The organism is Alkaliphilus sp. B6464 (assembly GCF_018141165.1).
GTDB lineage: Bacteria > Bacillota > Clostridia > Peptostreptococcales > Natronincolaceae > Alkaliphilus_B.
The window spans coordinates 1211099-1268769 of sequence record NZ_CP058557.1; the positions used below are offsets into that span (position 1 = coordinate 1211099).

Here is a 57671-nt window from a genome sequence, read left to right on the forward strand (position 1 = left end):
GTAAATTATTATAAAAGAGGAGGAGATATTTATGACCGAGCTGCGCAGAACATCCTTGTATGAAGCACACAAGAGACATGGCGGCAAATTAGTTGATTATGCAGGATGGGAAATGTCAGTACAGTTTGAGGGATTAACAGCTGAACACGAGGCAGTAAGAACAGCAGCAGGAATATTCGATGTATCTCACATGGGGGAAATTGAAGTAAAGGGGAATCAAGCAGAGGATTTTGTTCAGTACCTAGTTACAAACGACATATCTGTGCTTGAAGATAACCAAATTCTTTATACCTTCATGTGTTACCCAGATGGAGGAGTAGTAGATGACCTTTTAGTCTATAAGTTTAACAATAATCATTACTATCTAGTAGTTAATGCAAGCAATGTTGATAAAGATTATGAGTGGATGAAGCAAAATTTAGGTAAATATGATGCAGAATTAATCAATATTTCTGAGGATGTATCAGAAATTGCTATTCAAGGGCCAAAGGCTCAAGAAATATTGCAAGAGCTTACTGATACAGATCTTTCAGAAATAAAGTTCTTCTATTTAAAAAGAGATGTAAATATAAATGGTGCTAACTGTCTTGTTTCAAGAACAGGCTATACTGGGGAAGATGGTTTTGAAATTTACTTAGATCATAAAGATGCTAATGATTTGTGGGAAAAGCTTATGGAAGTTGGTAAAGATAAAGGATTAAGGCCAGCGGGACTTGGAGCAAGGGACACCTTGAGGTTTGAAGTTGCCCTACCTCTTTATGGCAATGAAATCTCCCAGGATATTAGTCCTCTAGAAGCGGGATTAGGCTTTTTTGTAAAGTTAAATAAAACTGACTTTATTGGTAAGGATGCCCTTGTTAAGCAAAAACAAGAGGGGTTAAAGAGAAAACTAGTGGGATTTGAAATGAAAGAAAATGGAGTACCTAGACATGGATACGAGGTTATGGCCGATGGAAAGGTTATAGGCTTTGTAACTACTGGGTATAATTCTCCAAGTCTGAAGAAAAATATTGGTTTTGCTTTAGTTGATGCTAAGTATGCAGCCTTAGGTACACCAATAGAAATTAAAGTTAGAAAGAAAATTTTAAAGGCAGAGGTAGTTGGTAAAAAGTTTTATGATAAACATACTAAAAAATAACTTTAAATAAATATCTAAAAAATAAAAAACAATAGAAAATAATAAAAACAATTAAAGGAGGAGTATGGTATGAAAATTGTAGAAGGACTTTTATATTCAAATGATCACGAGTGGGTAAAGGTAGAAGGAAATAAGGCTTACATTGGGGTTACAGACTATGCACAACATGCATTAGGAGAAATCGTTTATATTGAAATGCCAGAAGTCGGGGATGAGTTTGACAAAGGTGATGTTTTTGGTGTTGTTGAGTCTGTAAAAGCAGCTTCTGACTCATATCTGCCAGTTTCAGGAAAAGTAGTTGAGATTAATGAAGCTCTAGAAGATTCTCCTGAACTTGTAAACGAAGATGCTTTTGCTAACTGGATTTTAGCAGTTGAATTAACAGATGAATCTGAACTTGGAACATTAATGAATGATGTAGAATACAAAGAGTTTTGCGATAAGGAGGAATAGTATGCATAGGTACATACCTAATACAGACACCGATGTCAAGCGAATGCTGGATGCTATTGGAGCTAACTCCATGGAGGATCTGTTTAAGGACATACCTAAAGGACTTCAATTAGGTAGAGAACTTAATATAGAAGGACCATATTCCGAAATGGAAATAGTTCGCCATATGAAAGACCTTAGCGGAAAAAACAAAAGTACAGATGATCTAGTTTGCTTCTTAGGGGCAGGGGCATACGATCACTATATTCCTAGCGTAATTAAACATCTAGCGGGAAGATCAGAGTTTTATACAGCTTATACTCCATATCAACCAGAAATTAGTCAAGGTACCCTACAAGCAATATTTGAGTATCAAACTATGATCTGCAGTTTAACAGGTATGGATGTAGCGAATGCTTCTATTTATGATGGTGCGACTGCGTGTGCTGAAGCGGCAATAATGGCAGCTGATAATACAAGACGTAAATCCATTGTTGTTTCTTCAACGGTACATCCTGAAGTAAGAAATGTTTTAAAAGTATATATGGGATTTAGAAATATTGAAGTAGTCGAAGTAGATATGCAAGATGGAGTAACAGATATAGACAAATTGAAGTCTGTAGTTGGAAAAGACACCGCAGGAGTTATAATCCAAAACCCGAACTTCTTTGGTATTATTGAAGATATAACAGAGGTTGAAAAAATTACTCATGAAAATAAAGCACTATTTATTAATTATGTAGATCCTATTTCATTAGGAATATTAAAAAGTCCAGGAGAACTAGGTGCAGACATAGTTGTTGGAGAAGGCCAATCATTAGGAAATAGCTTAAACTTTGGTGGACCATATTTAGGCTTCTTTGCAACTACATCTAAGTTAGTTAGAAAGATTCCTGGAAGAATAGTTGGTCAGTCTGAGGATGTAGATGGTAAGAGAGCGTTTGTTCTTACATTACAGGCAAGAGAGCAACATATTAGAAGATATAAAGCTACTTCAAATATTTGTTCTAACCAAGGGTTAGTTGCTCTTATGGCTTCTATTTATCTAACTACTTTAGGTAAAAAAGGAATTAGAGAAGTAGCTATGCAAAGTACTCAAAAAGCTCATTATGCTTTTAATGAGATTACTAAGGGTGGTAAGTTTAAACCATTATTTGATAAGCCATTCTTTAAAGAGTTTGCAGTAACTAGTAATTTAGATAGCTCTAAGGTTAATGAAGAGTTATTGAAGAACAACATCCTTGGAGGATATGAACTTAAAAAAGAATATTCAGAGTTAGATAATGGATTGTTGTTATGTGTAACTGAGAAAAGAACTAAGGAAGAAATAGATAAATTGGCTAGAGTAATGGAGGTGATATAATGAATACAGACTACACTAAACTAATCTTTGAAGTTTCTCAAGAAGGTAGAAAGGCATATAGCCTACCCAAATGTGATGTAGAAGAGGTTAATATTGAAAGTCTAATTCCGAGTGGGTTTTTAAGTGATAAGGAATTAGATTTGCCAGAGGTAAGCGAAGTAGATGTTATTAGACATTACACTCAATTATCTAGTAAAAATTATGGAGTAGATACAGGTTTTTATCCATTAGGATCTTGTACTATGAAGTATAACCCTAAAATAAATGAAGATATGGCATCGCTTTCTGGATTTAGCAACATACATCCTTACCAACCAGTAGAAACCGTACAAGGAGCTTTAGAGCTTATGTATGGACTAGATAAAATGCTGGCAGAAGTAGCTGGTATGGAAAGAATGACTCTTCAGCCTGCAGCAGGAGCTCATGGTGAGCTTGTAGGATTAATGATAATAAAGGCTTACCATGATAAGCGGGGAGATAAGAAAAGAACAAAGATTATAGTTCCAGATTCTGCCCATGGAACAAACCCAGCTAGTGCAGCTGTTGCTGGTTTTGATATTGTGGAAGTAAAATCCGATAAAAATGGAGCTGTTGATCTAGAAAGCCTCAAGTCAGTTTTAAGTGATGAAATTGCCGGATTAATGTTAACAAATCCAAGTACTCTTGGACTTTTTGAAACAAATATTAAAGAAATTGCAGATTTAGTTCATGAAGCAGGTGGCTTATTATATTATGACGGAGCAAATATGAACGCAATTTTAGGTATTACTAGACCAGGAGATATGGGATTTGACGTAGTTCATTATAATATACATAAAACTTTCTCAACACCTCATGGTGGTGGAGGTCCTGGAAGTGGACCTGTAGGAGTTAGAAAAGATTTAGTAGAGTTTTTACCTTCTCCAGTTGTAGAGAAAAAAGGGGATAACTATATACTAGATTATGATAGACCACACTCTATAGGTAAAATAAAGAGTTTTTATGGACATTTTGGAATACTTGTTAGAGCATATACTTATATACTTTCATATGGGCCCGGACTTAAAGAGGTTAGTGAAAAGGCAGTGCTTAATGCAAACTACATGATGCATAAATTAAAGGAAAAATATTATCTTCCAATAGAGCAAGTATATAAACATGAATTTGTATTAGGAGGCCTAAATGAGGATATACTAGGAATATCTACACTTGATATTGCGAAACGCCTACTTGATTATGGATACCATCCACCTACAATTTACTTCCCACTTATAGTAAATGAGGCAATAATGATAGAGCCAACAGAAACTGAAAGTGTGGAGACTCTAGATAGATTTATAGATGCGATGAATAAAATTGCTGATGAAGCAAAAGAAAACCCTGAATTATTGAAGAATGCTCCTCATAACACCCATGTAAGAAGAATAGATGAAGCAAAGGCAGCTAGAAACTTAATAGTTAAGTGGGAAAAAAGTGAGTAAAAACAATAGTTAACATATTTATACTGTTGTAACTCCCTCTTGAAAAAGAGGGAGTTACAATGTTTAATAAAGAAAACTTGCTTCAGATGTAATGCTTAATTCCTATTCCTGTAAAAGCGGGAATATTAGCAGTACACTGAAGATGAAAACTAAGGAGGAAAGATAATGTTGTTTGGACAAGATGGGAATTTAGAGCAAGATTTACTAAATAGTATAAAGAAATCTATAGATGATAGAGTTGCTAGCGCTTGTGAAACGTGAGACATGGCAAGTGTACTTGCACCCGCCTGGGGCGTTAAAGAAATGACAGATCCAGATAAAGCACAAGAAATAAGAGAATACATGCAAAGCGTGGCAGGTTCTAATTTCACACTATCATCTGGTGAAACAGTAACTGTAATAAAAGGTGATGTAAAGGAAAAGAATGGTGAGGCAATACTAATTTTTAGATACCAAATAGTAAAATAGTATTGCAGTATCATAAAAAATAAATAAGAATACCCTCTGTTTATATGGCAGAGGGTATTTTTATCAATTATAATATAAGTATGAGAAAATTATATTATTTATTGTATTTCTATTAAAATAAACGAAGAGTTAAGTAGCAGACTTGCAAAAGCTGATAATTTAATTGAAAGACTAGTGCTGCATGATCTGGCAATTCGTGTTGCATACATTCTTTTAAGTATGATAGGGATAGATGGGAATGTTAAGCCTATCTCAACTGAGTCTAGTTTACAATAAGGAGAAGGTCTATGAAAAAAAAGTTAGCTATTTTATGTTATAGCCAGGCAACCTTAAATATGTATTATGAGCAAATAAGAAGTTTGTTCCAAGAAAATCTCCATATTGAAAAATACTGTATAGAGGGTGGCTCTATTACAAAGGAAATAATAGCAGATTTAGTTTTAGTTCCTTCTTTTGATGCCTTTGATAAGGTTCGGCGATTTATTAAAAAAACGGATAAGGTTTTATTCGTCCATAGAACAATATCAAAATTAGGGTTAGATAAGATTATGGATATTAGGAAAGGAACGGATGCTTTCCTTTTGGATGAAAGCATAGAAATGTCAAAACAGATGGTTTCTACCCTATATCAGATTGGAGTTAATCATATTAACTTAATACCCACATGTCCACAGGAGAAGTTGGAACTGGATAATAAAACAATAATTATTTTAGGTAAATCTAGCTATAATCTTGATGGAGCTAAGGAGATTATTAATATAGGAAATAGTTTATTGGATATTAATACAATAATTGAAATTGGAGTTAGATTAGATCTCTTATACATATTAAACAGACAAAATATTGGAAAAAGCTATAGAGAGATTGCAACAGCCAACTATGGCCTTTCGCAGATTTTAGGTATAACAAATATGTCTGAAGGACAATTGGATATACTACTTCAAATTATAGATGATGGAGTAATAGGAATTGACTCTAAAGGAACTATATTTTTATATAACGAAAATGCGGAACAGACAACAGGGTATAAAAGTAAAGAGGTTATGAATAGAGATGGAATAAAATTATTTCCTCAAATTCCATTTAAAAATGTCTTAGAAAATTTACAGTCTGTAAAGGAAATACTAATAAAAATAAATGGTATTGATCTAATAGTATCAGTAGATCCTATTATTCATTCGGAAAGACTATATGGGGCGGTAGCTATTATTAGAAGGTTTAGTGATGCAGAGAAGAAACAGCATAGGCTAAGAGCTAAGGTTATTGGGAAAGGTCATAAAGCTAAATACAATTTTGGAGATATAACCGGAGAAAGCGATGCTATAAAAAAATCTATAGAAATAGCAAAACGAATGGCAAAGTCTAATTCTTCTATATTAATAACCGGAGAAAGTGGAACAGGTAAGGAGATTTTTGCTCAAGCAATACATAATAATTCCCGAAGAAGAAATTTTCAATTTGTTGCTATTAACTGTGGTGCTCTACCTGAGAGCCTTTTAGAAAGCGAACTTTTTGGATATGAGGAAGGAGCCTTTACTGGGGCCAGAAAAGGTGGTAAACCGGGTCTATTTGAACTTGCTCATAATGGAACACTATTTTTAGATGAAATAGGAGAAATGCCACCGAGTCTTCAAATGAGACTGTTAAGGGTCCTGCAGGAAAGAGAGGTAATGCGCTTAGGTGGAGATAGTATAATAAATGTTGATATTAGAATAATTGCTGCTACTAATAAAAATTTAAAGGAAATGATGGAAACGGGAGAGTTCAGAGAGGATTTATATTATAGACTAAATGTGTTACCCCTTAAAGTTCCTCCATTAAGATCTAGAAAAAAAGACATATTGCCATTGATAGAACAGTTTAAGAGAGAGTTTAGAGGCTCCTTTCAATTATCATTACCTGCAGAGGAATTGATCCTATCATATAACTGGAAAGGCAACGTAAGGGAACTAAAAAACTACATAGAATATTTAGTTAGTTTAGAAATTAGGGAAGTAGATATAAAGGATTTACCATTTGAAATAGCGGACGGATTAAAAGAAGAAGTATATGATGGAATAAAATATGAAGGATGCGATAAAGCGGTAGAAGAAGAGCTTGTGGAGAATCTTACAAAAGATATAGGGAAAAACTTAGATAAATATATTTTTGTATTAGATGAATTAGAAAAGGCTTTTATACAAAATAAAAGATTAGGACGAAGAAGCATATTATATGCAGCAAAGGAAAAGAATATTTTTATTAGCGAACAGGAAATAAGAAATATTATTACTTCTTTAGAAGAAAAGAAAATGGTTAATATTTTTAAAGGACGTGGAGGAACTGTAATTACAGAGCATGGGATAAGAGTATTAAAAGAATTAAAAAGGGTCTGAAGAATTCAGACCCTAATTGTTGCTATATCATATAAGATTTTTAAATCTCTTTTAGTAAGTTAGTCATTTCAATAGCAGTAACAGCTGCATCATAGCCTTTGTTTCCTGACTTAGTCCCTGCCCGTTCAATAGCTTGCTCGATAGTATCTGTCGTAAGCACGCCAAATATTATAGGAATCTCTGTATCTAGGGAAACACTAGCAACGCCCTTAGTTACTTCGCTAGATACATAGTCAAAGTGAGGAGTAGCACCTCTTATAACAGCACCAAGGCATATTATGCCATCATATCTTTCGGACTTAGCCATTTTTTTTGCCACAAGTGGGATTTCAAATGCTCCAGGCACCCAAGTAATATCAATATCCGCCTCTTCAACACCGTGACGCTTTAAGGCATCAAGTGCTCCTGATAAAAGTTTGCCTCCAATAAATTCATTAAATCTTCCTACTATAATACCGAATTTTAATCCCTGAGAAATTAATTTACCTTCAAATATATTCATTATTTATGCCTCCTTAAATTTCAACATATGTCCTAATTTTTCTTGTTTAGTTTTTAAATAATAAGCATTTCGCTCATTATGATTCATTTGGATGGGAACTCTTTCTATAATTTCCATGCCATATCCAGCTAATCCTGACAACTTTCTAGGATTATTAGTCATTAGTCTAATTTTTTTAACTCCAAGATCAGCTAATATTTGAGCACCGATACCATAATCTCTCATATCCTCAGGGAATCCTAGGGCTAGATTTGCTTCAACTGTATCCATTCCCTCATCTTGAAGAGCATACGCCTTTAGCTTATTTATTAATCCTATGCCTCTACCTTCTTGACGCATATAGACTAATATTCCTCGACCTTCCTTATTAATTTGTTCCATAGCAGTAGCATATTGCTCGCCACAATCACAACGCGTAGACCCAAAAGCATCCCCGGTAAGACATTCAGAATGGACACGAACTAGGACAGGCTCTCCATCATCTACATTACCCTTCACTAAAGCAACATGATGCTCCCCATTTAATTTATTTTCATAGCCTATGATTTTGAAATCTCCGTATTTTGTGGGCATATTAGCTTCTGTTACATGTTCTATAAGCATTTCATTCTTTCTTCTATATGCAATTAAGTCAGCTATTGTAATTATTTTTAAATCATGCTCTGTTACAAAATTCATTAGTTCGGGGACTCTCGCCATAGTACCGTCTTCATTCATTATTTCACAAATTACACCGGCGGAATATAATCCAGCAAGTCTTGCTAAATCAACAGCAGCTTCTGTATGACCAGCTCTTTTTAATACGCCGCCTTTTCTTGCTTCTAATGGGAATATATGTCCTGGTTTTCTGAAGTCTGAAGCTTTCGCATCTGGGTCTAAAACTTTTTGGATTGTAAAGGCTCTTTCCTGGGCAGATATTCCTGTAGTTGTCTCAATAGCATCAATAGATACGGTGAATGCGGTTTGATGATTATCAGTATTATGCTGCACCATTTGAGGAATGCACAGATCATTTAGTCTAGTCCCAAGAATAGGCATACATATTAGCCCACGACCATATTTAGCCATAAAATTTATAGCTTCTGGAGTTACCTTTTCAGCAGCCATAAGAAGATCTCCTTCATTTTCGCGGTCTTCATCGTCTACAACTACTATAATTTTACCCTGCTTAATATCCTCAATGGCCTCTTCTATAGTGTTAAATTTGGACATTTTTAATTCACTCCTTTTATTTGATGGATTACAGTGAAGATTATTTTAAACCTTACAAAAAACCATGGTTATTTAAAAACTCCATATCTACTTCTAATTTAGAGGGAGCCTCTTCTTTAAAGGATAGAAACCTTTCGATATATTTTCCAATCATATCTCCCTCAAGGTTTACTTCCTCACCTATGTTTTTTGTAAGGAGAGTTGTTACTTCCTTTGTGTGGGGAATGACAGACACTCTGAAAATCTCATTATCTACATAAGCAACTGTAAGACTAATTCCATCAATTGCAATGGAGCCTTTATATATTACATACTTTAAAATATTAGAAGGCGCCGCTATGGAAACCCAGATAGCATTGTCTTCTCGTCTAAAATCTTTAATAATACCTACTCCATCAATATGACCACTTACTAGATGTCCACCTAAACGATCTCCTAGCATTAATGCCCTCTCTAAGTTAACCTTACTTCCAGGTTTTAAGTTATTTAAGTTAGTTTTCCTCATTGTTTCTGCCATAACATCAACTTGGAAGCTACTAGCCATAAAGGCTGTTACAGTTAGACAAACACCGTTGGTTGCAATACTATCTCCTAGTTTAATATTTTCAAGTATTTTATTAGCTTTAATAACAATACTTGCGGATTTAGCCCCATTTAAAATCGATTGAACAGTTCCTATCTCTTCAACAAGTCCTGTAAACAAAGACTATACCTCCTTTCTTATATAGGCTTCTATCATTACATCATCCTTAAATCTGAAAACATCTATATTTTTAAGGAATATGGCATCTTTCATATATGGAATACCCTTTCCACCAACTGGGCTTTTAGATGAGCTTCCACCTATAATCTTAGGTCCTATAAATGAAATTACCTTATCCACAATTCCTTCTGCGAGAGCTGTATAGTTTAGTGTACTTCCACCTTCTAAAAGTACACTATCAATTTTTCTCTCTCCTAATGATCTCATAAGATAGGATAAATCTACCTTATTGTTTTTAAGAGGTACAATGATGAAGTCTGCACCTAATTCTTCAATATATTTTAGTTTTTCTCTATTAGTGGCTTCCGTTGTTGCTATTATAGTTTTTGTATTATTATCACATTGTAGAACATTTGCATCTAAAGGGATGTTTCCCCTTGTATCTACAACTATTCTAATGGGATTTTTTTTATCTATACTATCTAGCCTGGTTGTAAGTAGAGGATCATCAGCTAAAACCGTGCCTATTCCAACCATTATGGAAGTAAATCTATGACGCAGCTCATGAACATAGCGTCTAGATTCTTCATTGGTAACCCAACGAGAATCTCCAGTATAGGATGCGATTTTACCGTCTAGGGTCATTGCTGTTTTAAGAACACAGAAGGGACGTCCTGTTGTAATAAATTTAATGAAAACTTCATTTAGCTTTTTTGCCTTATCCTCTAATACACCTATAGCTACTTCGATCCCATGCTCTCTTAATATACTAATTCCTTTACCAGCCACAAGAGGGTTAGGGTCTTCCATGGCAACCACAACCTTTTTAATACCTTTTTTAATAATAGTGTTAACGCAGGGTGGGGTTTTTCCAAAATAAGAGCAGGGCTCTAGGGTTACATACATTGTGGCCCCTGTAACATCTTCTTTAGTATTGTTAAAGGCATTAACCTCAGCATGAGCGTCTCCGTATTTTTTGTGATAGCCTTCGCCAATAATCCTGCCGTCTTTAACTATTACTGCTCCCACTAATGGATTAGGGCTGGTATAACCAATACCGAGCTTTGCTAAGTCTAAAGCTCTAGCCATATATAAATAATCCATATTTTCACCTCAATTTTTTAAATATAAAAAAGCCCTGATAAAAATTATCAGGGCTTGGTTCCACAAATTAACCCAATAAGAACTATATAAAAATAGAACTTAAAGAGTATAATAACTTTTCCTTCTTTCATCCAGACTTTACTGTCGGTACTGGAATTGCACCAGTTCTGCCAAATAGGCTCGCGGACTTTACCGCCGGTAGGGACTTTCACCCTGCCCTGAAGGACATTCAATATTTATTTAACAGCTTAAGATTAACATTGATTTTAAATTAAGTCAATATGTATTTTGTAATTTTAAGAATTATTATTAGCTTATTTAGATGAATTCTTAAGTGGTATTTTTAATAATATAGTGATAAGAATTTAAATGTATTTAAGGGTTTAATGGGTGAAAAAAATTACCCCATTAAACCCTTAAATTGCTTAATGGGGCGAAAACAAAAGCTACTATGGCTGAAAAGTCTAAATATTTAGTCATAAAATTTTGGCATAAAATTTGCAAGTCTAATAATAGGATGAATTATTAAAATGAAATCATTATTACTTTGCACTCTAATAAGGTACAAGTTTTCTGATTGTTTATAGCATTTTAAGAAGTAATAAGTTAGTAATATTGTACACACTTAAATTTGTAAGAAAGTTTAAAAAATTTAAGTGTAACATGGGTCTATGCAATAGCATCAGACGAATTTTATAAATATAGGAGGGGGACAAAAAATGAAACAATTACTTACAGGCAATGAAGCTGTTGCCAGAGGGGCCTATGAAGCAGGTATTACATATGCTGCGGCTTATCCGGGAACACCAAGTACAGAAATTTTAGAAAATATTGCACCCTACAAAAAGGAAATAATAGCAGAATGGGCCCCAAATGAAAAGGTTGCTTTAGAATCTGCAATAGGTGCTTCTGTTGTCGGTGCTAGATCTTTAGCTGCAATGAAACACGTAGGTGTAAACGTAGCAGCTGATCCATTTTTTACATACGCATATACAGGGGTCAATGGAGGAATGGTACTTGTTTCTGCAGACGATCCAGGATGTCATTCTTCTCAAAACGAGCAGGATAATAGACTATATGCTAAGTTTGCAAAGGTAGCCATGGTAGAGCCAAGCGACAGCCAAGAGTGTAAGGATATGGTAAAGACTGCTATAGAAATAAGTGAAAGATTTGATACATTAGTCCTTTTTAGAATGACAACTAGGGTATGTCACGGAAAGAGTCTTGTTGAATTTGGCGAGAGGGAAGAAGTAGGTATAAAGACTTACGATAAAAAGCCTCAAAAATACGGTGCAATACCAGCCCATGCAAGACAGCTTAGAGTAGTATTAGAAGATAGATTAAAGGAATTAGAAAAGTTTTCTAACGAAACAGATCTAAACTTCTTCGAGTGGAACGATAAAAAAGTTGGTATTATTTCATCTGGAGTAGCTTATCAATATGCTAAAGATGTATTTGGAGATACTGTTTCATATTTAAAGCTAGGATTTACCCATCCTCTACCGATGGATAAAATAAATGAGTTTGCTAATGGAGTAGAAACACTTTATGTAATAGAAGAGCTAGAGCCTTATATTGAAGATCAGTTAAAGGCAGCAGGGATTGCCTGTATAGGAAAAGATAAAATTCCTAATATAGGAGAGTTAAATCCTGATATTATTGCAAAGGCTTTATTGGGAGAAGAAAGGGAAATAGTTGATTACGACAGGAATGTTGCCGTAAACAGACCTCCAACACTTTGTGCAGGATGTCCACATAGAGGCTTTTTCTACGAGCTAAGCAAGAGAAAAGATATTATAGTTAATGGAGATATTGGATGTTATGGCTTAGGTATAGCGCCACCACTTAGTACAGTAGATACTATCATATGTATGGGCGCCAGTATTAGTATGGCCCACGGAGCTCAAAAAGTGCTTAACAGACATGAAAGCAATAAGAGAATGGTGGCTGTAATAGGTGACTCCACATTCTTCCATACTGGTGTTAATAGTCTGATCGACACAATGTATAATAGAAGCAATACAATAAATGTTATTATGGATAACAGAATTACAGGTATGACTGGTCATCAGGAGAATCCTGGAACAGGGTATACTCTTCAAGGAATGCCTACAAAGGAGATAGATATCCCTGCTTTATGTAAGGCTATTGGAATAGAGCATATTAGAACAGTTAACCCATTAGACTTAAAAGCAACTAAGGAAGCTTTAGATTGGGCAACAAGCTTAGATGAGCCTTCTGTTATTATTACAAGATGGCCATGTGTTCTTAAAAAACTTTCAACTCAGGATAAAGAAGAATTCGGTGATTATAAAGGATTATGTGAAGTTAATCACGAAAAATGTATTGGATGTAGAATGTGTGTTAGAACAGGGTGTCCTGCACTTCGGTTTGATAAGTCAATAAAGAAAGTTACAATCGATAAAAATCAATGTGTAGGCTGTGAAGTATGTCTTCAAGTATGTCCGACAAAAGCTATTAGTAAGGTGGGTGAATAATATGTCAGAGGTTAAAAGTTTATTATTAGTTGGAGTAGGTGGACAGGGAACTATTCTTGCCAGTAAAATATTATCAGCAGGTTTAGTAGATGCCGGCTATGATGTTAAAATGTCAGAGGTTCATGGTATGGCACAAAGGGGTGGAAGTGTTACTACTCAAGTCAGATTTGGGGAAAAGGTATATGCTCCTATTATAGGAAAGGGCCAGGCAGATATTTTAGTTTCCTTTGAGGCTATGGAGGCTATTAGATGGCTAGAATATTTGAACCCTAAAGGAAAGGCTATAGTTAATGAGTATGAAATACCTTCTGCACCAATCCTTATGGGAAATGCAGATTACCCAGAAGGAGTAATAGAGAAGATAAAAGAAAAAGTAGATACTAATGTGTTAGATGCAGGGAAGATTGCAGAAGACTTAGGGAATTCCAAAACTATGAATATAGTTCTTTTAGGAGCTCTAGTTAAAGCAATGAATCTTACTGATATAGATTGGGAAAAGGCAATAAGAGAAAGCGTAAAAGAACAATTTATAGATATTAATATAAGAGCATTTAACGAAGGAATGAAGGCAGTATCTTAATCAACCATATTAGAGGAGGAAAACAAGTGTCTTTTAAAATACTAGCTATAAACCCAGGATCAACTTCAACAAAAATCGCAATATATGAGGATACTAAAGAAATATATAAAAAGAATATAGAGCACCCTAGTGAAGAGATTGCAAAATATAAAAGTATTACAGATCAATACGAGATGAGATATAAGCAAATAATGGACTTTTTAAATGAAAACAACTTTAATGTAAAAGAGCTTACAGCAGTGGTAGGTAGGGGTGGCCCACTTCCTCCAGTACGTTCGGGAGCCTATAGAGTAAACGATGCGATGGTTGATAGATTAAAGAACAGACCAATAATTGAGCATGCATCTAATTTAGGAGCAATAATAGCTAAGGAAATAGCAGAATCCATCGGAGTAGAAGCATTTATTTATGATTCTATCTCCGTAGATGAGTTAGATGATATTGCAAGAATTTCAGGTGTAGCTGATATAGAAAGACAGAGCCTAACCCATTGTCTTAATATGAGGGCAGCTGCTATAAAGACAGCTGGAAGTATAGGTAAAAACTATAAGGAATGTAACTTTGTAGTTGCCCACTTAGGTGGGGGAATATCCTTAAGTGCTCATAAAAAGGGTAGAATGGTAGATATGGTATCGGATGTAGAAGGACCATTTTCACCAGAGAGAGCTGGTGTGCTACCTACTGATAAGCTAGTTAGTATGTGTTATACTAATGAGCAACCTATTGTAAAGAAAAAGCTTAGGGGTAATGGTGGTTTAGTATCCTACCTAAATACAAATAGCGCCCTAGAGGTGGAAAATAGAATTAATAATGGAGACGAATATGCAAAACTTGTTTACGAAGCCATGGCTTATCAAATTGCGAAGGCTATAGGCGAGCTTTCTGTAGTGTTAGAAGGAAAAATAGATAAAATTATACTTACTGGTGGAATTGCATATTCAGAAATGCTTACAGATTGGATTGTAAAGAGGGTAGCTTTTATTGCTCCAGTGGAAATATTACCAGGCGAAAACGAGCTAGAGTCTTTAGCTCTGGGGGCCTTAAGAGTGCTTAAGGGGGAAGAAGAAGCATACGAATATGATTTAGATTAATAAATATATTGATACTAAGGAGAGTGTAGGTTATATGTCTAAAAATTTGTTTAGAAAAGAACTAGATGCACTAAGACCTTATGTTCCTGGAAAACCTATTGAAGAGGTACAAAAGGAATATGGAATAGATCAAATAGAAAAATTGGCATCTAATGAAAATCCTCTAGGACCTTCACCAAAGGCAGTAGAGGCTATTAAGAGAGAAGCAGAAAATATTAATATTTATCCAGATGCCTATGCAATGAAATTAAAGCAAGAAATTGCTAAAAGAACTAATTTAAGTCATGAAAATATAGCTACAGGGAATGGTGGAGAGCAGATTATACAAATAATTGCTCAAACATTTATAAGCCATGGTGATGAAGCTTTAATGGCGGATACTACCTTTGGATTATATGAAACAAGTGTACTTAATATGGGTGGTGTTCCTATTCAACTACCATTAAAGGACTATAAGCACGATCTAGATGGATTTATCGAAAGAATTAATGATAAAACAAAAATAATTTATATTTGTAATCCAAACAATCCTATAGGCAATATTCTATCAAAGGATGAGATTGAAAACTTTGTAGCTAAGGTGCCAGAGGATATTGTAATTGTATTTGACGAGGCATACTATGATTATGCTAAGGTTAATCCAGACTATCCAGAATCTCTTCATATTTTGGCTGAAAGACCAAATACTATTTTACTTAGAACCTTCTCTAAGGTGGCAGGTATTGCTGGAGTTAGGGTAGGCTATGCCCTTACATCTAGGGAGATTGCAGCTCAGATGGGAAAAGTTAAGGATGTGTTTAATGTTAACGTATTAGCCCAAGCTGCTGCGCTAGGCGCGTTAGAAGATACAGAGCATATTGAGAAAACTATTAAGTTAAACTACGATTCCATAGCTATTATGGAAAAGTATTTTGAGGAAAATGACTTAGAATATATAAAGTCTAATGCAAACTTTATATTTGCAAATATAAATACCCATTCTAAGCCAGTATTCGAAGAGCTAATGAAGCAGGGAATAATCATTAGACCAGGCTACCTATGGAAGTGGGATAATTGGATAAGAGTTAGTACTGGAACTATTGAACAAACCGAAAAGTTTATTAATAAACTTGATGGGATTCTTAAAGCTGAGGCTGTTAGTTGTTAAATCATATTATATTAAGTTTATGTTAATAAAGGGTAGATGTTCTTTGGAATATCTACCCTTTAATTATACTATTAGTATATGTGGATTATTTCGAATTCTTATTTTTCCTGACGCATTTCCTCAAACCATTCATCAAGGTTTTCATCATCGTTTTTTTGAATAACTAATGATGACTCAGCTTTTATTTCTTTGATATATGTAGACGGTTTGCGAAGCATCCATCCTGCAGTGAATATGAGAACAGCAAAAAGTATATATTGTAAGGAATTTGACATATAGAAATTAGCAATATCAAACTCATTTCCACTTGCTACCAAGTGTCCTGAATCTATTGCACCAGATATATAGTTATGACAATGTATAAAAGCCCATATAGAATAGGCGGTAAGCAAGCCGGACAATACAAATAGAATTATGCTGAATATGGAATAATTCTTTTTCATTATTTATTTCCCTCCATTGCGGATATTTTATCACTAATGTATCCGCTAAGCCTTAAAACTATGGCTTGCGGATATTTATGCCAGGTTATCATTTTTTTTAGGTTTGCGACTTTAACACCATAATGTTTCCATCGCTTATACCCAAAATTACGTCCGCGATAGCCGTAACCCTTTTAGAGTGGGTAACAATGATTACGCACTTGCCTTCGTCATGGGCCAGTGACGCAAAAATCTTTAATATTTCCGATTCCGTATCTTTATCCAGATTTCCGGTCGGTTCATCAGCTATAATAATATCGGGATTGTGCGAAAGCGCCCGCGCGATGCCAACGCGCTGCTGCTCTCCTCCTGAAAGCTTTAATACTTTCCTTTCGGCTGTTTCTCTGTCTATGCCAACCTTTTCGAGAATGGCATATGCAAACTCTGTTTTATTTTTTTCAGTGCTTTTGCTGATATTCATCGAAAGTACGATATTTTCAACTGCGGTGGCGTTAGTAATCAGATTATATGCTTGAAAGACCACGCCAATGCCTTGCGCCCGATAATCATCGCGGTCTATTTTGTTTAAGTCATTATCCTTATATAAAATCTCGCCGTTTTTACAGATATCGAGACCCGCAATTAAGGATAACATAGTTGACTTGCCCGAGCCAGATTTGCCAACGATTGTGTAAACTTTTCCTGACTCAAATTCTGCACTTATACCCTTGAGAACATTTTTCTTAACGCCCTCGTATTTGTAGGACACGTTTCTCAGTGTTAATACACTCATAAATATCACCTAATTCCTTTCCATTAGAATTTTAATCGGCTCGTATTTTGTGATCCTGCCGACAGATGCAAAGCCAGCTAGAGACGCGAGCAGCAGCGCCAGTGCTATGATTTGAATGATTGTGTTAGGGGCGAGCGAGATATCAATATTACTTAACGGTTCCGCATTATTTGACGACGATGAAGAAAGCTGCGGCATCATCATGCCCCCGCCGTTGCCCTGGGCATTTCCTACCGCCTCTGCCGCTTCTATCTGATTTGCAAGCAATGCATTCGTAATCGGCTGCGCCGCCAAACTGCCTGCGCCAAGTCCCAACAATAGACATAAACAAGTAATTATCAGCATTTCTGACCATAATCCAAAAGCAACCTTGTGCTTTTTCATACCCATGGCACGAAGAACGCCGATTTCATATTTCCTTTCTCGTATAGCGATGGAAGAAAGAAGTGCGATAATGATGCCACCAAATATCAGAACCACAATCATAAACGTCACGGCTATACCCTTTAGGCCTTCCACAGGGCCGACAATTTTGCTGTACGAGACTTCGTCTGTGGTAACATTAAAAGTCTTGGCCAATCCCTTTGCATATACCTCTTCTGCAAATGCGTCTAACATGCCAGGCTCTTTCAGGTAGTATTTAGCTTCTACTTTTATCCCTGTCATATCAGGCTGTATTTCCTGCACGACAGTCTCATAATTTGTTAATATTTCATTGCGACGGTTGGTAAAAGCGTTTCTCATAGAGCCTTCCGAGTATTCGTCGGTTACGTCATAATATGTTCCTACTACTGTCAATTCATAAGACGTATCAGCTCGTACACCTTCCTGCATGTTTCTCAATTCGCTGTAAAATGGCAGCGTGTCGCCAAGCTGGATGCCGTTTGCCTCCGCCAAATCCGTGCTGATGATACACTCGTTCATTTCTTGCGGCATTCTGCCTTCGGCAAGCTCTCTCATTCCTTCTTCAAACTCAGTAAATTTATTACCAAAAAGGTTCATCATAAATTGCATCGGCGGGTCCATCGCTATGTCCGGACTGCCACCCATCATCCTTATACCACTGCCACCGCCAAGCTCTGCGTCAATCGGAGTGATTGATTCACTGTTTACGCCCGAACTAGCTGTATATACGCTGTCTTGCAGATATTCTGACTCCCCAAAGGCAATAAGTTGATCTGCCGGGATTGTTGGGATGCGAACCATAACTCGTCCATCAGTGCTGTTAGCCATTGCCTCATCGCGTATTTTCTGCATGTCTGGTTGAAGGGTTATTTCTGCCCCAAAACGACTTTTATAATCGTCAATAATTTGGCTTGTTGTATTGCTAATCATAAGCGCAATTACCGAAGTAATAATGACTGCAAAAATAATTGTGCCAATCAATATATTTCTGCCGCGATTACGCAGAACATTGCGAAAAGCATTTTGAAAAATATACATGTTATCCTCTCCTTAAAAAATTTTTAGGTGACTTCCGGTTAGTCACCTAAAAACAGAATAACATCCCTGTCTAACCTTAATCTAACTTTTAAGATTGGTGCAAAAAAATTAACCAGCACTGCAATTATGCTGGTTAATTTTTTTGCACCAATCTTTATTTACATGGCAAATCCATTCTGAACAATACACCGTCCCGTGTGCTTTCCAGTGAAAATTCAATTTTCATAATATCTAACGCTTTTTTTACAATGGTTAGCCCTAGTCCGCTTCGTCCTAAATCTCGATTTCTTGCTTTATCCTCCCTATAAAAAGGCTCAAAGAGCTTAGGTAATATTTCGTCCGGAATATCTGCATTCGTATTGATGATGCATAAGCGAACGCCGCCCTTTGTTTTGCTAGTATTGATTTTAATTTTCCCTTTTTGAGGCGTGTTCTGTACTGCATTCATAATGACATTGGATAATACTTTTCCAAAAAGCTTGGTGTCGACTGCGCAAACAACATTTTCAGCGATATCAACATTTATACTCTGCTCTTTAGCATCCGCTATAGCGTGATAAGGAGATAATATTTTCGATACAAAGCTTCCCAGATTGATGTGTTCTTTTTCAAGAGCTATGGTATCTTCATTCAAGCTTACGATTTCTAGAATTTCGGAAACAAGCTTGTTTTGTTCAGCCATCATCCTCAGGCATTCACGCAGGTACTGCGGATATTCTGAAATCTCTATCACGTTCTCAAGCATACCTTCAAGCAGAGCGCTAGTTGCGGCAATTGGAGTCTTTAACTCATGTGAAGCTGCCGAGAAAAAGTAGCGTTGATTTTCTTCCATCTTTTTTTTTCGCTCTATTTCTATTTCAAGCTGATTGATTGTTGCTTTCAGCGTTTTATACATTTTATAGACATCCTGCGCAAGTCGGCCAATTTCATCCTTGCGGACATCAGGAGCCGGAACAAACTCTAAATCGGACATCTTCTTCGTATCACTGACTATCTTCTTGATTGGATTTGCGATCCTTCCGGCAAATATGACTGCCGCGAGCGCACTTGCCATAATTATTAAAAGTAAAGCCATGAGGGCTTTTTCGGTAAACTTGTTATATATGTCTGTACTGGATATAGTGCCGCTAACAAACAACCGTACGTTTTCGGAAGCAAGAGTTACAAATTGAGTCTGTTGACCCTTTGAGCTGGCGGTAAAATGAAACTTATTTTGCGTCAAATGATAACCTTTGACAATAACATTTTTGGGGTTGAGCAAAAGCACGTCGTTTTCAGGCATGATAAAGTTTTTGGTTTTGTATAAAATTTCTTTATCCAAGGATATAAAAGAAAATTCAAAAGAAGCATTTTTCTTATGAAAATCTACTGCGACTTCAATGATTTCCTCGTTGGTTTTTCCCTCTAACTGGCGTAGAAGAGGCTCGAATACAGTCGATATCTGCTGCCTTTGTGCAGATTCTACAACTGTTTTAATCTGTTCAGCAAAAAAGGCAAACGTAATGACTATGACCAGAATCAAAATTAGCATCGTATAAGAAAACACCTTGCCGAAAATGCCCAAAACTCTATGCTTCATTGCTTACGTCCTCCAAACAATAACCCACTCCTTTAACGGTTTTTATGATATTAACAGGAAGCTTATCCCGCAGTTTCTTAATACTGGCGTGAACTATGCCCTCATTACCGTCAAAGTTGTATCCCCATATTTTTATAATCAACGTTTCGTGTGTAACTATTTTTCCTTTATATTGCACGAAAAGGGCTAATATGTCAAACTCCTTTGGTGTAAGTTGTATGTTTTCGCAATCATATCTGGCGCTGTAGCTCTCAGGGTATAATGTCATTTTGCCTAACGTTATTTCCTTTCTGATTGCTCCACTGCGCCGCAGAAGTGCTTCAACTCGTTTTACAAGAATCTGCATGGAGAAAGGTTTGATAACATAGTCGTCTGCTTCGTTTGAAAAAGACATAAGCTGATTTATGTCGTCACTCAACGCAGTCATCATCAAAACAGGAGTATCATGCATTTTTCGCAATTCCTTTAGAAGTTCCTGACCATTCATACCGGGAAGCATGATATCAAGTATAATAAGATGATAATTTTTATTATACAATTGTTCCAGTGCCTCATCTCCGTCCGAACAGATATCTACAAAATAGCCTGTCTTAATCAAGAATTTCGCTACCATATTACAAATATGCATATCATCCTCAACAACCAGTATCTGAATATCCACATAATCACCTCTGAAATATTATAGCATGGTAATCTAACTCAAATCTAACAATATTAAATACGGTAAAAAATGGTTATATAATAATATAGTAAAGTGTTCTATTGATATATTTATAAGCATATGGTAAAATATACCTAATGCTTATTTGTCTATCACTTAAATTTATATATGGAGGAATCATATGAAAAAAAATATATATGCTTCATATATTCTATCAATATATTTATTTATGCTACAATAACGTATTTAACTATTGAGAGTTTTTCAGATATACATTCGTTTTTCAATAGACTTCAATTCTATCAAATAACAAATATAAATACTTCCATACAATATACTCATATATATTTAACTCTTTTTTTTATCATCTTTATAACTATTCCTTTGATGCGTAGGTTTTTTGACTTTCCTAATAAATATATTGGAGTATCATTTTATATATTTGGTATAATTATGCTGGCATATTCAATATTTAAATATTATTCCTTTAGAGCTTTTCAAACGTTATTAACTATCACTTTTGTAATAGTAGCTATATTTTGGTATATAATACTAAAGTTCTTTAGAGAATGATCTATGATTTAAATGTATAATACTATTCGTAGCTATTAATGTAAGATATTAAAAATATAATAGTATTAATATCTAAATTGAAAATTTCAATTGGAGTGTATTATTTGATATCTATACAATGAATTTAAAGCAACAGACTGATAACTTTGTAGCTAGAGTACCAGAGTATGTTGTAATTGTATTTGATAAGGCATATCGAACAGCTAATGAAGCAAGGAGTAATCATTGGACCAGGCTACCTATGGAAGCGGGATAAATGGTAAAAAGAAGAACGATATAACTATGTATATTTTTATAAAATTAAGCATATTTAGTTAAAGAAGCTTGACCTTCAAAACGGTTAATATCACTAATTTCAGCTAAAAGACCTGCTGCATAAACAGGACCAATGCCTGGAATGGTTCGCAAAGTATTAGGAATACCATCAACAAGTTTTCCAATACTTAGGATTAATGTTGTAAACTTTAGCATTTAGATCTCTTAGATATTCAGTACCTTTTAACTTGTTATCAACAGTAAAAGCTTTAAGTTTATCACCATTAGTATCAAGAATACAAACTTTCATATCAAAAGAACTAATGTCAATACCAACAAAATGTCTCATGAAGTTAGCCTCCTTTCATAGTAGGATCAAGGGAAATGAACTCTTCAGGATGTCCCCAGCGCTTTCGTTGATCAATCGGCCTCGCATATAAGAACTTACTCTGGTTTTTGGGCTACCTGAAAGCTGCTATCTTTCAGCGAAGATTATCAGAGGGAACAGCCTGCTGGTTAGAAGTTTAAACGAATGCTAGGGAGACAGACCTAGAAAGTAGTCAAAGCTACAGGAGACGAAAGAATTTCCACAAGTGATTCTCTAAGATTATTATCTTGGAACATCGCCAAAAGTCAAAGACCCTATGAAATATTTTTATATATTTATTAACACAATTCGATTGTCAAAGAACAGCTGGAAACTGAATAAAAAATTATTTTAAATATATTATACTAGGAGATATATAGATGGAAAATAATGATGAACATATTTTTTATAATTTAATTATTCTTTCTATACTCACAATAGTAGCTATAATATTTACTGAAGTTCTAAATAATGTTAAAGTTATTTATTATTATTCAGTAATTCTTGGAATAGTATATATTTTTAATTTAAAACTAAGAAAAAACTAGAGATCTCTCCGCATCTTTAACTGAATCTATGAGTTGATCAAGTTCTCTAATATTTAATTCCCTAATATATGACATTTTATTTCTCCTCTCTTTGTTGTTTTTTTGCAAGACTCTCTCTATTGGCCAACTATTTTCGTCTTACACTATATAAAAGGAGATTTAAGTTAAAATAATCAACCATTTTTAAAATTTATTTTACTATTCATTCCTTTGTGTTGTTACATATGCTTTAACTTCTTCTACATCTTTTTTACATCTTCAAAAACATTTAGCTTACCTGTTAATGTAGAAATAATTTCCCGATATTTACATTCTCTTTCTTCTTGTTTGATATCTCTTTTTTCTTGAGCTTTTAAAATTATGAAGAAAAAATATATATACTTTATATATTTTCATTAGCGTTCAAAATTTATTTAAGAAGATAGACGTTGAAAAAAGCTCCTCACATGAGAAGCTTTTTTGTATTAAAGATCTATTTAATAAAGGAAGGAGAAACAACATCTTTCAAAATACTATTTGGAATTTCAAACTCTATTATGCCAGATGAATAAGGTGCGATTTCATATTGGCCAAAGTAAATAACTAGCTTTCCATCTTTTATAAAGAAGGATTGTTCATCATTAATACCGCTAAATACTTCTACTTCGTCTGGGAAAAACTTATCTGGATCTTCTTTTATTTGTTTTTGTATCTCTTCGTTAATTACTTTTTTATAGTCACTTCCTTCTTTAAAGAAGTCCTCTAAAGCAATTTCTTTACCAGTTCTTAGATCAAAGTTGTAAGGAACTTTTACACTCATACCATGAGCACCACCAGTGTATTGGTAGTTTAAAACTGTTACGCTTATTAACTCACTATTTGCTGTATAGACTTCGTAATCTACTAATAACTCATACTTATGAAGTTCTATATTTTCTTTTTTTGCATCTTTAAAATCATTCTCAGCCATTTGTGATAGTTCTTCTTTTATTTTTAATGCATCTTTTTCAAGAAGAGTGTTTATTTCATTTAAAAGTTCCTTATTATTTTCGCTAGAGAACACAGGAAGTTTAATGCTACTTTCTAATGTTTCGTTATCGTCGGATATTGCTTTAGTCTCTACTTCTAAGGTTTGTACTATGCCTTGCTGCTTACTACCATAGGTTGAAGGAGTCATTCCATTTGCACAACCTGCAGTTACCGAACCAATTAATATAAGCATTACAGGGATAAAAATTTTTCTTTTCATAAATATCTCTCCTATCAAATTTTGTTTAATAATTTAAAGCATAATAAGATTTACTACTTGAGTTTTTTTATATTATGTATTGACCCTATAGTATATCTTATGAACTTTTTTTGCTTTACAAACTAATTAAAAGAAATTACAAAAAGGTTAAAGAAAAAGGCAATAGTTACTAATAGGTAAAACTTTAACTTTTTTCATAAGTTTAAGGCCATATTTTATAGCTAGATGAAGAAAACTATAGTAAAATACAGATAAGTAGATAATCGAGTATATAAATAAAGGGCAGGTGTTATGTATGCAAGAAGAAAGAATAAAAGTACTAGTTGTTGAGGATGAGTCCTCCATTAGAAAATTTTTATCTATCAATTTAAATAGAGAAGGTTTTGAGGTTTTAGAAGCTGCATCTGGAGAAGAAGCTCTGGATATAATACGAAGAGTACAACCTAGAGTAGTAGTCTTGGACCTTATGCTCCCTGGTATAGATGGATTTGAAGTATGCCAGAGTGTTAGAAAATCTATACCAAATATAGTTATTATTATGCTAACGGCTAAAAGTCAAGACATGGATAAAATAATGGGATTAGAGCTGGGCGCCGATGACTACATGGTAAAGCCATTTAATCCGCTGGAGCTAATTGCTAGAATAAGAGCAAACCTTAGAAAAATTGACAATGCAAGGGGTCAATTGAAAAAGGCTATTACCTTTAGAGAATTTGAGTTAGATTTAGAGGCACAAAAGTTCTATAAAAGAGGAATCGAAATAGAGCTTACTCCCATAGAGTTTTCAATGATGAAGATGTTTATGGAAGGCAACAATAAGGCATTTAGTAGAGATGAAATTTTAAATATAGTATGGGGCAAAAATTACTTTGGCGATATGAAAACTGTAGATGTTCATGTGAGAAGAATAAGAGAGAAAATAGAGGATGATCCATCAAGTCCACAAATAATAGAAACTGTTTGGGGAGTTGGCTATAGACTAAGGGGAGCAAAGTAATATGAAGAGTATAAAAAAGAGATTAGCAATTAATTTCATATTTATTGTTGTGATTACTGTTGTTACTCTTGAAATATTTTTGATTAATATAGTTAAGGAAAATTACTATAAAAATTTAGAAGAAAGTCTAAATAATCAAATTAGGCTTTCAGCCGATTTATATTCTAGATATTTTTCTGATGCAACGCTTCACGAAAATATATTAAATAATGTAGATACTTTTTGGAAGCAAACAAAGGCTCAAGTAGAAATATTAGACAAGAGTGGGATGGTATTAATGGATTCTATTGGAGTCATTTCACCTAATCCTATAAATACAGAGGATGTAATTAAGGCTATTAATGGTGAAAGAGGAACATGGATAGGAAAAGTAGAGTACGATGAACATAAGGTTATGGCTATTTCATATCCTCTAAAATCTGGAGAAAATATTGTTGGAGTATTAAGATTTATTACATCCTTAAGAGAGGTAAATCAAGATATAAAAACTATATCTTTAATCTTTATTGGATTTGGGGGTATCGTAATTTTAATATCCAGTCTTGTTGCTGTTTTATTAGCCAACACTATAATAGGCCCATTAAAAAGCGTAACCGAATCTGCTGAAAAAATGGCTCTTGGAGATTTTAAAACAAAAAGCATAAAAAAATATGACGATGAAATTGGAAAACTATCGGATACTTTAAATTATATGGCTCAAGAGATTATGAAGAAGGATGCACTTAAAAATGATTTTATTTCGTCTGTATCTCATGAGCTAAGAACTCCCTTAACCTCTATTAAAGGTTGGGCGATTACCTTAAAGCATAGTTATGACGATCGAGAAATTTTGTCCGACGGATTAGATATTATTGAAGCTGAAAGTGATAGATTGACTAATATGGTAGAGGAACTTTTAGATTTTTCTAAGTTTGTATCCGGAAAGATAACTCTTGAAAAGGAAGATTTAAATATTAATAACATAATAGAGCATATTAGAAAACAATTAACACCAAGGGCTACTAGAGACAATATAAACTTTAAGGTTATGGTAGAGGATAATATGCCAATTACCTGCTCTGATGGTAATAGGTTAAAGCAAGTATTTATTAATGTTTTAGATAATGCATTTAAATTTACTCCATCTGGAGGTAGTGTTGTTTTAACTGCATCTTATGAAGATAATAATTTTGTTTTTAATATAAAGGATACAGGCTGTGGTATAGCAGAAGAAGATCTACCAAAGGTTAAAGAGAAATTCTACAAGGGAAAAACTAGTCAATCTCAGAGTGGAATTGGATTATCTATATGCGACGAAATAATTAAGTTAATGAATGGAACATTTGAAATTAGAAGTGAACTTAATAGGGGTACAGAAATAATAATTAATGTACCATTCGAGGAGTGTGTTTAGATGAAGACAGTTAAGATATTAGTTTTTTTACTTGCTATAAGTCTAATGCTTTCCGCCTGTTCAAGTCCTAGTACAGATTCCGCAGAAAAGATAGTACCTCCTCAAAATCAGCTAATACCAATTAGAGGGACCTGGGAAATATCTGAGGTTTTAATGACTACTTCTTCTAATAAAGAGGAAGATAAAGAAGAATGGTTGGGTAAAAAGGCGCAGTTTTCTGACAGATATATGTCCTTAGGAGAATCTATCTTAGAAAATCCCCAATATCAAATGAAGAGGGTAAATGGAGAAGAATACTTATTGTTCAATTCTAAATCATTACCATCGAATTTTGTATTTCCAAATAAGGAAGTAGAGGTAATTACTGTTATAGATCAAGACAAGTTTTTTTGTGAGGTTTTAATAATAAAAGAGAATGAGCTAATATTAAAAATACAGGGTAATAGTTTTTATTTAAGTAAAATATCAGATGAAGTTGACCAATATATTTCAAGTAAAAGTGATGATGAAAATAATCAAGAGATAAATATACAAATTGAAAAAGATAGCTTAATTCACACTGGCGTTTTAATAGGTCTTAGATCTGAAAATAAGAGTAACAGCGATGACTCTGAAAATGAGTACAACTACAGAACATTGTGGATTTCATCAAAAAATAATGAAATAAATCCTATTTTAGAAATAGAAAATATATTTTTTCCACGTAGAAGTGGGTTTTGGAAAATAGAGACGAAAAAGGCAGCCCAAGATGGTAGATCAGAACAATATATATTAGCTAATAATGTTTTGATGGAAGACAATAAGGCAGAAATACAATTAAAGGCTAGAATGATGCGGAATGAGGAGATACCCACAAATGATGGAGATGTAACATCAGAGCTAGATTTTTCCAGGTGGGGAGAAAAAATAGGGGAAATAAAAAGGAAAATTAATTATGTTGGTAATGATTATATATCTGTTGAAACTATAGGAAAAGGAGAATATATTGTAGGAAGTGAAAACTGGGAAAGTAGTAAGCTACAGATACTTCCTATAGATGGATTGCCTAATGGTCGTGGAGTAAAAATATCAGATATCTTAGATGAAACGGGTGTTATATCCATAAAGTCTGCATGGGAGAGGGCGATTAACTATCTAGAAATAGATAATCGCAATATTTTATATAGGGAAGAATTACTAGAAAACTTTGGAATGGAGAGAAAGCTAGGACATTGGTTTTTAAAAGGAAGAATTAATTATACTAAGGAGAAAGAATTTAATGTGGCTGATTATAGTATTAACTTAATACCGCCTCCCAAGGTAGTATTTTATGATACTTTATTTGTGCCTTGGACAAATATAAAAGATAGAGTACCAAGGGCTTTAGATGCATATACATCTCCTAATAAAGATATAGCTATAGTCCTTACAAAAAGAGAGCTTCTTATTTATGACATATATGGTAATGATTTAGGAAGGTATCCTAAGGAGAGATTAAAGCTAAAAGAAGGAGAAACCATTATAATGGCAGAATGGGCAACAGGGCAATATGTAGAAAGCTGGGAAGGTATATTCCAAAAATCTGGAGGTCAGCTATTAGATTAACAGAAAGTTTTATAAAAATATTTAGTGGGATGAGAAGGTAGCTCCTCATCCCTTGCTATTTGTAGAGGAATATGAAAAACAGCTTATTCAATCAACTCTTAAAGTAGCTGGATAGAATTGTGCTATGGTAGCTAGAACTCTTAAAATTCCAAAATAAACACTTCATGGTAAGGCAAAGAAATATGGATTGCTCTGATTGGAGGGAGATAAATTATAAAAGTAAATGGAGAATTGGTTTCTCCAGAAGATTCAGCTAGCTTTAAAATATTATATTTCATTTCAGCTGAGTATTTAGATCTTGCCATAAAAATACCCCCTATATGTTATTCAGATTTTTGTTTATTTAATCTGTCTAACATATAGGGAGCATATCATTTGAACTTTTACTGTCGCATTTTATATCTATAGCTATACAATTTTAGTTGTCCAAGTCTCACAGTTCCAAACATCTGTAACAACATCTCGATAAAATTCAGGTTCGTGACAAATAAGAAGAATACTGCCTTTATAGTTCTTTAGTGCTCTCTTTAACTCGTCCTTCGCATCTACATCTAAATGGTTAGTAGGCTCGTCTAAAATTAATAGGTTAGTTTCCTTATTAATAAGCTTACATAAACGTACTTTGGCATGCTCACCGCCGCTTAGTACAACAACCTTACTCTCAATATGTTTTGTAGTTAATCCACATTTTGCAAGGGCTGCACGAACCTCGTATTGAGTAAGAGAAGGAAAGTCCTGCCATACTTCTTCAATACAGGTGTTGTAGTTAGCTTCCTTTATTTCTTGCTGAAAATAGCCAGTGGCTAGGTTATCTCCAAGCTCTACATCACCAGAAATAGCCTTTATCTCTCCAAGTATACTTCTAAGGAGTGTTGTTTTACCAAGTCCGTTGGCGCCTACTAGAGCTATTCTTTGTCCACGTTCCATTCTTAAGTTTAGTGGCTTAGAAAGAGGCTCATCATATCCTATTACTAAGTTTTTTGTTTCAAATATTAGCCTACCGGGGGTTTTAGCTTCTTTAAAGTTAAATTCAGGTTTTGGCTTTTCGTCTGGTAGCTCTATAATATCCATTTTATCAAGCTTCTTTTGTCTAGACATTGCCATGTTTCTAGTGGAAACCCTAGCTTTGTTTCTAGCCACAAAGTCTTTTAAATCTGCAATTTCTTGTTGTTGCTTTCTATGGGCAGCTTCAAGCTGTAATTTTTTAGATTCATAAATATTAGTAAAGTTATCATAATCTCCTACATAACGATTTAATTCCTGATTTTCCATATGGTATATTAAGTTAATAACGCTATTAAGGAAAGGAATATCGTGTGAGATTAAAATAAAGGCATTTTCATATTCTTGTAAATATCTTCTTAGCCACTCAATATGCTGCTCATCTAAATAGTTGGTAGGCTCGTCTAATAGAAGTATGTCTGGTTTTTCAAGAAGAAGCTTAGCTAGTAAAACCTTTGTTCTTTGCCCACCACTTAGGTCCTGTACATCACGATCAAGACCAATATCTTCTAGCCCAAGTCCCCGACCAATTTCTTCGACTTTAGAATCGATAATATAAAAGTCATTATTAGTTAATGTATCTTGTATTGTTCCCATATCCTCGAGGAGTTTTTCTAATTCATCTTCTGATGCATCAGCCATTTTATTACATATTTCATTCATTTCAGTTTCTAGATCAAATAAATATTTAAATGCTCCCTTGAGCACATCTCGTATAGATGTTCCCTTTTCAAGAGCTGTATGCTGGTCTAAATATCCAACTCTTACACGTTTTGACCATTCAATCTGTCCATCATCTGGATCTAATTTTCCAGTAATTATATTCATAAAAGTAGATTTACCTTCACCATTAGCTCCTATAAGGCCAATATGCTCTCCTTTTAAAAGACGGAAAGAAACATTATTGAATATGGCACGATCTCCAAAGCCGTGGGTTAGGTTTTTAACTGTTAAAATACTCATATTATTCTCCCTTCGATACTTGTTATACACTGACATACATAATAGATTATATATGACAAAAGGGATATTTAAAAGAAAATTTTCTGCATTCGTTTTTTAGCCATATACATTGCCCCTATAATTCCAGGATCTTGTATTTGAGACAACTCTACATGTATCTTATTTTTCATGACGGGGTATATATACTGGTTAAATTTATTATTTACCCTTTCGATAAAATTAGGTGTAGAAACTGTAACCCCTCCACCGATTACGAAAATGTGCGGATTTACAACATGTGCAATTGCTGACATTCCTCTTGCCAGTGAATCAACTACTATTTCTGCAATTTCAGACGCTATAGTATTACCATTATTAGCTAAACTAAATATTTCATTAGCATACTGTATATTTAAGCCTTTATCCTTAGCCATTCTTAAAATACTAGTGCCACTTACAAAGCTTTCCAGGGATCCATAGTTTAAGTAGCCATGTTTAAATTTACTTTCTCTTACTATAATATTAGCAATTTCTCCTGCATGTCCAGTAGAGCCTGAGATTATTTCTTCATTTATACAAAGACCACCACCAACACCAGTTCCTATAGCAATATAAAAAACTATTGGGAACCCTTTTCCAGCTCCATCTAAAGCCTCTGCAAGTGCTCCTACATTACAATCATTTTCAATAAAACAAGGAGTGTTAAAATATTGTTCTAGAGTTTTCGATAAATGAATATTTTTCCATCCATGCAGATTAACAGCATTTAGTACTATACCTTTGTAAGGATCTAGCGATCCGGGCATACCGATTCCAATAGCTTCAATATTATAGTTACCTTTAACTGTACTTATCATAGATTTTAATTTTTCTATAATGTATTCTGGTCCATTTTCAGCTTCCGTCAATTCTCTTTTTTCTTTTAAAATAACACCTTCATTATTAAGCAAGCCTACACGAATATTTGTACCACCTAAGTCGATTCCGATCCAATATTTTTTATCCAAGTACATCACCCCACAAAGTTATTTTAGATTTAAAAACTCAGTTAAGGAAAACATACCATGGCATTACTATACTGTCAAACTAAAAAACATAGAAAATAATATTGTAAATTATATGAAAGCTATTATCTTAAATAATACAAATAACAAAAATTTATTATTAAAAGTCTTAATATATAATCAAATCATAGTGATAAACAGAGGATTAATAAGGGATAATAGGATTTTTCAATGGAAATTGGTAATACTATAATAGATGATGAATAAGTATATATTTTTCAAGAAAAATCAAAATTGAGTTATTTTATGTAAAATAATATAATTAATATGAACAAAAATAAAAATTAGAGGTGTTATCAATGGGAACTAATAGTTCAGACAGCGATGATAGTGACAGTGATAGTGATAGTAATAGGAATAATCAATCTGAATTAAAGCTATGGAATTATAAAAAGGAAATTACAATCAACATCACTGATGAAAGAGGTAAAATAGGTTATATAAAGGGAGTGTTACTAAATACAGATCATATTCTTAAAGAGCTAAAATCTGATGAGGTATTAAAAGTTCTAGAATTTAACGACAAGGAAGATGAAGAAGAAATAAAGAGCTTCTATATTCAAGTATTGTCTAAGGGTGACTGTAGAAATAACGCACTTTATATTACCGAATTGTTCATCGAGAAACAACATCGAGGAAATGGCATAGGTAGAAGGATATTTGATGAGCTACCACAGTTTTTATATGACCACATAGATAGGGATATATCTTGTATATATTTGATGCCTGGACCTTTAGAGAAGATAGACGGGGAAGTAAAATATATTATGAACCCTAATGATGAACAGATGATAGTATTAAAGGAAAAACTTATTAGGTTTTACGAATCGGTAGGTTTTGAAAGGATTGGTAAGACAGAGTTTTTTCATAAGTATCAGGTTATTTAGTTAAAGATACTAAAGTTAAATATTTAATATACAGAAATAGAGCCTTGGTAAGTTTACTTGCTAAGGTTCTTTTTATTATTTTCTAAATATGTATTTTACATTAATTTATAAAATATATACTATATACAAGGAATTGATATAAGTATGAAGAATTATATAGAAAACTAGATTCAGGCGGAGTTTTAACTCCACCTGAATCTTAGTTGAACCTTAGGCACTTGAAATTTTGAAGCCTTTGCTTAAAAATTTAAGTAGCGACAGAAGTCAAAATAATGGAATTTATCAACTTTATAAGGAGGTTATTGTTATGCTAGAAGATCTTAACAGGAAGATTCATGATTTGGAATCGAATATTGCAGAAGTTAAAGAAGCTATTGCAGCAGGAAACAGTGCTCAAATTGCTTTGGAAAAAGTAATAAAATCTCTTGAAAGTGCTAAGGGCTGGGGTATATGGGATATGTTTGGCGGTGGATTTTTAGTTACTGCTGCAAAGCATTCAAAATTAGATAGAGCAAAGGAGCAAGCGCAACATGCACAAAGGATGCTCAGTGTATTTAATAGGGAGTTATCAGATATAAATTTGCCAACAGATATTAATATAGAAATTGGATCCTTTGTAACCTTTGCAGATTACTTTTTGGATGGTCTTATGGCAGATTGGTTTGTACAAGGTAAAATACGGGATTCATTAGACAAGGCAAAGGATACTCATAATAGAGTAAACAAGATATTAAATACATTACAATCAAGACTTAGGGAATTAAATAAGGAGTTAGATGCGCTAAAAAAGAAATGAGATTATTAATTGATGGAGCTTAAGACAAAAAGAGGTAATTAGATGAAAAATATATGTTTTAGGGGGAATTTTCATGATCGATAAAGTAAGAGAGTACTATGATAAAGCTGCAGAGGCAGAATGGAATAGATTAAATAACTCGTATTCAAGAATAGAGTATAATTCTACAGTTTATTTAATAGAAAAGTATTTTCCTAAGACAGGTCACATTCTTGATATAGGATCAGGACCAGGAAGGTATTCTTTGGAACTTTTGAAGAAGGGATATAAAGTTAGCCTTTTAGATATATCAAACAATGAGCTAGAGATTGCTAAACGAAAAATAGAAGAAAATAACCTAAAGGCTGAAGATTATTATTGTAAAAGTGCATTGGGGTTAGATTTTTTACCAGATGACGCATTTGATGGAGTTTTGGTAATGGGGCCGTTGTATCATATACATTGCCAGAAGGATAGGAAAAAGGTATTGAAAGATACCTATAGAATATTGAAAAAGAATGGTACTGCACTGATATCTTACATTAATACATGGGGTGTACTTAGGGCAAGTGTAGGCGAATTCCCAGAAAGTTTTCAGAATAGAGGGCATTTTCAGAGATATATTGAGGGAGATTTAAAGTTTTCAGCAGAAGACAGCTTTACAGTTACATATTTTACTACACCACCATTGGCACTAGAAGAGATAAGAGAAGTAGGCTTTAAAATAATATCATATGCTGGGGCAGAAAGCTTTTTATCAGGATTAGGGACACAAGTAAATAATCTTTACAGATATATGCCAGATGTATATGAAAACTATTTAAAATCTGCTGCCGAGTATTGTGAATTACGTCAATATAGGGATGCTACGGAACATTTGCATGTTATTGTAAAGAAGGAGTGATCTGGATAGAACCGATTCTTGATATTATTATTGATGTTTTGGAATTCATGCTTAAAAGATAGGATATGTGCAAACAGGGAGAACAGAAGTAATTAATGAAAAGATGACTATAGTTTGCTAAGAGAAGATAGTGGAAATGAAGAATAGCATAAATATATGTATGCTTTATAAGTTTTAAGAAATTAACACAATATGTGTACATAGACTCTCTTATAGAAAAAGTTTAAGTTTAAGCAAATATGTTTTTTAACCGAGAAATCTGTACAAAAGATATTTAATAGAGCATGCGAAGCAAATTATCATTTGTGCAATAATGTGCATGGATAATTTAATATGGGTAGTTGGTTGTAATTTGTATTACTATGCTTAAGGACAATAAATATTGTTTATATAAAAAGGAGGGAGTAACATTGGAAAAAGTGATTGTTTTATATAAGTCAAGTACAGGATTTACACAAAAATATGCTGAATGGATTGCGGAAGAATTGGATTGTAGAGCTCTTTCTATAAAAGATGTAAATATAAATGAATTGCAAAACTATAACACTATTATATTTGGCGGAGGATTACACGCCGGTAAGATTAATGGACTTAAATCTATCAAAAATAGTATTTTGAAAATGAAAGATAAAAACATAATTGTTTTTGCCACAGGTGCAACACCAAAAGAGGCTATAAAAATCGAAGAAATTGAAAATGCAAATTTTTCATTGGAAGAAAAAGAAACTTTTCACCTTTTCTATTTTCACAGCGGTATGAATTATGAAACGATGGGAATTGGTAGCAAAGGGATGATGAGTATATTTAAAGCTATGTTAAAGATTAAAAAAGATAAATCACCAGAAGAGCAAGGTATGTATGATACAATTACTAAATCAAATGACCATTCAAAAAAAGAATATATAAACCCATTGATTGAATATGTAAAAACGATAACCAACATAAGGTAATCATAATTTATAATTAAATGAATAAAATATTGGAAATTGTAAGTCATCGAATAAAAAGATTTACATAAGGCACAAGGAGTGAAACAATGGATAAAAAGATTAACACAGTAACTATAATATTAGTATTACTTTCTTTAGTATTAGTTTGTTGGCTTGTATTTGGAGGACCATTTGATACTTTCTATTTAATTTGGAATTTAATATTAGCTTGGGCACCTATGGTGTTTGCACTAATATTTAGAAGGAACTTAAGAGGAAAGTTATCTTCTACAAAGAGTATTATTACATTTTTTTCAAGCTTTTTATGGTTATTCTTTTTTCCCAATGCAGTTTACATAATAACGGATTATATCCATTTAAGTAATGAAAAGTTTTATTATCCAAACCCCAATTATACCCCTTATTCTGGGGAAAGTAGAGTATTATATAACTTTGATCTTCAAACATGGAATAACTTTTTTTCAATAACTTTTGGAGTTTTCTTAGGCTGTGCATTAAGCGTTTTATCACTTTATATATTTCATAAATACATAGAAAAGCGTAAAGGTAAGTTAGTTGGATGGATATTTGCAATTACTGTTCACTTGCTTAGTGGATATGCAATTTATTTAGGAAGATTTATTAGATTTAATTCTTGGGACGTGATTTTTAATCCTTTAAATATAGTAAAGTTTGTAATATCTAATATAGATAGAATTGATGCTACCTTTACTTTTTACTTCTCTCTACTAAGCTTGCTTATTTATGGTATATTTTATTTATTTATATACCTAGGTGAGGATAGGATTACTAATTAAGAAGCATAAGAGATAAAAGAGGGATTTTGATGCAAGATATATATTTTGGATGCAATACTATAGGAAACCTACAAAATGTAGGATTAATTGCTTATGAAAGTTTAAATATTTTTAGAACTTATATTGACTCTCCTGTTAGGGAAGGGTCTATAATTTATTTAAGGGCTCCCAAATATGTGCACATAGGTGATTAAAATGTTTAAAATCGGAGATTTTGCAAGACTAAACAAGGTAACAATTAAAACACTAAGACATTATGACAGTCTTGGTTTGTTACAGCCTGAAAAAATTGATTCTTTTACAAAATATCGGTACTATTCAGCTAGTCAGATGCCAAGGTTAAACCGAATACTTGCGTTAAAGGATATTGGATTTTCTCTGGAAGAAATTGCCTTGATTCTAAATAAGAATATGGATTTAGAGCAAATACAAACTCTCTTGGAGTTGAAACATTCGGAAGTTGTAGACAAAATAAGGAATGAGCAAGCAAGATTAAGTCGTATTGAAACTTTTATTAGAATATGTAAACAGGAGGGATACATTATGGAGTATGATATTGTGTTAAAAGAAATTGAACCTGTAAGAGTTGCAACACTAAGAGATATTATTCCAACCTATAGTGATCAGGGACACTTATGGGAAGAATTGGGATCTCATATAGAAAAGTATGGTGCTAAAATACTTCCACCATGTATGGTTATATATCATGATACAGGATATAAGGAAGAGTGTGTTGATGCCGAGGTAGTTGAACCAATTGATGGCGACCTACCTGACACTGAAAGAATTAAGGTGAAAGAGCTGGAGAGTGTAAAAGAAATGGCATGTGTTGTTCATAAAGGACCATACCAGACTCTTCATATGGCTTATAATGCCATGTCTAAGTGGATCGAAGAGAATAAGTATGAGATCATCGGATCACAGAGAGAATTGTACCTAAAGGGAGAGTGGATGACTTTAGACCCAAATGAGTATATTACTGAAATCCAGTTTCCAGTACAGAAAATAAAGGGATAAAACTGTATAAATAACCCTACAGAGTTACTGTTATGAGTGATTCTGTAGGTTTTTTTTACTTAAGATATTAGATTTATATAAAAGGAAAATAAAATTAGGTATCGAATATATACAATTAATCAAATATTTTGAATTTAGATGTATATAAGATATAAATAGAATATTTTTAAAAGTATTCTAAATTTCAGGAGGTAAATATTATGATTAATGAGGTAATAGAGTATTGCGAATTACTAAATTAAGAGATTTAAAAAGACAATAGTCCTAAAATAGAGTTTTGATTAAATAGAGATTTGCGTCAAAATCTAAGTTAATAGAAAAAGAGGGTGATTTGCAATGATTTATGAGATTGATTATTGTGATTATTATAAAGTAAGTTATTTGATAGAAGATGTGGAAAACTTTCCTGAAGTACGTGCTATTATAGACAACAATAATCCAGGAAAAATATATGTTGATGACAAACATAAACCTAGATCAGCTTTAGTATGGAATCAAGGAATACAGGGGTTTTACTTTATTGGTGATGATAATAACGATAACTTTTTAAAATATATAAATGAGTATATCAAAGATAAGATAATTAATGGACTAATAGATAAAGAAATAAATTGGTTTGAGATATCTGGTGTTAATATTAAATGGGACCGAAGGATTGAAGAGCTGTTTAAAGAAACAGGCGTTAAATACGGATATCAATTAGTATATGGGTTGAATAAAAACAGATTTACATATGAGGCACATTTAATTAATGGCCTTGATATAAGGAAAGTGAATAAAGGGATATTTGAAACGGAGATTAGAAATCTAGATTTTGTTATAGCTGAACTGGAGTTGTTTTGGGGCACGATTGATAATTTTCTTGATAATGGAATATGCTATTACGCCATAGAAGACAACGAAATAGTAAGTATTTGTTACTCGGGTTTTAAAGCAGGCAAAACTCAAACAATAGGAATAGAAACATTAGAGGAATATAAAAGAAGAGGATATGCTTATGCATTAGCCAGTAAGTATATAGAAGACTGTTATAGACAAGATATCATACCTTACTGGGATTGTAGCGAAGATAATATTGGTTCGAAGAAATTGGCAGAAAAACTAGGATTTGAAAAAAGAGATCAATATAGATGCTATTGGTTCAATTTTTAGTTATAGCTAAAGGTAGATTATTAGCGGTTGCATATATAAACAAACATTTTGTATTAAACTCAGTAATGATAAGAGATAAAAACTTTCTTACACATAACTTTATAGATAAGATTTTAAATACAGGGGTTATAAGAGAAGGAGAAGATGAATGTTTCTGGACAGATGCCTTTTTTACCTCGCCTAGCGATATGGAGTCATTTATGGGTAAATTTAATGTTGAAATAATTGATCATATAGGAACTGACGGAATAAGTCCATATTTACGAAATGCTATAGATGAAATGAATGATGAAGAGTATAATGCATGGATATATTATAATTTAAAAAGTTGCAGAGAAAAGAGTATTCTAGGGATGAGTAATCATGGATTACTATTATGTAAAAAGAAGTAAATTACAATTTTAATGCTTATGTAATTAACATACAGATTAAATGTAGGCATTGCGGTCAACTGAATGATAAAGAGATAAGAGAAAAAGGCATAAAAATTAAGGATAGTGGAATAGTCTATTGGAAAGATATAATAGACTATAAATGGACTAAAGATGAAGAATTAGAGATTACCTTTCAGCCAATTAATCAATTTGCTTTAAAGAAAGAGAAAAGGTCAGCTACAATGGGCGGATACCTTATGGGATGCTGTAGTTATGAAAAAAATTTGTAGATAGAATAAATGACAAGCTATCTCTATAAATAAAATTTATAATTTTCAAAATAATTTTATAAATCTTTAGGAAAGGAACGTTGATAAACTAATAATTAGAATGCAAGAGTATGATTATGTATAATAATAATTATTTATATTGCTGAAAGTGAAGGTGTTATATATTTGAAACATACTAAGTAATTATAAATACCTTTTGTAATTTAGGATGAAACTACAAGCCGAAAGGAATGAGTGAAATGGATATAGTTTTTATTTTATTATTGGCAATTTTTCTATTTGCTATTATTTATTTTGCTGTTAAGTTAGCCATTACACCATTATTATATAAATCAGAGGAAGTCGTTACAAATAAACAAGATTTTAGTTTAATTTACTTACGAGACATAGAAATATTAAATAATACTGAACTTGAAGATGTAATTAAATTCTATAATGACAAAAACTGTAAAATGGAAGATTATAAGCAGTATCAAAAATATGTTAAAGTTTTAAATGAATTAAAAGAATTTGGTTATTATACTGATGAAGCATATTTCATTAAAGTAGAAAAACTGAAAAAACATTTTAAAATTAATTAATATTTTATCTAGAATATTAAAACGACTTTTATAAAATGAACTCCTAATAAACTTTTAGGAGTTCATTTTTGATCTAAGAAGTTTTTCTATAGCATAAAATATTACATCAAGTACAAGGAATTAAGAAAAATATGAAGAATGATATAAATGCATATATTTTCTAAACATTAATAAAAATTACTAATTCAATAGAACATCAAAACGATATTGATAGGAAGAATGTATGTATGAGATGGTTTTAACATAAATATTGTTTAAATCGGGGGAGAAACTAATGAGTCAAAATATATATGATAATGATGTATTTTTTGAAAAATATAGGGAGCTTAGAAATAACCAAAATAATTATAATACCCTTATAGAACAACCAGCGATAAAAGCATTGATTCCTGATTTAAAAGGAAAAACAGTTCTTGATTTGGGTTGTGGATATGGAAACAATTGTATTGACTTTATTAAGAAAGGTGCATTATCAGTTGTAGGCATAGATATTTCTCATAAGATGCTTGAAGTTGCAAGAAAAGAAAATTCAAATGAATTAGTAGAATATATGCTTATGGATATGAATGAAATCGGAGGTTTAACCCAAAAGTTTGATTTAGTTTTTAGTTCTTTGGCATTTCATTATGTAAAAGATTTTAAAAAGCTATTGTATGATATTAGAGTTTTGCTGAATGATGGTGGAATTTTGCTATATTCTCAAGAGCATCCATACACAACAGCACCTAAAATTGGCCCTACCTGGACAAAGGATGAGTTTGGAAACAAAATTCATTATAATTTATCTGATTATATGCATAGTGGGAAACGACATTCAAAATGGTTTATTGATAATGTTGAAAAATACCATCGTCCAATATCAGAGGTCATTAATTCAATAATATCTGAAGGGTTTATAATTAATAGTATAGTTGAGCCTGTTCCGGATAAATATGCTTTAGATAGAAGACCCGACTTTAAAGATGAATTTGATAAGACTACTTGTATTATTATAAAAGCAACAAAAGCCTAATAGATTAAGGTTTTAGAAAATATGTGTATTATGCTTTACCTACAAAAATCGTAATACATATTTATTTTACAAAGTAAAAATTATTAGTATTTTGTATGAGAGGAAGTGACTCTAGTGGAAAGAATAAAACGAATTAACTACTCGGTGCAGTTAATATAATCTGATAGCAGATTGTACCGGGATTGCAAAATTTGTTATCAGTTAACTGCACTGCTTTTCATCAAAGTAAATTATGAAAAGGAGCAGAGTTATGGATTATATGAAATTAAAAGAATACTGGATGTCAGAAGAAGAAAAAAGTTTTAAGGGCTGGGACTTTTCTTATATTAGTCAAAGAAAATTAGAGGAACCATTGCCATGGAACTATGATAATATAATTCGCCAATATCTAAAATCCAATTCTATACTGTTAGATATGGGTACTGGAGGTGGTGAGTATTTGTTGACTCTAAATCACCCTCATAATAACACATTTGTAACAGAAGCATACCCACCTAACTTTGAATTGTGCAAAAGAAAACTAAGACCATTAGGTATTGATGTTAGACAAGTTTTTGATGATAGCTGTTTGCCATTTGAAAATAGTATGTTTGATATAATAATCAACAAGCATGAGAGCTTTGACATCAAAGAGGTTTATAGGTTACTAAAGCCTACTGGTTTATTTATTACACAACAGGTTGGAGGTTTAAATAATAAAGAATTATCGAAATTTTTAATAAATGATTTTAAAGAGGTTATTAGTAGTGAACATAATTTAGAAAATAATTTGATGCTAGTTAAAAACCAAGGATTATCTATTTTAAAGTCAGAAGAATACTTTCCAAAGCTAAAATTCTTTGATATTGGAGCACTAGTCTATTTTGCAAGAGTTATTGAATGGGAATTTCCCAATTTTTCAGTTGATAGCTGCTTCGAAAAATTATGTCAATTACAATCAATAATTGAGCAGCAAGGATATATTGAAAGTGAAGAGCATAGGTTTATTATTGTTGCTCAAAAACAAATTTAATATAATCTTCAGTTAAATTGATTATTATTAGTGAAATTTTACAGCTGAAATTATTGACAGGAGAAAGAATATGAAAAAAGTGATATTAAAAAACGGAAAAGAACTAGTTATAAGAAAGGCTATTATACAAGATGTAGAGAAAATTATTCAGTATAAGATTATTGTAGGTGGGGAATCAGATTATCTTACATTTGGGGAAGATGAAGTTGTAATAAATATTGACAACGAAAAGCTTAGCATTGAATCTATAAACAAAAGGAATAATTCTATACTGGCAGTAGCATTAATTGATGGAGAAATTGTAGGATCAATTGTTTTTAGGGGCGGTGAAAGATCTAGAGTAAGGCACGTTGGGGAAATGGGAGTAACCGTAAGAAAATCCTATTGGGGACTAGGCATCGGAAGTATTCTTCTGGATTTTTTAATTAAATGGGCGAAAGAAACGGATACTGTTAAAAAAATTAATTTAAGGGTTAGAGTTGATAATGAAGGTGCCATTAAATTATATAAAAAATACGGTTTTAAAAAAGAGGGTATTCTTACGAGGGATTTCTATATAGATGGGAGATTTTATGATTCTATGAATATGGGGTTAATAATTGATTAATGCACATTATTTCTAGATAGCCAAAATCTAAGATAAGCTATAAATAAAAGTTTACCAGCGGTGTAATAGCATTATGTTTCTTTCTCCTTTACATCACAATATGCTAAATATTCTATCCTATTATTCTTGTAACTTACTCTAAGAATGATAATTGAGTATATTTTGTTTGATTTATTTTCTCTTTCATGGGTTTAGTATAACTACTTGACAGAGAATACTTATCTCTCAGTTCATTTACAAGTTGATATAATTGATCTTTATATGCTTTATCGGCACTACCAGTTTTATAGAGAGCTAATAAATCATTATATAGATGTGGAAACTCTTGTTGGATAAATTCAAAAAAGGAAGACCTAGTCTGTCCTCGTAAATAAAGAGTTCCAGGTAACACATAGTGTACATTGATTTCCTGAGCATTTCTAAAAAGTGAATTTATATTTTCAAAACTGTCGGTGATATAAGGAATAATTGGCATAACGTGTAATCCAACAGAAGCATTCGTTTTCCTAAATTCTTTCAGCACAGCAAGTCTTCTAAGTGAATTAACACCGTTAGGCTCCATCTTTTTTCGTGTATTTTCATCCATAGTTGTAATAGTGGCAGCAACATTGACATATGTAATTCTTGATAATTCATCAATCAAATCATAATCCCTTAGTATTAAATCAGATTTTGTAGATATAATTGCTGGTGTTTTATATTTTATCAACAGCTTAAGTATTTTAGGCATAATTTTATATTCTTCTTCTATTGGCTGATAGCTATCTGTGACTCCGCCAATATTGATAATTTCTCTTTTCCAAATTGAGCTACTTAATTGTTCTTCAAGCTTTTCAACTATGTTTGTCTTTACAAAAATATTACTGAAATAATCTTTTGATCCTAAATACTGATGGGAATACATAGCGTAACAATATTTACAACCATGTTCACATCCACGATATATATTTAAGTCCCAACTATATGGCATATGCCTTTTTAATTTATTACAGGCGACTTCACAAATTATCTCGTTATATTTTTTCATAAATACCTTTTCACCTACTTTAGATTACACAAATATATCAATATTGCAAATAGAAATAGCAGAAGAATAAAACTTTCTCATCGACAGCTGTTAATTCTTCTGCTATTACTCATCTGTCCATTACTAAAATAATCTAATCCTACTCTTTTAAATTTTCTTCACAATAGGAAGCCATACTTCAGATTTATATGTGGGAGATTGTTGGTCTCCTTCAAAATAAATCTCTATATCTGGAGCATTAGCATATTCGTATCCAGATGTTGGTAACCATTCCGTAATAATTCGCTTCTGCAAATCCTGCATAGCATTTGGCATTGCTCCAACACATTCAAAAATTGCCCAAGTAGAAGCAGGGACTTCGTACTCAACAGTACCTGGAATAGTTGGTTTATCAGTTGCAACAGCAATGTAATAATTAAGGTCTGTACCATTCATACAAGTACTAACACCAAGTACCCCAAAGGGCGGCTGATTCATTAATTCACACATTTTCGGAATTATACCACTTTTAATAGTATTTGCCCAAAACAGTGGTACTCTTGCAAAACTTTCCTCGATGTTCATGTTCATGTGTTCTTTAGCACCGATAATTCTAAAAGCATTCTTTTTCTCAATTCTGTAATTCATTTCTGCATCTCCTTTAATTGAAATTTTGAAGGTTATGCGTGGAAAAGCTTTTAGCATTACCCCTTCTGTATGAGCAGCAGATGGCGTAACTCCATGGACATTCTGAAATGCACGATTAAATGATGTTGGTGAATCATAACCATATTTCAGTGCAACATCAATTACTTTCATCTTCCTACTTTGCAAATCGAATGCTGCAGATGTCATCCTTCTACGGCGAATATATTCGGACAACGGTATACCTGCAATATAAGAAAACATCCTCTGGAAGTGAAAGGTTGAGCAGCAAGCAATCTGTGCAGCCTGATCATAATTAATTGTTTCACTTAAATTATCTTCAATATAATCGATAGCTTGATTAAGTCGTTCCAACCATTCCATAACATTACCTCCTTACAATCAAAGTTTAGCACTATGAATCAAATATATCCTCTCATTTTATGCACTAAAATGTAAGATCATATAAAAATTCTATTATCCATTTATATATGTGCCAATTCAAAAATGAATCTATAATTTATTATACTAAGCTAGATTAAGTACTATTTTTTCTTTTAAAATTTTACTACCTTATTATACCACTTTACTTCAAATAAAGGTCAATATGTGAAGTGTAAAAATTATTGAACTTTTTTATTTTCACATAAAATAAAAAAGACCCCTTTTATGAAAAGAGGTCAAGGCCAATGTCACATAGATCTCGGGAAGATTAAATACCGTCCATAAAATTTTCATCAGTAAGGCCGCATGACATTGGCTATGTTCTAGAATAGTATGGTATCAAGCCAGTACAAGGAAACAACAAGTCGTCAACTTAAAGGATGGATATAGTCATCATAACCTAGTTATATCAAGGGCTTAATTGGTAATTTATGTTACTAAAATTAAGATATTAATTTTTTCTGTAGGTCATAGCTGAGATAACTCCATTTGTGTCTCTTGAAAAAACAAGAATGTTTTTAATATGGCCATCGTCATCGATATAGAAATTGTCAGAAAGACCGACCTGACCTTCTTCAAACAAGAACTCGAAGGATACTTCAAATTTACGGCCCTCAAAGTTGTAAGTAATCATACCAGCTTTATCAGGTATAACTTTTTGCACAGATTCTGGGATAAGCGTTGATTCTGCTAGTAGAGCTTCGATATCTATTGGTTCCTCATCTATGTCTTCTTGAGCTGGCGTCTGCTGATCAATAAGTGTCTGAAGATATTTTTCAGCTTTCTCCGGGTTTCCTTTTGATGGGTCTAGAGGCAAATCAAACAAAACATTGACTCCCTCATAATCAGCGTTAGGAATAATCTTACCTGTCTCTAAATCGAAGTGATAGGCATTGGCATTATAAAACGTGCCAGAGCTAACACCAAGGTACAAGCCTCTGTCTGCAAAAATTTCTATATCATCACATTCCACAATCCGATACATTGTGCCATCTTTTACGAACTCGCTATAGCCGCCATTCATTGTAATAATGTTAAATCTATTAGGATTCTGACCTTTTATAAATGGTGAAACAAAAAACGGAATCTCGCCGTATGCCTCATCATGGGTACTTGGCATTGGTGTACCATTGGCATTTGCAATAGCTACCACCGCATAGCTTCTATTAGGATGAACAGTGCCATCAACTGAGCTTTCAAAATCACTGATTTTTTCACCAGATACAATTCCAAGTAAAGTCACCTTATAATCTCCACTGATTTGAGCCTGATTAATGGCTAATGCATCTTCTCCCTCAAAGGCAATGGCAAGACTTTCATTGCCCAGATTTTCCGCGATCTGTTTTGGTGTGAGTAACTTCCACACTGCAAATACTGAAATTGACGTTGATAAGATAAGCATTGCACATATTGCTACAGTGGACATTCTTTTTTTATTTACACGTCTCATTTTACTTCTCTCCCTCACCTGATTAATTATTTTTTGATTTAAACTTTCATCTGGTTCATTATTTGAAGAAATGGCCTGTCGTAACAGCTGATCTAATTTTTCAAAATCCTTCATATCCATTTACCTCCATAAATTCTTTAATCACTTTTCTCGCCTTGTGAAGTCTACTCTTTACAGTACCAGTTGGAATCTTAAGTGCGGAAGCAATATCCTCAACTGACAACTCAGAAGTGTAGTACATATACAGCGGTATTTTTAATTTGTCATTCAATGATGCTGAAGCCATACCAATCATTTTATGAAGTTCGTTGCTTATCGCAACAAGCTCTGGCGTACTGGTATTGATTATCTGAGAGGTATTAGTAAAATCATCTTGAAATTCCTCCATCTTTGCAATCCTCTGTCGCCAACCAAATTTTCGTCGCTGATTCTTCCACGTATTCGCTGCAATAGCGATCAGAAACCCCTTTGGATTTTTAGCCTTATCTATTTTGTGATACAGCTCCGTAGCTTTTAAGAAAGTTTCCTGATACAAATCATCAGCTTGGTGTTTATCTCTTGTCAACTGATAGCAAAATCCATAAACAGACTTACCATGGCTTTCAATTAAATGACTTAATTCTGTAACATCCAATCTGCTATTTCCTCCTTTCCCTTAGTTTGACGGCGTCTTTAGCCTTGAAAAGGCTTATGTATTAATTGATCCTTCATATATATATTGTAATAACTTCTAATCTGGTTCATAAAATTATATCATTTTATAGTATAAATGAACTTATAATTCATAGCTATTGGTAATATGTATACTTTTGACTATCAGCACAATCCCTTATAATATTTGAAGGTAGACTTTACGGGGTGAAAGAATATAAAATATGGGTAGAAAGAATATCTTAATGTAGGAGATAAACAAATGAAAAAATTTAAAAAGCTTTATATCGAGATTACAAATGTGTGTAATCTTGCTTGTAGTTTTTGTCCACAAACAAAGAGAAAGCCTGAATTTATGAAAATAGAAACCTTTAATAAAATATTAGATCAAATAAAACCTCATACAGATTATATATATTTTCATGTGAAAGGCGAACCTCTTTTACACCCAGAAATAGATAGGTTTTTAGATTTAAGTTATGAAAAAGGGTTTAGGGTTAATATAACTACAAATGGAACCCTTATAAATAGAGTTAAGGATAAAATACTCAAAAAGCCAGCATTAAGGCAGGTTAATTTTTCACTTCATAGCTTTGATGGAAATGATGGAGGAGAAAATAAGGCAGAATACATCAATAGTATACTTGCATTTGTAAAGGAAGCCACAGATAAGACTGATGTTTTTATATCATTAAGACTATGGAATTTAGATAAGGACAATGTAACAAACCTCCAAAGGAAAAGAAATCGTCAATTACTTGAAATAATAGAAAAAGAATTTGGCTTACCCTATAAAATTGAAGAAAAAGTCACTCCAGGTAGTGGGACTAAAATTGCTGATAGAATATATTTAAATCAGGATCATGAGTTTGAGTGGCCAGATTTAAAAGAGGAAGAAGACGAAGGAGAAGGGTTTTGTTATGGACTTAGAAACCAAGTAGCTATATTAGTGGACGGAACCGTAGTACCTTGTTGTCTTGATGGTGAAGGAGTAATTAATTTAGGAAATATAAATGAAACTCACTTTTCTAAAATAGTAGAGAGCGATAGAGCAAACAATCTGTTTAATGGTTTTTCAAGGAGGGAAGCGGTTGAAGAATTATGCAGAAAGTGTGGGTATAGAAAAAAATTTGGTATATAGATAAAAATGTATTGGTTAATATCATAAAAAATTACTATTTAGCAGACTGTTAGTAAATACAGTCTGTTTTTTTGACTAAAGAATAGTTCTATACAGATTATATTATCGTAGAATAATATACACACTTATTGCTAATTTATGCATTTGAATATGTATACATAATCCGTTATAATAATAATACTATTCAAATGCAGAAAGGGTGGTAAAATGTCAAATTTAATAGAAAAGTGTGCAAGGTTAAGGGATGCTTCCCATTTATTAGCAGCTACTCCCACCAATTCTAAAAATGCAGCATTACATCTAGTAGCAAATAGTTTAAAGAAAAATTCATCATATATACTGGCTGAAAATGAAAAAGATATTAAAATTGCAAAGGAAAAAGGCACGAAAGAGAGCCTTATTGATCGCCTAAGATTAAATGAAGATAGAATCCAAGGAATGATTGATAGCATTAATACTATTATTAAGCTAAATGATCCTATATGGAAAAGTAACGATGTGTGGACTTTAGAAAATGGGCTAACAATTAGTAAAATGACTGTACCATTAGGAGTTATCGGAATTATTTATGAATCAAGACCCAACGTTACTTTGGATGCATTCGCATTAGCACTAAAAAGCGGTAACTGTATTTTATTAAGGGGAAGTTCCTCTGCAATCCATTCTAATAAAGCTTTGGTTAAAGTTATAAAAGAAGGTCTAATGGAAAGTGAAATAAGCCAAGAAGTAGTTCAGCTTGTAGAGGATCTTGATCGAAGTATTGTGAAGGAAATGCTAACATTAAACGAATATATTGATGTAATTATTCCTCGAGGTGGAGCAGATTTAATTCGTTTTGTCATAGACAATGCTACAGTTCCTACTATCGAAACAGGAGTTGGCAATTGTCATATTTATGTGGATGGGTCAGCCAACCTAGAAAATGCTATTAAAATCATTATGAATGCCAAGGTACAAAGGCCGGGGGTTTGTAATGCTTGTGAAACAACGTTAATTCATGAGAGCATAGCATCTGAGTTTTTACCAATGCTATATGATGCATTAAGCGATAAAGTTGAGTTAAGAGGATGCCCTAAAACAATAGAAGCAATTAATATAAAGGGAGCTGTAGATTCGGATTGGGCAGAGGAATATCTTGATTATACTCTTGCAATCAAGGTTGTTTCGGATATAAATCAAGCAATCGACCATATACAAAAATATGGTACGAAACATTCTGAAGCCATTATTACAGAGAACTTTACTAACGCCAATTACTTTTTAAGAAGGGTAGATGCAGCGGCAGTATATGTAAATGCGTCAACTCGATTTACAGATGGTGGGGCTTTTGGTTTTGGAGGAGAGATGGGAATTAGTACTCAAAAAATCCATGCTAGAGGGCCAATGGGACTAAATGAATTAGTTACTGTAAAGTACACAATTATAGGAAACGGGCAAATTAGAGAATAGAGGGATTAAAATGTTATCGGAAGTAATGAAGAAGAGTAGAAAAATTGTAATAAAAATCGGTAGTAATACACTTTCCAATGAAGATGGTACTATTAATCATGTTTTTATAGAGGAGCTATGCAATCAAGTATCTTTTTTAATCGCTGAAGGAAAGCAGGTCGCAATTGTTACTTCAGGAGCTAGAATTGCTGGCATCAGCAGAACTAATAAGTGGTCTAGAAAAGAGGATATGCATTATAAGCAGGCTTTATGTGCAATTGGACAAGTAGAGCTAATGTCTGCCTATAATAGTCATTTTTCTCAACATGGAATCTATATAGGTCAACTTCTTTTAACAAGAGAAGATTTTTTTGATAAAACTAGAACTTTAAACGTGAGAAACACATTGTTTACTTTAGCAGATGAAGGTATAGTACCAATTATTAATGAAAATGATACCGTAAGCGTAGAGCAAATTAAAATTGGTGATAACGATACTCTAGCAGCATATTCAGCGAGTCTATGGAATGCTGATTTATTGATACTTTTAAGTGACATAGATGGCATTTATGATAAGAATCCTAAGGATTATGATGATGCCAAACTGTTAGAACAGATAGAAAATATAGACATCATGTTAGAAAAAATTGAGATTGGACAATCTAATTCATTTGGTACAGGTGGAATTACAACAAAGATAGAGGCAGCAAGAATTGTAAATCGTTATGGTATACCAATGATCTTGGCTAATGGGAAGACACATGACATTTTAATGAAGGTCTACAATAATGAAACTAAAGCCACTATATTTTTACCAGAAGAGAAATAAATAGCAATATGATAAGCTTGAGTAGTTAGACAATGTATAAATTAGCTAGTAGTTTTAAGTAGCAAAATAGAAGAGGTGTAACGATGGATAAAAAAATAGGATTTATTGGAGCAGGAAATATGTCATCTACCATAATTGGTGGACTTGTTAAGAACTTTAAAGGTATGAATAACTTAATATATGTTACAAATAGATCTAAAGAAAAAGCAGAAAGATTATGTAATGAAGCTAATATAAATTTCTGTAACAGTAATGCCGACTTAGCTAAAACCTGTGATGTAATTTTTTTAGGTATTAAACCAGATATGTACGGAGTGGTTTTAAAAGAAATAGCTCCATATGTAACCGATGATAAGTTAATAATTTCATTAGCCGCTGGAGTAACTACAAATAATGTAGAGGGCTATTTCAAACGACCAATGAAAATAATTCGAATTATGCCTAATATTGCTGTAACTGTTGGGGAGGGTATGATCGCTTTAACCGCTAATAAGAATGTAGCCGAAGAAGAGGTTGACCTAGCAACAAACTTACTAAGTAGTATTGGTAAGGTGGATAAAATTGAGGAATATATGATTGATGCAGTAACTACTATAAGTGGTTGTAGTCCAGCCTTTATTGCACTGTTTGTAGAAGCTTTAGCAGATGGAAGTGTATTACAGGGTATGCCACGAGATAAAGCATATATATATGCAGCTCAAACCTTAATTGGAACAGGTAAGATGATGCTCGAAAAAGAAATACATCCAGGAGCACTAAAGGATATAGTTTCATCCCCTGGAGGAGTTACTATAGAAGGTGTTTATGCTTTGGAAAAAAGAGGGTTTAGAAGCATTCTTATGGAGGCTGTGGAAGCCTGCGAGAGAAAAATTAAATTATTAAATAGTAAATAAAACTTCGATCTGTGCTGAGGGCTCAGAACGACAGAACGATGATGTAGCTAATAGCTACTATAAATAAGAAATAAGGAACTAAAATTTAAAGCTCACAGGTATTTGCTTGTGGGCTTTAACTATTTAGAGTACGGTTAATTAGAAATAAATTGTGGCAGAATTTATGATAGATATTAAAATTAATGGAAATATATAGGCTATGGATATTAATTCATGGCCTTCTATTATTATATAGCAAAAGATATTGCAAAATTAAAGGAATTAATAGTAAAGTGCAGAATAATACACCAATAGGACAACAAAAGGAGAGGATTTAGAGGAGGAGAATGAGCTGTTTTGGTCAGATTTAAACCATGATTTTTTTGATATGTCTGTTTATGCAGGTGAGGGAAATATAGGGCATATGATTGAACAAGTAAACATGTATAAGGATATTATTTTAGGTGAGTAAAGTATTTTATTATATTCATATAAAATGGATATAATCTTCAGATCTCATTGATTCATATTGGGTAACTAGAAAGATGTATTTCAAGGTGAAGATTATTTGGTATAAACTATATAGCAAAATTTTAGAGTATAAAAAATTTTAATAAAGGAGAGAAATCTATGAAGAAAGAAATAATTGAGTGGGCTAAAACCATTATAATTTCATTATTGGCTGCATTATTAATAACAACTTTTGCTTTACCAACAATTGTTTATGGAACATCAATGGCTCCTACATTAGATACTTATGATTTATTATTAATAAATAAATTATTATATAAAGTCCAAGATCCAGCTTATGGAGATGTTGTCGTTTTTGAATTTGAACCAGAAAGAAAGAACATGATCAAGAGAGTTATAGGAATTGAAGGAGATACTGTTGAAATTAATAATGGTATAGTATCTGTAAATGGCACAGAGTTAGAAGAAGGATATATTTATGGTACGGATACTTCTTCAAGGGATTTAAAAATAGTAGTTCCGAAAGGTAAGGTTTTTGTACTAGGTGATAATAGGAATGATAGTAGAGATAGTAGAAGTAAGGAGATTGGCCCAGTAGATAAAGATATAATTATAGGAAAAGCCTATTTCAGATTATTTCCATTTCCTAAAATAGGTAGAATAGAATAAGAGCGAATATATTTGGGCTGTGGATGTTGATTCGCAGCCTTTGCTGTAGAATAGTAAAGATATTGCTAATTAAAAGGAATCATTAAGAAAGTGTAGAACAATATAGCAGATATATTTCTTTGATATTGTAAAGTTGAAAGAAGCTTATATTATTTTAATAAATCAGGCTCGGTTTATAAAGGCGGAAAGGTGTTGCTTCGAGTATTATGAATGAATTGAGTAATGAATTATAAAATCAATGAATCAATAAATCATTATGGAGGAGGCATAGATGATTAAAATAAGAACGGAAAATGTAAGCGATCATAGTAGCGTTTTTCAATTAAATTATGAATCATTTAGGAATAGGTGGCCAACTAATTCAAGAAGGATTAAAAAGATGTAGGGATTTAGGATATGGGATTGTATTGTTGATAGGGCATCCGACATACTATCCTAAATTTGGATTTAAACCAGCGAGAAATTTTGGACTAGAACTAAAACAATTTAAAGTATCGGATGAAGTATTTATGGTATGTGAATTAATAGCAGGAGAGTTAGATAGAATTAAGGGAGAATTAATATATCCTAAATCATTTTTCAGTTGATTCGAAGGTGGGATTCAAGGGTGTGAAATTAGAGTAGGGGGAGATGGGGGAAATGAAGTTAAACAAACATAGGAATATAGATACTTTTTTAGAAGAAACCTTAAAGTATTTAGAGCAAAGCGAAGCATTAAATAATCTTATGTTAGGTATTTGCAACACAATTAAAAACAACCCAGATTATTATAGTAATGCCTATCTTGCTACTGTAAAACAAGGAGAAGAATTAGCTATAGCAACAGTTATGACACCTCCTAATAAACTAGTTGTATATAGTAACAGGAAAGAATGTGATGATGCAATAGAATTATTAGTAGAAGATTTACGCAATAAGAATATTGATATATCTGGTGTTATAGGTCCTAAAGAACTATCAAAAAGAACTTGTGATATTTGGAGCAAATATAGTGATTGTAAGGTGAAATTGGAAATGAATATGAGGGTTTATGAACTAAGGGAAGTAAATAAAGATACAATTGGAGAAGGAATATTAAGACCAGCCGATGAAGAAGACTTAGAGTTTGTAGCACAGGGGCGGTATGACTTTGAAATTGATACTGGATTAAATGCTTCACCAGATAAAGAAAAATGTTATGAGTCAGTTAGAAATAGGCTACCAGAAAAAACTATTTTTTTATGGGAAGATGCAGGTAAAGTAGTATCAATGGCAGCTAAAGCTAGGCCTACACAAAATGGAGCTACTGTTAATTTAGTTCATACACCAAAGGAGTTAAGAAAAAGAGGATATGCAACTAGTTGTGTGGCAGCATTAAGTCAACATTTATTAGATTCTGGCTATAAGTTCTGTTCTTTATTTACGGATCTAGCAAATCCTACTTCAAACAGTATTTATATGAAAATAGGATATAAACCAGTTGGGGATTATGATAGCTATATTATAGAAAAAGGGGGAAATAACAATGACAAAGCTAATACAAATTGAATTATTAGAATAAATATTGACATTATATCTGTTTTCCTGCTAATAAACAGCTGGAAATTCTATAAATTTTTACTTTAAATATAATATAAAGGAGAGTATTCACATTGGATAAGTTTACTTTAATCAAGGAAGAAGCTGTTTTAATAGTAATTGATATTCAGGAACGACTAGTACCAGTAATGAAATATGGTGAAGGAGTTATCGGTAAGACTGATACTTTAATTTCAGTTGCAAAAGATTTAGATATTCCTATTTTAGTTACAGAACAATATCCTAAAGGCTTGGGCAAGACAGTTATAGAATTAAATACTAATTTAGATAAAGCATTAATCTATGAAAAAACAACTTTTTCTGGCTATACCGAGGAAGTGATTTCAAGGCTTAATCAACTAGGGAGGAAAAAGATTATTATTACTGGTATGGAGACCCATGTTTGTGTTTTTCAAACTGTGAGAGATTTAATAGCTAATAATTATCAAGTTTTTGTGGTGGAAGATGCAGTATGTTCACGTACAAAAGCGAATTATAAAAATGGCCTAGATTTAATGTCGACTATGGGAGCTATTATTACCAATACAGAGACAGTATTTTTTGATTTAATAAAAGAGGCAGGTACCCCTTTATTTAAAAAGCTGTCAAAGTTAATAAAATAGGTCATATATTTGGTGTTAAAAATGAATAAAAAAGTGATTTTAGTTCATGGATATACTAAACATTATGATGATATGCTTGTTTTGAAGAAAAATCTAGAGCTTTTAGGATATGAAGCAATACTAGTTGATTTGCCACTAACCTTTGAGTATATAACAGACGCTGTTATTGTATTTGAAGAAAAAATTAATGAAATTATATATAGCTTAAAAGAAGATGAAAAGATTAGTCTTGTAGGTCATAGCACAGGTGGACTAGTAATAAGATTGCTATTATCCAATACAAAATATATAGAAAAAATATACAGATGTGTCTTAATAGCTACGCCAAACAAGGGAAGCGAGTTAGCGGATATAGCTTCTAGAATATCTCATATATTTATTAATATTTTTAAGACTTTAAAATCCTTGAGACATGAAAATGTAGAAAAGTTAGATTTGAAGCAAATAGATGATATTGAAATAGGCGGAATCGCAGGAAATAAAAGTGATTTACTATTAGGCAAATTGTTGGAAAATGAAAATGATGGTAGAGTAGAGGTTAACTCTGTAAGATATAAAGAACTAAAAGACTTTATAGTTGTTCCTTACAATCATGAAGAAATTCATTATAAATTTGAAGTAGCAGAACTGGTTGATAACTTTCTAAGAACTGGGGATTTTAACAAATAGTAAGAAGTCGAATTCATATGGATAGATGAATGAAGTGGTTAGAAGGGGGAAAATAGGAGTGATTTTAGGAAAAAATACTATTATTAGGCCAACTGAATTAGGGGACGAAGAGTATTTATACAAATGGTGGAATGATGGTGAAATGATGAGCCATGCAACATTGGCTTTTGGTACATTACAAAGTAAGGAAGCGATAAGAAAAAGCATTATAAAATCCATTGAAGATAGTAGTATATATCCTAAAAGGAAGAGGTTTATAATATGTAAAAAAGATACTTCAGAACCTATTGGTGAAGTAAGCTATGGAGACTGGAATGAAAGAAACCAAAAGTGTGAATTTGGTATAAAAATATGTGAAACATCTGAACAGGGAAAAGGCTATGGAAAAGATGCATTATATCATTTTGTAGATTTTATGTTTCGATTTTTAAATCTTAATAAGATTGAATTAACATCAATGATAGATAATAAAGGAGCACATAGTCTATATAAAAAACTAGGTTTTAAAGAAATAGGGATAGTTAGAGAAGGATATTTTGACAGCAGGACTGGTGGATTTACCGATGTGATGTATATGGATTTATTGAAGAAGGAATGGTTGGAGATTAGATCGAGTATTGAATTTTAAAATAAAGAAATTTTATGAATCAAGTTTTAACGCTGGAAGTGAACTTTGATTTTTGTGATATATAATAAAAATATTGAAGCCTCTATACAAAAAATGCTCTGACAATTTATTATAAAAGGTTTGGTTATTGGAGGTGCTATATTTACTACAGCCTATGGAGGACGTTCCTTACACGAGCAATCCCATGGAGAATCCTTTTTTGCTGTATTTATGAACAGATTTAGTGGTAAAGGATTATACATTTTAGATGAACCTGAAGCTGCATTATCACCAACAAGGCAGTTGGCTATGCTTTCTAGAATTCACGAATTAGTTCAGAAAGATTCACAATTTATAATAGCTACACATTCGCCAATTATAATGTCTTATCCCAATTCAACAATTTATGAAATAAATAATGGATTTAACAAGGTTAAATATGAAAACACTGAACATTATCAGATCATGAAGGGATTTATGAATAATACTGAAAAAATGTTGAATATAATTATGGGGCCATAATATAAAATATAAACATATACCAACCAAAACATATCATAACTTAAATTATAGTATTAAAAATTGTGGCATTTATACATTTGCTGGGTATAATGTATCAAAGACTAATATTATTAATAATATGTAGTAAACAATAAAAATAATATCTGTTATGGGGGGATGAGTATATGTGGACTAGGGAACAAATTAAAACAAGAGCAAAGTCAGTACTTAGAGGATCATATTGGAAAGCCTTTTTAGTTAGCATTATTCTAGGTATTGCAGGTGGTGGTAGAGGAGGATTTAATTTTAGGTGGAACATTAACAGTAATGATAGAGGGTATGGAAGATACGTTCCGCAATCAATTATGGATAATGCAAGACATATGATTCCATATATTATTTCAATAGCTACTATTGCTATTATCATAACTTTATTAATATTCTTATTTAGAATATTTTTAGGCTATGCTATAGAAATCGGTGGCAAGCGCTATTTCGTTAGGGCAGCAGGTAAAGATGTTGACTTAAATAACATCGGATATTCTTTTAATGGTGAAAGGTATAAGAACATAATAAAAGTTATGCTCTATAGAGGTGTATTGATAATTTTGTGGACTTTACTGTTTGTTATCCCAGGTATTATAAAATCATATGCCTATAATATGGTGCCTTATATTTTGGCAGATAATCCTCAAATAGGATACAAAAGAGCAATTGAGATAAGCAACGGTATGACAGATGGCGAGAAGTTTAACATGTTTATACTAGACCTATCCTTTATAGGTTGGTATATACTAGGTGCATTAGCTCTAGGAATAGGAGTTCTATTTGTTAATCCTTATGTACATGCAACACATGCAGAATTGTATTTAGTATTTAGACAGAAGGCTATAGACAGTGGAATATGTTCTGCAGAAGAATTAATGGTGGATAGATTAATATAATGACCACAACAAAAAACATTATTTTTAAAATATTGCAATAAATTAAAAGGTATGTTATATTGATTATAGTAAATACTATTATTGTAAAAAATCTCAGGAGGTACCATGGAATGAAAACTAAGACAAACAAACAAATCAAGAAAATTAAATATGATTATTTTGTTTGTCAGGTAAATAGGTACCCTATTTTTGTTTAGCTTTTTTGCACATCCTTTTTGTATTTAATTTAAAAAGTTTATTAATTATTTAATTGATTAGACTAATATAAAAGGCAATGTAAATACGTAGGCTATGGGTATTATTAATCCATGGCCTTTTAATGTTGTGTAAAAAAGGTTTTGTTAATCAATGGGTATTAAATGTTTCTATATAAATTAAGCTCATATTTCTAAAATAAAAGGGAACCTCGACAAACTTATTTGAGGTTCCCTTTTTGTGTTTCGTTTTAAATAATTATTTGCAAGCTTTAACACTATTAATTTTAAGGAGGAAGTATGAGTTTATGGAGATTATAAATATTGGTATTCTTGCCCATGTAGATGCTGGAAAAACTACAGTAACAGAGCATCTTTTATATAAGAGTGGTTCCATAAAAAAGCTTGGCCGTGTAGATGACGGTGATACACAAACAGATTCCATGGAGCTTGAACGCTCCAGAGGTATTACAATAAAAGCCTCCACCATTGCGTATGAATGGAAGGGCGTAAAAGTTAATATTATAGATACTCCTGGCCATATGGACTTTATCGCAGAGGTAGAAAGGTCACTTAGGGTCTTGGATGGCGCAGTACTTGTTATTTCTGCTAGAGAAGGCATTCAATCACAGACAAGGATTATACTTGAAACACTAATTCAAATGAAAATACCTACTGTTATATTTATCAATAAGCTAGATCGAATGGATGCGGATTCTCAGAAGGTAATAGATGAACTTAAAAGAGAAATGTCGGTAAAACTTGTTCCGATCCACAAAGCAATAGATGAAGGTACAAAAAATGTTAAGATTGAAAATACTATTTCAGATAATTATGTAGACGAGGATGTATATGAAATATTGTCTGATCTTGATAATAGTATACTGAACAAATATATAAATGAAGAAGCCATTACATTTGATGAGGTTTGTCAATCTATTTGTAAATATTCCAAAGAAGGCTCATTGTATCCTGTTTTTATGGGAGTAGCACTTTCCAGTCTTGGTATTGAAGAACTTTTAGATGGCATTAATAGGTGCCTTCCAACCACTAATAATTGTGGAGAAGGGGAGGTGTCTGGTGTAGTTTATAAAATAGGAAGGAGTAACGATAATCAGAAGTTAGCCTACGTCCGCATGTATAGTGGGACTATTAAGCTCAGGGACACATTTAAGGTAATGGAGGGTGAAACAATTGATAAAATAACAAAAATCCAAGTGTTTCATAATGGAAAACTATGTGAAACAAATAAGTTAATGGGTGGAGATATGGGCATAATTTCAGGACTAAATCATTTTCGTATAGGAGATATTGTTGGATCTCCTAATGAGAAGATAAAAAATCCATCATTAACAAGACCAACCCTAAGGGTTAAAGTAAATGTCCATGAAAAAGAGGATAAAAATAAGCTTTTTAATGGATTATTAGAATTAGCTGAGGAAGATCCTCTATTAGAGTGTGATATTGATCCAATAGAGAATGAAGTTTATATAAGTATTTTTGGTGAGATACAAATGGAAATTATTAAAGATTTATTATCATCTAAATATGGAATAGATTTGAATTTTTCAGAGGTTATGACAATTTATAAGGAAACTATAATTCAAAAAGAAAGGGCATCTGCTAACATGTTTGGGCGTACAAACCCTTTCTATGCAGCCGTTGATTTTGAAGTTGAGCCATTAAAA

60 protein-coding genes, 1 pseudogene and 1 riboswitch (1 of these 62 cut by a window edge) are annotated in these 57671 nt (G+C 32.7%); of the genes and pseudogenes, 41 read left to right on the top strand and 20 right to left on the bottom strand.

What is annotated here, in order from left to right; all coding sequences use genetic code 11:
• Nucleotides 1-31 precede the first annotated feature (31 nt).
• The 6 genes from gcvT (at nucleotide 32) to HYG84_RS05865 (ending at nucleotide 7236) form a co-directional block, all read left to right on the top strand.
• A complete protein-coding gene (gene gcvT / locus HYG84_RS05840) occupies nucleotides 32-1138 on the top strand; it encodes a glycine cleavage system aminomethyltransferase GcvT (protein ID WP_212381211.1) in 1107 nt (368 codons plus the stop codon).
• A gap of 69 nt (nucleotides 1139-1207) precedes the next feature.
• Entirely contained in the window at nucleotides 1208-1591 is a 384-nt protein-coding gene (gcvH, locus tag HYG84_RS05845) for a glycine cleavage system protein GcvH (protein WP_212381213.1), read from the top strand.
• Nucleotide 1592: 1 nt separating this feature from the next.
• A complete protein-coding gene (gene gcvPA / locus HYG84_RS05850; RefSeq protein ID WP_212381214.1) occupies nucleotides 1593-2933 on the top strand; it encodes an aminomethyl-transferring glycine dehydrogenase subunit GcvPA in 1341 nt (446 codons plus the stop codon).
• On the top strand, nucleotides 2933-4393 hold the full coding sequence (gcvPB, locus tag HYG84_RS05855; protein ID WP_212381216.1) for an aminomethyl-transferring glycine dehydrogenase subunit GcvPB: 1461 nt from the start codon (nucleotides 2933-2935) through the stop codon (nucleotides 4391-4393). Before gcvPA ends, gcvPB begins: the two co-directional genes overlap by 1 nt.
• A gap of 264 nt (nucleotides 4394-4657) precedes the next feature.
• Nucleotides 4658-4861 carry a hypothetical protein gene (locus HYG84_RS05860; RefSeq protein WP_212381217.1) on the top strand — a complete coding sequence of 68 codons (204 nt, stop codon included), beginning with the start codon at nucleotides 4658-4660 and terminating at the stop codon, nucleotides 4859-4861.
• A 287-nt stretch (nucleotides 4862-5148) separates the two neighbouring features.
• Complete coding sequence (locus HYG84_RS05865) at nucleotides 5149-7236, top strand: sigma-54 interaction domain-containing protein (RefSeq protein ID WP_212381218.1); 2088 nt, start codon at nucleotides 5149-5151, stop codon at nucleotides 7234-7236.
• Between the two features lie 40 nt (nucleotides 7237-7276).
• On the opposite strand, the gene ribH is transcribed toward HYG84_RS05865, so the two are convergent.
• From ribH to ribD, 4 genes are read right to left on the bottom strand one after another with little or no spacing between them, the layout of a single operon-like run.
• Nucleotides 7277-7738, bottom strand: coding sequence for a 6,7-dimethyl-8-ribityllumazine synthase (gene ribH, locus HYG84_RS05870; protein ID WP_212381219.1), 462 nt, complete (start codon nucleotides 7736-7738; stop codon nucleotides 7277-7279).
• Between the two features lie 3 nt (nucleotides 7739-7741).
• The gene (locus HYG84_RS05875; protein WP_212381220.1) at nucleotides 7742-8950 is read right to left on the bottom strand and encodes a bifunctional 3,4-dihydroxy-2-butanone-4-phosphate synthase/GTP cyclohydrolase II; all 1209 of its coding nucleotides are present in this window, start codon (nucleotides 8948-8950) and stop codon (nucleotides 7742-7744) included.
• Between the two features lie 52 nt (nucleotides 8951-9002).
• Entirely contained in the window at nucleotides 9003-9653 is a 651-nt protein-coding gene (locus HYG84_RS05880; RefSeq protein ID WP_212381221.1) for a riboflavin synthase, read from the bottom strand.
• 3 nt (nucleotides 9654-9656) lie between these two features.
• On the bottom strand, nucleotides 9657-10757 hold the full coding sequence (gene ribD / locus HYG84_RS05885; RefSeq protein WP_212381222.1) for a bifunctional diaminohydroxyphosphoribosylaminopyrimidine deaminase/5-amino-6-(5-phosphoribosylamino)uracil reductase RibD: 1101 nt from the start codon (nucleotides 10755-10757) through the stop codon (nucleotides 9657-9659).
• A gap of 115 nt (nucleotides 10758-10872) precedes the next feature.
• Nucleotides 10873-10987: riboswitch (FMN riboswitch) on the bottom strand.
• Between the two features lie 489 nt (nucleotides 10988-11476).
• Between ribD and iorA the strand changes: the two genes are divergently transcribed.
• Genes iorA through hisC form a run of 4 tightly spaced genes read left to right on the top strand, consistent with a single transcriptional unit; the run spans nucleotide 11477 to nucleotide 16073 of the window.
• Complete coding sequence (gene iorA, locus HYG84_RS05890; RefSeq protein WP_212381224.1) at nucleotides 11477-13255, top strand: indolepyruvate ferredoxin oxidoreductase subunit alpha; 1779 nt, start codon at nucleotides 11477-11479, stop codon at nucleotides 13253-13255.
• 1 nt (nucleotide 13256) lies between these two features.
• Nucleotides 13257-13835, top strand: a complete 579-nt coding sequence (locus HYG84_RS05895) for an indolepyruvate oxidoreductase subunit beta (protein WP_212381226.1) — start codon at nucleotides 13257-13259, stop codon at nucleotides 13833-13835.
• Between the two features lie 26 nt (nucleotides 13836-13861).
• On the top strand, nucleotides 13862-14926 hold the full coding sequence (buk, locus tag HYG84_RS05900) for a butyrate kinase (RefSeq protein ID WP_212381227.1): 1065 nt from the start codon (nucleotides 13862-13864) through the stop codon (nucleotides 14924-14926).
• A gap of 34 nt (nucleotides 14927-14960) precedes the next feature.
• A complete protein-coding gene (gene hisC / locus HYG84_RS05905; protein ID WP_212381229.1) occupies nucleotides 14961-16073 on the top strand; it encodes a histidinol-phosphate transaminase in 1113 nt (370 codons plus the stop codon).
• A gap of 98 nt (nucleotides 16074-16171) precedes the next feature.
• Here the strand turns inward: hisC and HYG84_RS05910 are convergent, their stop codons facing one another.
• The 5 genes from HYG84_RS05910 to HYG84_RS05930 all read right to left on the bottom strand — a co-directional run bounded on the left by HYG84_RS05910 (nucleotide 16172) and on the right by HYG84_RS05930 (nucleotide 20971).
• Nucleotides 16172-16516, bottom strand: a complete 345-nt coding sequence (locus HYG84_RS05910) for a hypothetical protein (protein ID WP_212381231.1) — start codon at nucleotides 16514-16516, stop codon at nucleotides 16172-16174.
• A gap of 97 nt (nucleotides 16517-16613) precedes the next feature.
• Nucleotides 16614-17288 carry an ABC transporter ATP-binding protein gene (locus HYG84_RS05915; protein WP_212381233.1) on the bottom strand — a complete coding sequence of 225 codons (675 nt, stop codon included), beginning with the start codon at nucleotides 17286-17288 and terminating at the stop codon, nucleotides 16614-16616.
• Between the two features lie 9 nt (nucleotides 17289-17297).
• Nucleotides 17298-18731 (bottom strand): FtsX-like permease family protein, encoded by a 1434-nt coding sequence (locus HYG84_RS05920; protein ID WP_212381235.1) that lies wholly within the window; start codon nucleotides 18729-18731, stop codon nucleotides 17298-17300.
• 154 nt (nucleotides 18732-18885) lie between these two features.
• Nucleotides 18886-20310 carry a sensor histidine kinase gene (locus tag HYG84_RS05925; protein ID WP_212381237.1) on the bottom strand — a complete coding sequence of 475 codons (1425 nt, stop codon included), beginning with the start codon at nucleotides 20308-20310 and terminating at the stop codon, nucleotides 18886-18888.
• Nucleotides 20300-20971: a response regulator transcription factor gene (locus HYG84_RS05930; RefSeq protein WP_212381238.1), complete on the bottom strand. Its 672-nt coding sequence runs from the start codon at nucleotides 20969-20971 to the stop codon at nucleotides 20300-20302. The genes HYG84_RS05925 and HYG84_RS05930 overlap by 11 nt, the downstream gene beginning before the upstream one ends.
• 691 nt (nucleotides 20972-21662) lie before the next feature.
• Here HYG84_RS05930 and HYG84_RS05935 point away from each other — a divergent pair.
• Entirely contained in the window at nucleotides 21663-21800 is a 138-nt protein-coding gene (locus HYG84_RS05935; protein WP_212381240.1) for a hypothetical protein, read from the top strand.
• A gap of 50 nt (nucleotides 21801-21850) precedes the next feature.
• Here the strand turns inward: HYG84_RS05935 and HYG84_RS20280 are convergent.
• Together HYG84_RS20280 and HYG84_RS05945 are read right to left on the bottom strand one after the other, a co-directional pair.
• Nucleotides 21851-21961: pseudogene (locus HYG84_RS20280) on the bottom strand (transposase); the annotation flags it as partial.
• Between the two features lie 7 nt (nucleotides 21962-21968).
• Nucleotides 21969-22148, bottom strand: coding sequence for a hypothetical protein (locus tag HYG84_RS05945; protein WP_212381244.1), 180 nt, complete (start codon nucleotides 22146-22148; stop codon nucleotides 21969-21971).
• Between the two features lie 398 nt (nucleotides 22149-22546).
• Here HYG84_RS05945 and HYG84_RS05950 point away from each other — a divergent pair, with 398 nt between their 5' ends.
• Nucleotides 22547-22714: a hypothetical protein gene (locus HYG84_RS05950; RefSeq protein ID WP_212381246.1), complete on the top strand. Its 168-nt coding sequence runs from the start codon at nucleotides 22547-22549 to the stop codon at nucleotides 22712-22714.
• Nucleotides 22715-22953: 239 nt separating this feature from the next.
• Here the strand turns inward: HYG84_RS05950 and HYG84_RS20815 are convergent, their stop codons facing one another.
• Both HYG84_RS20815 and HYG84_RS05960 read right to left on the bottom strand, forming a co-directional pair.
• Nucleotides 22954-23100 carry a BhlA/UviB family holin-like peptide gene (locus HYG84_RS20815; RefSeq protein WP_212382093.1) on the bottom strand — a complete coding sequence of 49 codons (147 nt, stop codon included), beginning with the start codon at nucleotides 23098-23100 and terminating at the stop codon, nucleotides 22954-22956.
• Between the two features lie 86 nt (nucleotides 23101-23186).
• Nucleotides 23187-23942, bottom strand: a complete 756-nt coding sequence (locus HYG84_RS05960; protein WP_212381248.1) for a DUF3298 and DUF4163 domain-containing protein — start codon at nucleotides 23940-23942, stop codon at nucleotides 23187-23189.
• A 295-nt stretch (nucleotides 23943-24237) separates the two neighbouring features.
• Here HYG84_RS05960 and HYG84_RS05965 point away from each other — a divergent pair, with 295 nt between their 5' ends.
• The 3 genes from HYG84_RS05965 to HYG84_RS05975 are packed head-to-tail and all read left to right on the top strand — an operon-like array spanning nucleotide 24238 to nucleotide 27916.
• The gene (locus tag HYG84_RS05965) at nucleotides 24238-24939 is read left to right on the top strand and encodes a response regulator transcription factor (RefSeq protein WP_212381250.1); all 702 of its coding nucleotides are present in this window, start codon (nucleotides 24238-24240) and stop codon (nucleotides 24937-24939) included.
• A gap of 1 nt (nucleotide 24940) precedes the next feature.
• The gene (locus tag HYG84_RS05970) at nucleotides 24941-26332 is read left to right on the top strand and encodes a sensor histidine kinase (RefSeq protein WP_212381252.1); all 1392 of its coding nucleotides are present in this window, start codon (nucleotides 24941-24943) and stop codon (nucleotides 26330-26332) included.
• Nucleotides 26333-27916: a hypothetical protein gene (locus HYG84_RS05975; protein ID WP_212381254.1), complete on the top strand. Its 1584-nt coding sequence runs from the start codon at nucleotides 26333-26335 to the stop codon at nucleotides 27914-27916.
• A gap of 140 nt (nucleotides 27917-28056) precedes the next feature.
• On the opposite strand, the gene HYG84_RS05980 is transcribed toward HYG84_RS05975, so the two are convergent.
• The 3 genes from HYG84_RS05980 to HYG84_RS05990 all read right to left on the bottom strand — a co-directional run bounded on the left by HYG84_RS05980 (nucleotide 28057) and on the right by HYG84_RS05990 (nucleotide 30867).
• Entirely contained in the window at nucleotides 28057-28221 is a 165-nt protein-coding gene (locus tag HYG84_RS05980) for a hypothetical protein (protein WP_212381255.1), read from the bottom strand.
• 103 nt (nucleotides 28222-28324) lie between these two features.
• Complete coding sequence (locus HYG84_RS05985) at nucleotides 28325-29881, bottom strand: ABC-F family ATP-binding cassette domain-containing protein (protein WP_212381256.1); 1557 nt, start codon at nucleotides 29879-29881, stop codon at nucleotides 28325-28327.
• 68 nt (nucleotides 29882-29949) lie between these two features.
• Entirely contained in the window at nucleotides 29950-30867 is a 918-nt protein-coding gene (locus HYG84_RS05990; RefSeq protein WP_212381257.1) for an ROK family protein, read from the bottom strand.
• Nucleotides 30868-31223: 356 nt separating this feature from the next.
• Here HYG84_RS05990 and HYG84_RS05995 point away from each other — a divergent pair, with 356 nt between their 5' ends.
• The 13 genes from HYG84_RS05995 to HYG84_RS06055 all read left to right on the top strand — a co-directional run bounded on the left by HYG84_RS05995 (nucleotide 31224) and on the right by HYG84_RS06055 (nucleotide 41282).
• The gene (locus tag HYG84_RS05995; RefSeq protein ID WP_212381258.1) at nucleotides 31224-31811 is read left to right on the top strand and encodes a GNAT family N-acetyltransferase; all 588 of its coding nucleotides are present in this window, start codon (nucleotides 31224-31226) and stop codon (nucleotides 31809-31811) included.
• Nucleotides 31812-32118: 307 nt separating this feature from the next.
• A complete protein-coding gene (locus HYG84_RS06000) occupies nucleotides 32119-32607 on the top strand; it encodes a hypothetical protein (RefSeq protein WP_212381259.1) in 489 nt (162 codons plus the stop codon).
• Between the two features lie 73 nt (nucleotides 32608-32680).
• Complete coding sequence (locus HYG84_RS06005; RefSeq protein WP_212381260.1) at nucleotides 32681-33490, top strand: class I SAM-dependent methyltransferase; 810 nt, start codon at nucleotides 32681-32683, stop codon at nucleotides 33488-33490.
• A 419-nt stretch (nucleotides 33491-33909) separates the two neighbouring features.
• Complete coding sequence (locus HYG84_RS06010) at nucleotides 33910-34440, top strand: flavodoxin domain-containing protein (RefSeq protein ID WP_249168745.1); 531 nt, start codon at nucleotides 33910-33912, stop codon at nucleotides 34438-34440.
• A gap of 86 nt (nucleotides 34441-34526) precedes the next feature.
• Nucleotides 34527-35237, top strand: coding sequence for a DUF1361 domain-containing protein (locus HYG84_RS06015; protein WP_212381264.1), 711 nt, complete (start codon nucleotides 34527-34529; stop codon nucleotides 35235-35237).
• Nucleotides 35238-35266: 29 nt separating this feature from the next.
• On the top strand, nucleotides 35267-35431 hold the full coding sequence (locus HYG84_RS06020) for a hypothetical protein (RefSeq protein WP_212381266.1): 165 nt from the start codon (nucleotides 35267-35269) through the stop codon (nucleotides 35429-35431).
• 1 nt (nucleotide 35432) lies between these two features.
• Complete coding sequence (locus tag HYG84_RS06025) at nucleotides 35433-36254, top strand: MerR family transcriptional regulator (RefSeq protein WP_212381268.1); 822 nt, start codon at nucleotides 35433-35435, stop codon at nucleotides 36252-36254.
• A gap of 336 nt (nucleotides 36255-36590) precedes the next feature.
• Nucleotides 36591-37406 carry a GNAT family N-acetyltransferase gene (locus tag HYG84_RS06030; RefSeq protein ID WP_212381269.1) on the top strand — a complete coding sequence of 272 codons (816 nt, stop codon included), beginning with the start codon at nucleotides 36591-36593 and terminating at the stop codon, nucleotides 37404-37406.
• Complete coding sequence (locus tag HYG84_RS06035) at nucleotides 37385-37798, top strand: hypothetical protein (protein WP_212381271.1); 414 nt, start codon at nucleotides 37385-37387, stop codon at nucleotides 37796-37798. The genes HYG84_RS06030 and HYG84_RS06035 overlap by 22 nt, the downstream gene beginning before the upstream one ends.
• Before the next feature lie 502 nt (nucleotides 37799-38300).
• Nucleotides 38301-38651, top strand: coding sequence for a hypothetical protein (locus HYG84_RS06040; RefSeq protein WP_212381273.1), 351 nt, complete (start codon nucleotides 38301-38303; stop codon nucleotides 38649-38651).
• A gap of 274 nt (nucleotides 38652-38925) precedes the next feature.
• On the top strand, nucleotides 38926-39663 hold the full coding sequence (locus tag HYG84_RS06045) for a class I SAM-dependent methyltransferase (protein WP_212381275.1): 738 nt from the start codon (nucleotides 38926-38928) through the stop codon (nucleotides 39661-39663).
• 250 nt (nucleotides 39664-39913) lie between these two features.
• Complete coding sequence (locus tag HYG84_RS06050) at nucleotides 39914-40675, top strand: class I SAM-dependent methyltransferase (protein ID WP_212381277.1); 762 nt, start codon at nucleotides 39914-39916, stop codon at nucleotides 40673-40675.
• 70 nt (nucleotides 40676-40745) lie between these two features.
• Nucleotides 40746-41282 (top strand): GNAT family N-acetyltransferase, encoded by a 537-nt coding sequence (locus HYG84_RS06055; RefSeq protein WP_212381279.1) that lies wholly within the window; start codon nucleotides 40746-40748, stop codon nucleotides 41280-41282.
• Nucleotides 41283-41415: 133 nt separating this feature from the next.
• On the opposite strand, the gene HYG84_RS06060 is transcribed toward HYG84_RS06055, so the two are convergent.
• The 4 genes from HYG84_RS06060 to HYG84_RS06075 form a co-directional block, all read right to left on the bottom strand.
• Nucleotides 41416-42309, bottom strand: a complete 894-nt coding sequence (locus HYG84_RS06060) for an SPL family radical SAM protein (protein ID WP_212381280.1) — start codon at nucleotides 42307-42309, stop codon at nucleotides 41416-41418.
• Nucleotides 42310-42456: 147 nt separating this feature from the next.
• Entirely contained in the window at nucleotides 42457-43317 is an 861-nt protein-coding gene (locus tag HYG84_RS06065; protein WP_212381282.1) for an AraC family transcriptional regulator, read from the bottom strand.
• 511 nt (nucleotides 43318-43828) lie between these two features.
• Nucleotides 43829-44941: a hypothetical protein gene (locus HYG84_RS06070; protein WP_212381284.1), complete on the bottom strand. Its 1113-nt coding sequence runs from the start codon at nucleotides 44939-44941 to the stop codon at nucleotides 43829-43831.
• A complete protein-coding gene (locus tag HYG84_RS06075) occupies nucleotides 44928-45461 on the bottom strand; it encodes an RNA polymerase sigma factor (protein ID WP_212381286.1) in 534 nt (177 codons plus the stop codon). Before HYG84_RS06075 ends, HYG84_RS06070 begins: the two co-directional genes overlap by 14 nt.
• Nucleotides 45462-45740: 279 nt before the next feature.
• On the opposite strand from HYG84_RS06075, the gene HYG84_RS06080 reads away from it, so the two are divergent.
• The 13 genes from HYG84_RS06080 to tet all read left to right on the top strand — a co-directional run.
• Nucleotides 45741-46619, top strand: coding sequence for a radical SAM/SPASM domain-containing protein (locus HYG84_RS06080; RefSeq protein ID WP_212381288.1), 879 nt, complete (start codon nucleotides 45741-45743; stop codon nucleotides 46617-46619).
• A 207-nt stretch (nucleotides 46620-46826) separates the two neighbouring features.
• Nucleotides 46827-48068: a glutamate-5-semialdehyde dehydrogenase gene (locus HYG84_RS06085; RefSeq protein ID WP_212381290.1), complete on the top strand. Its 1242-nt coding sequence runs from the start codon at nucleotides 46827-46829 to the stop codon at nucleotides 48066-48068.
• 10 nt (nucleotides 48069-48078) lie between these two features.
• Nucleotides 48079-48876, top strand: coding sequence for a glutamate 5-kinase (gene proB, locus HYG84_RS06090; protein ID WP_212381291.1), 798 nt, complete (start codon nucleotides 48079-48081; stop codon nucleotides 48874-48876).
• A gap of 83 nt (nucleotides 48877-48959) precedes the next feature.
• Entirely contained in the window at nucleotides 48960-49769 is an 810-nt protein-coding gene (proC, locus tag HYG84_RS06095) for a pyrroline-5-carboxylate reductase (RefSeq protein ID WP_212381292.1), read from the top strand.
• Between the two features lie 609 nt (nucleotides 49770-50378).
• The gene (gene lepB, locus HYG84_RS06100; protein WP_212381293.1) at nucleotides 50379-50888 is read left to right on the top strand and encodes a signal peptidase I; all 510 of its coding nucleotides are present in this window, start codon (nucleotides 50379-50381) and stop codon (nucleotides 50886-50888) included.
• A 329-nt stretch (nucleotides 50889-51217) separates the two neighbouring features.
• Nucleotides 51218-51475, top strand: a complete 258-nt coding sequence (locus HYG84_RS06105) for a GNAT family N-acetyltransferase (RefSeq protein ID WP_212381294.1) — start codon at nucleotides 51218-51220, stop codon at nucleotides 51473-51475.
• Between the two features lie 52 nt (nucleotides 51476-51527).
• Nucleotides 51528-52415, top strand: coding sequence for a GNAT family N-acetyltransferase (locus HYG84_RS06110; protein ID WP_212381295.1), 888 nt, complete (start codon nucleotides 51528-51530; stop codon nucleotides 52413-52415).
• Nucleotides 52416-52519: 104 nt separating this feature from the next.
• Nucleotides 52520-53068 (top strand): hydrolase, encoded by a 549-nt coding sequence (locus HYG84_RS06115; RefSeq protein WP_212381296.1) that lies wholly within the window; start codon nucleotides 52520-52522, stop codon nucleotides 53066-53068.
• Nucleotides 53069-53089: 21 nt separating this feature from the next.
• Nucleotides 53090-53737, top strand: coding sequence for a PGAP1-like alpha/beta domain-containing protein (locus tag HYG84_RS06120; RefSeq protein WP_212381298.1), 648 nt, complete (start codon nucleotides 53090-53092; stop codon nucleotides 53735-53737).
• A 58-nt stretch (nucleotides 53738-53795) separates the two neighbouring features.
• A complete protein-coding gene (locus tag HYG84_RS06125; RefSeq protein ID WP_212381300.1) occupies nucleotides 53796-54365 on the top strand; it encodes a GNAT family N-acetyltransferase in 570 nt (189 codons plus the stop codon).
• Between the two features lie 120 nt (nucleotides 54366-54485).
• The gene (locus tag HYG84_RS06130; protein WP_330655592.1) at nucleotides 54486-54866 is read left to right on the top strand and encodes an AAA family ATPase; all 381 of its coding nucleotides are present in this window, start codon (nucleotides 54486-54488) and stop codon (nucleotides 54864-54866) included.
• 164 nt (nucleotides 54867-55030) lie between these two features.
• Nucleotides 55031-55789, top strand: a complete 759-nt coding sequence (locus HYG84_RS06135) for a DUF975 family protein (RefSeq protein ID WP_212381302.1) — start codon at nucleotides 55031-55033, stop codon at nucleotides 55787-55789.
• 502 nt (nucleotides 55790-56291) lie between these two features.
• Nucleotides 56292-57671, top strand: partial view of a tetracycline resistance ribosomal protection protein gene (gene tet, locus HYG84_RS06140; protein WP_212381304.1) — the 5' portion only. Its footprint extends 576 nt past the window's final position; only the first 1380 of its 1956 coding nucleotides appear in the window; its start codon is at nucleotides 56292-56294; its stop codon lies off the right edge, out of view.

Bases quoted from the DNA above. Each gene is read 5' to 3' on its own strand.
- hisC (WP_212381229.1), top strand. From the start codon at position 14,961: ATGTCTAAAAATTTGTTTAGAAAAGAACTAGATGCACTAAGACCTTAT.
- HYG84_RS05965 (WP_212381250.1), top strand. From the start codon at position 24,238: ATGCAAGAAGAAAGAATAAAAGTACTAGTTGTTGAGGATGAGTCCTCC.
- HYG84_RS05910 (WP_212381231.1), bottom strand. From the start codon at position 16,516: ATGAAAAAGAATTATTCCATATTCAGCATAATTCTATTTGTATTGTCC.
- HYG84_RS06025 (WP_212381268.1), top strand. From the start codon at position 35,433: ATGTTTAAAATCGGAGATTTTGCAAGACTAAACAAGGTAACAATTAAA.
- HYG84_RS06000 (WP_212381259.1), top strand. From the start codon at position 32,119: ATGCTAGAAGATCTTAACAGGAAGATTCATGATTTGGAATCGAATATT.
- HYG84_RS05915 (WP_212381233.1), bottom strand. From the start codon at position 17,288: ATGAGTGTATTAACACTGAGAAACGTGTCCTACAAATACGAGGGCGTT.
- HYG84_RS06045 (WP_212381275.1), top strand. From the start codon at position 38,926: ATGAGTCAAAATATATATGATAATGATGTATTTTTTGAAAAATATAGG.
- HYG84_RS06005 (WP_212381260.1), top strand. From the start codon at position 32,681: ATGATCGATAAAGTAAGAGAGTACTATGATAAAGCTGCAGAGGCAGAA.
- HYG84_RS05865 (WP_212381218.1), top strand. From the start codon at position 5,149: ATGAAAAAAAAGTTAGCTATTTTATGTTATAGCCAGGCAACCTTAAAT.
- proB (WP_212381291.1), top strand. From the start codon at position 48,079: ATGTTATCGGAAGTAATGAAGAAGAGTAGAAAAATTGTAATAAAAATC.
- HYG84_RS06055 (WP_212381279.1), top strand. From the start codon at position 40,746: ATGAAAAAAGTGATATTAAAAAACGGAAAAGAACTAGTTATAAGAAAG.
- HYG84_RS05945 (WP_212381244.1), bottom strand. From the start codon at position 22,148: ATGAGACATTTTGTTGGTATTGACATTAGTTCTTTTGATATGAAAGTT.
- HYG84_RS06070 (WP_212381284.1), bottom strand. From the start codon at position 44,941: ATGAAGGATTTTGAAAAATTAGATCAGCTGTTACGACAGGCCATTTCT.
- gcvPA (WP_212381214.1), top strand. From the start codon at position 1,593: ATGCATAGGTACATACCTAATACAGACACCGATGTCAAGCGAATGCTG.
- HYG84_RS05970 (WP_212381252.1), top strand. From the start codon at position 24,941: ATGAAGAGTATAAAAAAGAGATTAGCAATTAATTTCATATTTATTGTT.
- iorA (WP_212381224.1), top strand. From the start codon at position 11,477: ATGAAACAATTACTTACAGGCAATGAAGCTGTTGCCAGAGGGGCCTAT.
- HYG84_RS05960 (WP_212381248.1), bottom strand. From the start codon at position 23,942: ATGAAAAGAAAAATTTTTATCCCTGTAATGCTTATATTAATTGGTTCG.
- HYG84_RS06135 (WP_212381302.1), top strand. From the start codon at position 55,031: ATGTGGACTAGGGAACAAATTAAAACAAGAGCAAAGTCAGTACTTAGA.
- HYG84_RS06035 (WP_212381271.1), top strand. From the start codon at position 37,385: ATGCTATTGGTTCAATTTTTAGTTATAGCTAAAGGTAGATTATTAGCG.
- HYG84_RS05995 (WP_212381258.1), top strand. From the start codon at position 31,224: ATGGGAACTAATAGTTCAGACAGCGATGATAGTGACAGTGATAGTGAT.
- HYG84_RS06110 (WP_212381295.1), top strand. From the start codon at position 51,528: ATGAAGTTAAACAAACATAGGAATATAGATACTTTTTTAGAAGAAACC.
- proC (WP_212381292.1), top strand. From the start codon at position 48,960: ATGGATAAAAAAATAGGATTTATTGGAGCAGGAAATATGTCATCTACC.
- HYG84_RS06065 (WP_212381282.1), bottom strand. From the start codon at position 43,317: ATGGAATGGTTGGAACGACTTAATCAAGCTATCGATTATATTGAAGAT.
- HYG84_RS06120 (WP_212381298.1), top strand. From the start codon at position 53,090: ATGAATAAAAAAGTGATTTTAGTTCATGGATATACTAAACATTATGAT.
- HYG84_RS06020 (WP_212381266.1), top strand. From the start codon at position 35,267: ATGCAAGATATATATTTTGGATGCAATACTATAGGAAACCTACAAAAT.
- HYG84_RS05860 (WP_212381217.1), top strand. From the start codon at position 4,658: ATGGCAAGTGTACTTGCACCCGCCTGGGGCGTTAAAGAAATGACAGAT.
- HYG84_RS05935 (WP_212381240.1), top strand. From the start codon at position 21,663: ATGAATTTAAAGCAACAGACTGATAACTTTGTAGCTAGAGTACCAGAG.
- HYG84_RS05980 (WP_212381255.1), bottom strand. From the start codon at position 28,221: ATGGCAAGATCTAAATACTCAGCTGAAATGAAATATAATATTTTAAAG.
- HYG84_RS05975 (WP_212381254.1), top strand. From the start codon at position 26,333: ATGAAGACAGTTAAGATATTAGTTTTTTTACTTGCTATAAGTCTAATG.
- HYG84_RS06030 (WP_212381269.1), top strand. From the start codon at position 36,591: ATGATTTATGAGATTGATTATTGTGATTATTATAAAGTAAGTTATTTG.
- HYG84_RS06105 (WP_212381294.1), top strand. From the start codon at position 51,218: ATGAATCATTTAGGAATAGGTGGCCAACTAATTCAAGAAGGATTAAAA.
- ribH (WP_212381219.1), bottom strand. From the start codon at position 7,738: ATGAATATATTTGAAGGTAAATTAATTTCTCAGGGATTAAAATTCGGT.
- HYG84_RS06050 (WP_212381277.1), top strand. From the start codon at position 39,914: ATGGATTATATGAAATTAAAAGAATACTGGATGTCAGAAGAAGAAAAA.
- HYG84_RS06080 (WP_212381288.1), top strand. From the start codon at position 45,741: ATGAAAAAATTTAAAAAGCTTTATATCGAGATTACAAATGTGTGTAAT.
- gcvPB (WP_212381216.1), top strand. From the start codon at position 2,933: ATGAATACAGACTACACTAAACTAATCTTTGAAGTTTCTCAAGAAGGT.
- HYG84_RS05985 (WP_212381256.1), bottom strand. From the start codon at position 29,881: ATGAGTATTTTAACAGTTAAAAACCTAACCCACGGCTTTGGAGATCGT.
- HYG84_RS06085 (WP_212381290.1), top strand. From the start codon at position 46,827: ATGTCAAATTTAATAGAAAAGTGTGCAAGGTTAAGGGATGCTTCCCAT.
- ribD (WP_212381222.1), bottom strand. From the start codon at position 10,757: ATGGATTATTTATATATGGCTAGAGCTTTAGACTTAGCAAAGCTCGGT.
- HYG84_RS05950 (WP_212381246.1), top strand. From the start codon at position 22,547: ATGGAAAATAATGATGAACATATTTTTTATAATTTAATTATTCTTTCT.
- gcvH (WP_212381213.1), top strand. From the start codon at position 1,208: ATGAAAATTGTAGAAGGACTTTTATATTCAAATGATCACGAGTGGGTA.
- HYG84_RS06060 (WP_212381280.1), bottom strand. From the start codon at position 42,309: ATGAAAAAATATAACGAGATAATTTGTGAAGTCGCCTGTAATAAATTA.
- HYG84_RS06040 (WP_212381273.1), top strand. From the start codon at position 38,301: ATGAGTGAAATGGATATAGTTTTTATTTTATTATTGGCAATTTTTCTA.
- HYG84_RS05895 (WP_212381226.1), top strand. From the start codon at position 13,257: ATGTCAGAGGTTAAAAGTTTATTATTAGTTGGAGTAGGTGGACAGGGA.
- HYG84_RS06015 (WP_212381264.1), top strand. From the start codon at position 34,527: ATGGATAAAAAGATTAACACAGTAACTATAATATTAGTATTACTTTCT.
- HYG84_RS05925 (WP_212381237.1), bottom strand. From the start codon at position 20,310: ATGAAGCATAGAGTTTTGGGCATTTTCGGCAAGGTGTTTTCTTATACG.
- HYG84_RS05875 (WP_212381220.1), bottom strand. From the start codon at position 8,950: ATGTCCAAATTTAACACTATAGAAGAGGCCATTGAGGATATTAAGCAG.
- HYG84_RS05920 (WP_212381235.1), bottom strand. From the start codon at position 18,731: ATGTATATTTTTCAAAATGCTTTTCGCAATGTTCTGCGTAATCGCGGC.
- lepB (WP_212381293.1), top strand. From the start codon at position 50,379: ATGAAGAAAGAAATAATTGAGTGGGCTAAAACCATTATAATTTCATTA.
- gcvT (WP_212381211.1), top strand. From the start codon at position 32: ATGACCGAGCTGCGCAGAACATCCTTGTATGAAGCACACAAGAGACAT.